Source organism: Cellulomonas sp. ATA003, assembly GCF_031582905.1.
GTDB lineage: Bacteria > Actinomycetota > Actinomycetes > Actinomycetales > Cellulomonadaceae > Pengzhenrongella.
Map to the genome: position 1 here is coordinate 3039049 of NZ_CP133990.1, position 57671 is coordinate 3096719.

The window sequence follows — 57671 nt, forward strand, 5'->3', positions numbered from 1 at the left end:
GGTGCAGGGAGTGCCACGTGTTCTTGCCGAAGTCGTGGGTGGGGTCGACGAGGACGGCCGCCGGGTCCACGCCGAGGCTCACCGCGCGCGCGGCCGCCGCCCGCAGCGTCGCGACGACGTCCGCGACCACCGCGTCGCGCGGGTCCGCGGGGGCGGGGCGCCCGTCGCCCCCGGCGCGGTACGTGACGCGGAACGGGTCCGTGCGCGGGACGGCGCCGCCGGTGTGCGAGCACACCACCCCGACGCCCTCCGCGGCCGCGACCTCCACGAGCCGCGGGTCGTGACCCGACCACGTGTCGTTGAGCAGGTCGGCACCGGCCCGGGCGGCCTCGCGGGCCACGTCCGAGCGCCACGTGTCGACGCTGACCAGCAGCTCCGGGTGGCGGCTGCGCACCTCACCGACGAGCGGGACGACGCGCCGGATCTCCTCCGCGGCGTCGACCGGATCGCCGCGGCCGGCCCGGACGCCGCCGATGTCGACGATGTCCGCACCCTCCTCGGCGGCGCGCGCCACGGCGTCCAGCGCCGCGGCGTCGTCGTCGTGCCGGGCGCCGGGGTAGAACGAGTCCGCGGTGCGGTTGACCACGGCCATGACGACGGGCCGGCCGGGCGGGAAGGTGCGCCCCCGCAGCCGCAGCGCGGCCCCCGGCGCGGGCACGCCGCCCACGCTCACGCGTCCGGGTCGGTGGTCCCGGTGCCGGCCGCCCTGGACGTCGCCTGGGCCTGCGCCTCCTCGCGGGCGGCCTCCTCCTGCGCGGCCCGCAGCTCGGCGCTGCGCTCGACGACGTGGGCGACGGCCTCGCGCGGGTCGTCGACCAGGGTGACGAGGTCGAGGTCGATCTCGCCGATCATGCCGCGACCCAGGACCGCGGTCCTCAGCCAGTCCAGCAGCCCGCTCCAGTAGTCGGTCCCCACGAGCACCAGGGGGAACCCGGTGACCTTGTGGGTCTGCACGAGGGTCAGGGCCTCGAACAGCTCGTCGAACGTGCCGAACCCGCCCGGCAGCACGACGAACCCCTCGGCGTACTTGACGAACATCGTCTTGCGGGCGAAGAAGTAGCGGAAGTTGACCCCGAGGTCGACGTAGGAGTTCATGCCCTGCTCGAACGGGAGCTCGATCCCCAGGCCCACGGACAGCCCGCCGGCCTCGCTCGCGCCCTTGTTGGCGGCCTCCATGATCCCGGGGCCACCACCGGTGATGACGGCGTACCCGGCCTCCACCAGCCCGCGGCCCACCTCGACCGCCAGCGCGTAGTCGGGGTGGTCGGGCCGGGTGCGGGCGGAGCCGAACACGCTGACCGCCGGGCCGACCTCCGCGAGCGCGCCGAAGCCCTCGACGAACTCGCTCTGGATGCGCATGACCCGCCAGGGGTCACCGTGCAGCCAGTCGGTGTCGTGGTCGGGGCCAGCCAGCAGCCGCTGGTCCGTCGTCGTGGTCGGCACCTGGCCGCGGCGCAGCAGCACCGGGCCCTTGCGGTAGCCGCGCCCGGGGGCGGGCACGCCGTCGTCGCTCGTCATGGCGTCGACTCTAGGAGGTCAACCACGCCCGCAGCGCGTCGTGGCACAGGCGGAGCTGGGGCACCGGGCAGCGCTCGTCGTCCTTGTGGGCCAGCACCGGGTCGCCGGGGCCGAAGTTCACCGCGGGGATGCCCAGCTCGGCGAAGCGGGCGACGTCGGTCCAGCCGAGCTTCGGTGCCGGTGCTCCTCCGGTCACCGCGAGGGTCGCCGCGGCGAAGTCCGCGGCGGCGGGGGCGTCCAGTCCGGGGCGCGCGCCGCCGGACGCGTCGGTGACCCGCACGTCGTACCCGGCGAACACCTCGCGCACGTGCCCCTCGGCCTGGGCGAGGGACCGGGACGGCGCGAACCGGAAGTTCACCGTGACCACGCACTCGTCCGGCACGACGTTCCCCGCGACCCCGCCACGGATGCCGACCGCGTTGAGCCCCTCGCGGTACACGAGGCCGTCCACCTCGATCTCGGCCGCGACGTACTCCTCGAGCCGCCGGAGCACCTCGCCCGCGCCGTGGATCGCGTTGACCCCATCCAGGAGCGCGCGGAGTGGGCGGCGACCCCCGGGACGCGCACCTCGGCGCGCAGGGTCCCGTTGCACCCGCCCTCGAGCCCCGCGGCGGTGGGCTCGCCGAGCACCGCGAAGTCGCACGCGAGCCACTCGGGGTGGGTGCGCGCGATCCGGCCCAGGCCGTTGAGGGACGCCTCGACCTCCTCGTGGTCGTAGAACACCCAGGTGACGTCGCGGGTCGGTGCGGTGAGCGACGCGGCGAGCGCCAGCGCGACCGCGACGCCACCCTTCATGTCGACCGTCCCGCGGCCCCACAGCACGGCGTCGTCGCCCGTGCCCTCGAGCCGCGTCGGCAGGTTGCCCGCGAGCGGCACGGTGTCGATGTGCCCGGCGACCACGACCCGCGACGCGCGGCCGGTGTGCGTCCGGGCGACGACCGCGTCGCCGTCGCGCAGCACCTCCAGGTGCGGCAGCCCGCGCAGGGCGGCCTCGATGGCGTCGGCGATCGCGGCCTCGTCACCGCTGACGGACGGGATGTCGCACAGCGCGCGGGTCAGGGTCAGCGGGTCGGCGGTGAGGTCGAGGGCCGGGGCGGTGGTCACCGGGCGACCCTACCCACGCGCCTGCGGGGGCGCGGGGGCACCGGGTGCGGCCCTCTACCCTGGTGCGCATGAGCATGCGCAGCGCCTGGGGGCACGGTCTGGCCACGACTGCCGCTGACGGGTCGACGCTCGACGTCTGGTACCCCGCGCCCGCGCTGGGAGACGCGCCGGCCGACGCCGCCGTCCCCGCGGATCTCGCCGCGCTCGAGGGCACCGACGCGGTGCGCGGGGTCCGCACCGCGGTGGTGCGCACCGTCGTCGACCTCGACGCGCCGCCCGCGGACGCCGCGGACGCCTACCTGCGCCTGCACCTGCTGTCCCACCGGCTCGTCGCGCCGCACGGCGCGAACCTCGACGGCGTGTTCGGCGTGCTCGCGAACGTGGTCTGGACCGACCGCGGCCCGTGCGCGGTCGACGGCTTCGAGGCCACCCGGCTGCGGATGCGCGCGGCGACCGGCACGCCGGTGACCGTGCACGGCGTCGACAAGTTCCCGCGGATGGTCGACTACGTGCTGCCCACCGGCGTCCGGATCGCCGACGCCGACCGGGTGCGCCTGGGGGCGCACCTCGCCGCCGGCACCACCGTGATGCACGAGGGCTTCGTCAACTACAACGCGGGCACCCTGGGCGCCTCGATGGTCGAGGGCCGGATCTCCGCGGGCGTCGTGGTCGGGGACGGCAGCGACGTCGGCGGCGGCGCCTCCATCATGGGCACGCTGTCCGGCGGGGGCCGGGAGGTCGTCTCGGTGGGCCGACGGTCGCTGCTCGGCGCGAACGCGGGCCTGGGCATCCCGCTCGGCGACGACTGCGTCGTCGAGGCCGGCCTGTACCTGACGGCGGGGACCAAGGTGACGGTGGTCGCCGGGCCCGACGCCGGACGCGTGGTCAAGGCGCGCGAGCTCGCGGGCCGCGACGGGCTGCTGTTCCGTCGCAACTCCCTCACCGGCGGCGTCGAGGCCGTGGTGCGCACCGGCGCGGGCGTCGAGCTCAACGCCGCACTGCACGCCAACTGAGCGCCGCGCCGTGACGCGACGACGTCGTCCCTGGGTGGTGCCGGTGGCGCTCGTGGGTGTGCTCGGGGTGGCCGTGGGGGGCGTGGTCGTCGCCGTGGACCGCTACTCGGGCACCACCGCCGTGACCCAGCGCTGCACCGCGCAGCTCGACGGGACCGGCTGGGACCTCAGCCCGACCCAGAGCGACAACGCCGCGCTCGTCGTGGCGGCGACGGTGCGGCGCGAGCTGCCCGCCCGGGCGGCGACCATCGGCATCGCGACCGCGCTGCAGGAGTCGCGCCTGGTGAACATCGACTACGGCGACCGGGACTCCGTCGGGCTGTTCCAGCAGCGCCCGTCCCAGGGCTGGGGCACGGTCGAGCAGATCATGGACCCCCTGTACTCCACCGACGCGTTCTACGACGGGCTGGTCGAGGTCGACGGGTACGAGCAGCTCGAGGTCACGGTCGCGGCGCAGGCCGTGCAGCGCTCGGGGTTCCCGGACGCGTACGCCCAGCACGAGACCCGGGCGCGGGCGTGGGCGTCCGCGCTCACCGGGTACTCCCCGCGACCCTCACGTGCTCGCTGCGCGGTCCCGACGACGCCGGGTCCCCGGACTCGCTGCTGGCCCGGGTCGCCCGCGACTTCGGGGACGCCCCCGGCAGCGTCGCCGACGACGGCACCGTCGTGCTGGACGCCGCGGCGCTGCCCGGTGGGGGCGACCCCGCCCGCCTGGCCTGGGCGGTGGCGCAGTGGGCGGTCGCGGTGGCCTCGACGGAGCACGTCACCGACGTCGCCGTCGCCGACCAGGCGTGGGCGCGCGACGGCGACGCGTGGGCGGCGTCGGGCACGGACCCGCTCCCGCCGGGGCAGGTGCGGGTCACGCTCGCCGGCGGCTGAGCGCAGGCCGCGACTCACGGCTCACGGCCCGACGGGCCCGGACGCGACGACGCCGGTGCCACCCCGGATCGGGGGCGGCACCGGCGTCGGTCCGTGACGGGTGGCTCAGCGGCCGTCGACCGGCACGTAGTCCCGCTCGACCGCACCGGTGTACACCTGGCGCGGACGGCCGATCTTCGTGGTCGGGTCGGCCATCATCTCGCGCCACTGCGCGATCCAGCCCGGCATGCGGCCCAGGGCGAAGATCGGCGTGAACATGGCCTCGTCGAAGCCCATCGCCTTGTAGATGAGGCCCGTGTAGAAGTCGACGTTCGGGTAGAGCTTGCGCTCGATGAAGTAGTCGTCGCTGAGCGCGATCTCCTCCAGGTTCATCGCGATGTCGAGGAGCTCGTCGCTCTTGCCGAGCTTCTGCAGGACGGCGTCGGCGTCCTTCTTCACGATCGCGGCGCGCGGGTCGTAGTTCTTGTAGACCCGGTGCCCGAAGCCCATGAGCCGGACGCCCTGCTCCTTGTTCTTGACCTTGGTCATGAACTCGGTCGCGTCACCGCCGCCGGCCTGGATGTCGGTGAGCATCTTGAGCACGGACTCGTTGGCACCGCCGTGCAGGGGGCCGGAGAGCGCGTTGATCCCGGCCGCGACGGACGCGTACAGGTTGGCGTGGCTCGACCCGACGATGCGGACGGTCGACGTCGAGCAGTTCTGCTCGTGGTCGGCGTGCAGGATCAGCAGCCGGTCGAGCGCCTCGACGATCGTGGGGTCCGCCTCGTACTGGGAGTACGGGGCCGCGAACGTCATCCGCAGGAAGTCGTCGACGTAGCCGCGCGAGTAGTCCGGGTACAGCAGCGGCTCACCGACGCGGCGGCGGTGCAGGTAGGACGTGATCGTCCGCGTCTTGGCGAGGATGAGCACGGTGGCCAGCTCGACCGTCTCGGGGTCGAACGGGTCCAGCGACTCGGGGTAGAACGTCGCGAGCGCGTTGACCGCGGACGACATCACGGCCATGGGGTGCGCGTTGCGCGGGAACGTCCCCATGAACGTCCGGAAGTCCTCGTGCACGAGCGTGTGCCGGTTGACCCGCTCCACGAACGCGTCGAGCTCGGACGGGCTGGGCAGCTCGCCGTGGATGAGCAGGTACGCGACCTCGAGGAAGCTCGACCTCTCGGCGAGCTGCTCGATCGGGTAGCCGCGGTAGCGCAGGATGCCCGCGTCACCGTCGATGTAGGTGATCTCGGACTCGCAGGACGCGGTGTTCATGAAGCCCGGGTCGACGGTGACCAGCCCGGTCTCCTTGAGCAAGGAGGAGACGACGATCCCGTCGTTGCCCTCCGTGGCGCCCATGACGGGCAGGTCGAGGGTCTTCTCCCCGACGGACAGCGTGACGGGTGCCGTGGCGGCGTCGGTCATGTGGTTCCCTCCTGGCGAGGCGCGCGCACCCTCGTGTCGCGGCCGGATCTCGACGGGGCACTGCGGTCACCTGTGGGTGGGTCCGGGCGGCCCCGTCGGCCCGCGCTCACGCTACCTGCGGCCGCGGGCACCTGACGAATCGGACCGGCTCAGCCGATCAGGCGACGTGCGGCCTCGCCGACGCGCTCGTCGGACGCCGTCAGGGCGACCCGGACGTGCCCGGCGGCGGCCGCTCCGTAGAAGGCGCCCGGCGCGACCAGCACCCCGCCGTCGGCGAGCCGGCCGACCGTGGACCAGCAGTCGACGGGCTCACCCGCGGGGCGCGCCCACAGGTACAGCCCGGCCACCGACCCGTCGACCGTGAGCCCGGCCGCGGCGAGCGCCTGCGCCAGCACCGTCCGGCGCGCGCGGTACCGCTCGCGCTGGTGGTCCACGTGCGCGTCGTCGCCCAGCGCGACCGTCATCGCGGCCTGCACCGGCGCGGGCACGATCATCCCGGCGTGCTTGCGGATCTCGAGCAGCCGCCGCACCAGGCGCGGGTCACCCGCCACGAACGCCGCCCGGTATCCGGCGAGGTTCGACTGCTTGGACAGCGAGTAGACCGCGAGCAGCCCGGTCGGGTCGCCGCCGCTGACCCGCGGGTCGAGGATGCTCGGCACCCCGCCCGAGGCCCACGGCTCCTCCCAGGCGAGCTCGGCGTAGCACTCGTCGGACGCCACGACGGCGCCCACCCCCGCGCCGCGTCGACGACCGCCCGCAGCTCGTCCACGGAGCGGACGGTGCCGTCCGGGTTGCCCGGCGAGTTGATCCACACCAGGCGCACCGGTCCCGGGCCCCAGTCCGCGACGTCGTCGGCGGGGAGGGGGTCGCGCCGGCCAGCCGGGCGCCGACGTCGTAGGTGGGGTAGGCGGTGCTCGGGTGCACGACGACGTCGCCCGCGCCGAGGCCCAGCAGCGACGGCAGCAGCGCGACGAGCTCCTTCGAGCCCACGGTGGGGACGACGGCGTCCGGGTCGAGGCCCGGCACGCCGCGGCGGCGCGCGAACCAGTCGACGACCGCCCGCCGCAGCGCCGGGGTGCCGTGCGTCAGGGGGTAGCCGTGGGCGTCGGACGCCGCGGCGAGCGCGTCCCGCAGGAGGGTGGGCGTGGGGTCGACCGGGGTGCCGACGGACAGGTCGACGATGCCGTCGGGGTGCGCGCGGGCACGCTCGGCGTAGGGGACGAGGGTGTCCCAGGGGAAGTCCGGCAGCGTGCCGGTGAGCAGGCCCATGACGGCGCGGTCGCCAGACGTGTCAGCGGGCGTCAGTCGGTGACGACCTGCAGCGGGAGGGTCGCGATGATCGGGTGGTCCTTGGGGATCTCCCCCATCTTCGCCGCGCCGCCCGGGGATCCCAGGTCGTCGAAGAACTCGACGTTCGCCTTGTAGTACTCGCTCCACTGCTCGGGGACGTCGTCCTCGTAGTAGATCGCCTCGACGGGGCACACCGGCTCGCAGGCGCCGCAGTCGACGCACTCGTCCGGGTGGATGTACAGCGACCGCTTGCCCTCGTAGATGCAGTCGACGGGGCACTCCTCGATGCACGCCTTGTCCTTGACGTCGACGCAAGGCTGGGCGATCACATAGGTCACGGTCAGTCCTCCAAGGGCCCGTTCGACGGTCGCAGTCCGCCCTCCCGGCGGTCGCTCTAGTATCCCCCTCGTGCGCGAGAACCCGAGCAGCACCAGCGTGACCCACGACACGGCGGGCGGCATCCCGGGAGCCGGGCCGGCAGGCGCCGGCGGTCCCGCGTGGCGGGGCTGGACGGTCGGGACCCGCGTCGTCGTGCGGCGCCGCTCCCCCGGGGGCGGGTTCGCCGACGTGCTGGGCGACCTGCTCGCGGTGGACGACGACGGCGTCCTCGTCGACACCCGGCGAGGCCCGGTCCACGTCCCCGGCGACGACATCGCCCTCGGCAAGCCCGTGCCCCCGCACCGGCGCGACGTCCGGCACGGTCCGGCCCCCGGGTCCCGACCGCGGACGACCCGGCCTGACCCCGCCCGAACCTGCCTGCCCCTGCCTGACCCCGCCTGCGCCCCGGCGTTCCGACCGGGCGCCGCGGGTCCCGGCTCACCCCTCGGCGTCGGCCTCGGCCGCAGGCTCCGGCTCCGGCTCCGGCTCCGGCTCCGGCTCGTCCGCCGGCTCGCAGACCACCGCGTTCTGCGGCCGGTAGCGCCACGTGTCGGACGTCGTCTCCTGCTCGACGCCGTCCAGCAGCAGGCGGCGCGTGACGGTGACCGTAAAGCCCGGGTTCCCCGCCGACTGCGGCGTGCAGGTCGGGGACGACGAGCGGACGGTGGTCGGCTGGACGACCCCCGAGCGCGGGCTGGTCGACGTCTCGACGGTCCAGTACCTGGTGCCCCAGATCCGCACGTGCACCTGGCCGTCGCCCACCCACGCCTGGACGAGCGCGCCGTAGGGCGTGGTGTTGCGGAACTTCATGTCGATCGCGCCGCTGTACAGCGTGGCCTCGCGCCCCTCGGGGTAGCGCCGGAACCACTCGGAGTGCGGCTGGTGCTCGACGTCCTCGAACCCGGCGAAGAACGCGGCGTTGTAGGTCGTGGTGGAGATCTGCGAGAGCCCGCCGCCGGTGCCCTGCACGTGCTCGCCGTCGACGATGACCGGCGCGCTGCGGAACCCCGCGGCGGTGGTGATCGGGCCGAGCGCCTCGCTGAGGCTGAACGTCTCGTCCGGCAGCACGAGCGTGCCGTTGATCTTGGCCGCGCCGACCCGCAGGTTCTCGGTGCGCACGGCCTCGTTGGTCAGCGGGGTGGCGAACTCCGAGACGACCTCGGTGACGCCGAGCGCCCCCAGTGCCTCGGTCGTTCGGGCGGGGTCGCTCGCGACCAGCTCGACGCGCGCGGTGCGGTCCTCGCCGGTGCCGGCCGCGGCCACGGCGTCGGCGAGCGCGGCCGGGTCGAGGGTGGTGCCGGGGACCCCGGGCACGATCGTCGGGGCGCCGTCGACGAACTCGAAGCGCGCGTCGGCCGCCGGGGTGAGCAGGTCGGTGGTGCGGGCGAGGACCTCCTCGACCAGGCGGGGACCGTCCAGGGTCAGCGTGAGCGCGGAGTCGACCGCGGTGAAGGTGGCCACCGAGGTCAGCACGTCGACGCCCAGCTCCACGGTCTGCTCCCCCACCGCGACCACGACGGGCGCGGCCGCGAACGGCGTCGCGACGGTCGCCAGCGCGGTCTCGGCCTCCTCCTGGGTGATGTCGGGCTCGGCGGGCTCGGTCGGCAGCGCGAGCGGCTGCGGAGCGGTGAGCCACCCGGTGCGGACGAGGTCGGCGGCGGCGTCGGCGTCCACGCGTGAGCCCACGGCGGCGTCGGTCACGTGGGCGGCGCCGTCGGCGAACACGATGCCGGCGTCGACCGGCGGCGTGGTGAGGTCGTCCGCGACGCCGTCGATCGCACCGCTGAGAGCCGACTCGTCGACGTCGACGGCGGGACTCTCGTCGCCGTTGCCGACGACGTGCTTCCAGAGCCGGCCGGGGTCGAGGTCGAACCCGGTCAGCCGACCGACGGTGGCGTCGGGCAGGAAAGTCAGGCCGGCGTCCACGGGGTCGAGGGAGGCCGTGCGCCCGTCCGCGCTCACCGACACGGGCTCGGTGACGGCGTCCGCGAGACCGCTGTCGAGGGCGTCGACGGCGGCGTCCGCGCTCAGGCCGCCGATGTCGACGCCGGCGACCGTGGTGCCGCGCGGCACCCGGTCCGCGAGGGCCCACGACGCCGTGACGTACCCGCCGGTCAGCAGCACGAGCACGCCGACGACCGTGAGCAGCACGCGGGGCCACCGGCGGCGCGCGGACTCGGGCGCGAACACGTCGAGCGGCGAGTCACCGGTGGCGAGCCCGTCCGGCGTGGGCTCGACGTCGACCTCGGCGCGGTCGTCGTCGTGCCGGGTCCTGTCGGCCATGCAGCTGTCTCCTCGTCACCGCGCGGCACGTGCCGCCCGGACGATCCTACGGGGCGGCACCCACGCCCACCGGGGTGCGACGGCGGCGTCAGCGGACGGGACGCAGCCGCCCGCGCAGGTGCACCAGGCCGCCGGCCGCGGCCGGTCCCTGGGTCGCGCTCAGGACCTCGCCCACCACGATGTCGTGGTCACCGGCACGGTGCACGGCCGCGGTGCGGCACTCGAACCAGGCCGCGGCGTCGTCCACCAGCGGGGCTCCGGTGAGCGGCCCGGGCGTGTGCGGGACCCGGCCGAGCTGCCCGACGGCGGGCCGGCCCGGGGACGCGAGCCAGTCCGCGACGGGCCCGGCGGTGTCGGCGAGCACGCTCAGGCCCCACCCGTCGACCGCGTCGAGCGCCTCGCGGAAGCGGGCGTCCTCGTGCACGCAGAACAGGACCAGCGGCGGGTCGAGCGACACCGACGCGACCGCGCTCGCGGTCATGGCGTGGTCGACGTCGCGCCACCGCAGCGCGACCACAGCGACGCCCGCGGGGAGCCGGCCGATCGCCGCGCGAAAGACGTCCGGGTCGGCGAGCGGCGCGTCCCCGTGCGTCACGCCGTGCCCGGCGCGTCGAGGAACCAGCGCCCCGGCAGGAAGCACGCGACGCCCACGGCCACCATCCCGCCGAGCCCCCAGACGTACCCCAGCGTGTCGCCGCCCGGGACGAGGACGTCCCCGCCCGGACCGGCCACCGAGAGCACCTGGACGGCCGCGAGCCAGCCGACCGCGTAGCCGGCGACCGGCACCAGGCCCGCCCACGCGCGCACCACCACGGCGGCGCTCAGCACCAGGGCCAGGCAGACCACCATGCCCCACGGTTCGGCCGCGCGGTGGAGCACCGTCCCCATCACCCCGACGAGCACGCCGAGCGCCACGACGGCGACCCAGCGCCCGACCCCGCTCGACCGGGCCGGTCGGGTGCCGGCGGCCGTCACGACGACGTCGGGCCGGCGCCCCCGCCGGCGCGCCCGCGCCGCGGCGGCCGCGGGAGCGCGGGGCCGCGCGGGGCGTCCTGCCCCGGCAGGGTCGGCAGCGCACCGGTCGTCCCGGACGCGTCGGCCGACGCGGAGTGCTGGGAGACCAGCTGCCCCACCTGCTCGGGCAGCTGCTGGTTGATGTGCGTGGTGACGTGCGCGGTCAGCCGGTCACGCACGAGGCTGCGCTCGGCGCGCAGGAACGCGAGGTGCTCGTGACGGAACGCCCGCCACGTCGCGGCGCACATCGCGATCATGACGAGGCTGAACGGCAGCGCGATGAGGATCGCCATCGTCTGCAGCGCCACCAGACCACCCGCCACGAGCAGCGCGGCGGCGAGCAGGCCGCTGGACACCGCCCAGGTCACGCGTGACCAGATCGGCGGGTTGAGCTCGCCGCCCCCGGTGAGCATCGCGACGACGAGCGAGCCCGAGTCGGCGCTCGTGATGAAGAACAGCGCGATGAGGACGATCGCGCCGGCCGACAGGACGGCACCGGCCGGCAGCTGCGCGAGCAGGTCGAACAGGGCGTTGTTCTGGTTCACCGAGGCGTCGTCGCCGATCAGGCCGCCGGTGCCGAACAGCTCGCGGTGCAGGGCGCTGCCGCCGAGCACCGAGAACCACAGGAACGTGACCAGGACGGGCACGCCGAGCACACCCAGCACGAACTCCCGCACCGTGCGCCCCCGCGAGATGCGCGCGATGAACACCCCGACGAAGGGTGCCCAGGAGATCCACCAGCCCCAGTAGAAGGTGGTCCAGGCGGCCTGCCACGCCTCCCCCTCGGCGCCGGCGAAGGCGCTGACGTTGAAGGTCAGCGGGATGACGTTGGCGAGGTAGACGCCGATCGACTGGACGAAGTCGCGCAGGAGGAACAGCGTCGGGCCGAGCACGAGGATGCTGAGCATCAGCAGCCCGGCGAGCACGACGTTGATGTTCGACAACCACTTCACGCCCCGGTCGAGCCCGGACAGGACCGACAGGGTCGCGACCGCGGTGATGGCGAGGATGAGGCCGACCTGGACGCCCACCGAGCTGTCGAGGACACCGAGGTGCTCGAGCCCCGAGGAGATCTGCAGCACCCCGAGGCCGAGCGACGTCGCGACCCCGAACACCGTGCCGACCACGGCGGCGACGTCGACCGCGTCGCCCAACGCTCCGCCGGCCCGACGCGCACCGATCAGCGGCTCCAGCGCCCAGCGGACCGACACCGGCCGGCCCCTGCGGTGGATCGCGTAGGCGAGCGCGAGCCCGACGACGACGTAGATGGCCCACGCGTGCACACCCCAGTGCACGTAGGTCTGCGCCATGGCCTGCTCGGCGATGCGCTCGGGGGCACCCACCACGCCCGGCTTGGGCTGCGCGAAGTGCGTGAGCGGCTCGGCGACCCCCCAGAACACCAGCCCGATGCCCATCCCCGCGGAGAAGAGCATCGCGAACCAGCTGCCGCGCTTGTACTGCGGCTCCTCGTCGTCCGGCCCGAGGGTGATGTCACCGAAGCGCCCCAGGCCCATCCACAGCGAGAAGCCGACGAACGCCGCCACGATGAGGACGTAGTACCAGCCGAACGCGCCGATCACGTTCGACTGGAGGGCGCCGATGGCCTCCTCGGCCCGGGTCGGGAACGCCACGGCCAGGAGAGCGAGCACGCCGACGATCCCGACCGAGGGCCAGAACACGCGCGGCGCGAGGCCGCGCCGGGTGCCCCGGGGGTCGGCGGCGTGGGGGTGGTCATGGGTGATGCTGCGGTCGCTGTCATCGGATCCTTCGGGACGGGACCGGCCGGATGCGGGCCGGACGGTCGGTGCCGGGCGGACAAAGATGATGGCAGCCGGTCTGCCGACCGGCTGCCATCGAGTGTGCCGGTGGTGGGCCACCGGCGCGCGTCGTCAGGCGCGCTTGGCGCGGGCGAAGACCCGGGCGCGCTCGGACTGGTCGAGGATCACCTTGCGGATCCGCACGACCTGCGGTGTCACCTCGACGCACTCGTCCTCGCGGGCGAACTCGAGGGACTCCTCGAGGGTCAGGTGACGCGGCGGGACGAGGTTCTCGAACGTGTCGCTGGAGGCAGCGCGCATGTTCGTGAGCTTCTTCTCCTTGGTGATGTTGACGTCCATGTCCTCGTTGCGGGAGTTCTCGCCGACGATCATGCCCTCGTAGACCTCCTGCGTGGGGTCGACGAAGAACGAGCCGCGCTCCTGCAGGTTGATCATCGCGAACGGCGTCACGACGCCGGCGCGGTCCGCGACGAGCGAGCCGTTGACCCGGGTCTCGATCGGCCCGGCCCACGGCTCGTAGCCCTCGGCGAGCGACGACGCGATGCCGGTGCCCCGGGTGTCGGTGAGGAACCGGGTGCGGAACCCGATGAGGCCACGTGCCGGGACCATGAACTCCATGCGGACCCAGCCGGTGCCGTGGTTCGACATGGTCTCCATGCGGCCCTTGCGCTGCGCGAGCAGCTGGGTGACGTTGCCGAGGTACTCCTCGGGGACGTCGATGGTCATGCGCTCCATCGGCTCGTGGACCTTGCCGTCGACGACGCGGGTGACGACCTGCGGCTTGCCGACGGTCAGCTCGAAGCCCTCGCGGCGCATCTGCTCGACGAGGATGGCCAGCGCGAGCTCGCCACGGCCCTGGACCTCCCACGCGTCGGGGCGCTCGGTCGGCAGGACGCGCAGCGACACGTTGCCGATGAGCTCCTTGTCGAGGCGGTCCTTGACCTGGCGGGCGGTGACCTTGTGGCCCTTGCCGCCGCGGCCGGCGAGCGGGGACGTGTTGATCCCGATGGTCATGGAGATCGCCGGGTCGTCGACCGTGATGAGCGGCAGCGGACGCGGGTCGTCCGGGTCGGTCAGCGTCTCGCCGATGGTGATGTCGGCGAAGCCGGCGACGGCCACGATGTCGCCGGGGCCGGCGGACTCGGTCGGGACGCGGTCCAGCGCCTTGGTCTCGAGGAGCTCGGTGACCTTCACCGTGGTGAGCGAGCCGTCGGCACGCGCCCAGGCGACCATCTGGCCCTTGCGGATGGTGCCGTTGAAGACCCGGAGCAGCGCGAGCCGGCCGAGGAACGGCGAGGCGTCGAGGTTGGTGACGTGCGCCTGCAGCGGCGCGCCCTCCTCGTACGTCGGCGCCGGGATCTTGTCGAGGATCATCTGGAACAGCGGCTCGAGGTCCTCGCTGTCCGGCAGCCCGCCGTCGGCCGGCTGGGTGACCGACGCGCGGCCGGTCTTGGCGGCCGCGTACACGACCGGGACGTCGAGGATCGCGTCGAGGTCCAGGTCCGGGACCTCCTCGTGCAGGTCGCTCGCCAGGCCGAGGAGCAGGTCCATCGACTCCGTGACGACCTCCTCGATGCGCGAGTCCGGGCGGTCCACCTTGTTGACGACCAGGATCACCGGCAGCTTGGCGACCAGCGCCTTGCGCAGCACGAAGCGCGTCTGCGGCAGCGGGCCCTCGCTCGCGTCCACCAGCAGGACGACGCCGTCGACCATGGACAGCCCGCGCTCCACCTCGCCGCCGAAGTCGGCGTGGCCCGGGGTGTCGATGACGTTGATGGTGATGCCCTCGGGGTGCCCGGCCGCGGCCGCGGCAGGTCCCGCGTAGTGGATCGCGGTGTTCTTCGCGAGGATCGTGATGCCCTTCTCGCGCTCGAGGTCACCGGAGTCCATCGCTCGTTCGTCGACGTGCGAGTGGGCCCCGAAGGCGCCGGACTGGTGCAGCATCGCGTCGACCAGAGTGGTCTTGCCGTGGTCGACGTGGGCGACGATCGCCACGTTGCGCAGGTCTGAGCGCACAGACATAGAGGGACTCATCTCAGATGGGGGTGCGCCGCGTCATGGGGCGCGCTGCCGTCGATCGTACCCGCCGTACCCAGATCACCGCAGATGACCTCGGTCACGCACGGGTCAGGCGGACGGGTCCGTCGGACGCGGTCAGGCGGACGGGGTCAGGCGGACAGGCCCCCGTCCGGGCCGGCGGCGAGCTCGATCCCGGCGCCCGGGATCGCCGCGAGCAGCTCACGCGTGTACGGCTCGCGGGGGTGGTCGAACACCTCGTCCGTCGAGGCCGCCTCGACGACGCGCCCCTGCTGCATGACGCAGACCTGGTCGGCGATCTGCCGGACGACGGCGAGGTCGTGGGTGATGAACAGGTAGCTCAGCCCGAGCTCGGCCTGCAGGTCGTTGAGCAGCGTGAGGATCTGCGCCTGGACCAGCACGTCGAGCGCGGAGACGGCCTCGTCGCACACGATGACCTCGGGCTCGAGGGCGAGGGCACGCGCGATGGCGATGCGCTGGCGCTGGCCGCCGGACAGCTCGTTGGGGTACCGGCGCATCGTGGTCTGCGGCAGCGCCACCATGTCGAGCAGCTCGCGGATCTTCTTCTCCTCGACCGGCGGTCGCCGATGCGGTGGGTGCGCAGCGGCTCCTCGATGGTCCGGTAGATCGAGTACATCGGGTCGAGCGAGCCGTACGGGTTCTGGAAGATCGGCTGCACGCGTCGCCGGAATGCGAACAGCTCCTTGGCCGGCAGCCCGCTGAGGTCCGTGCCGTCGAAGCGGACGGTGCCGGACGTCGGCTCCAGCAGGTTGAGCACGATGTTGGCCACCGTCGACTTGCCGGAGCCGGACTCCCCGACCAGGGCCATCGTCGTGCCGCGCTGGATCGAGAAGCTCACGTCGTCCACGGCCTTGAAGTCCGACGACGCCCCCGGTCGTCCGCCGCGCAGGTGGAACACCTTGGTGAGGTGCTCGACCTCGACGACGTTGTCGGTGCGTGCCGGGACACCACCGGCGTGGGCGCCGGTCAGCAGCTCGGGCGAGTCGGCACCGCGCTCCTTGGCGCTCTGGATCCGCCGTGACGCCAGCGACGGCGCCGAGGCGACGAGGCGCTGCGTGTACGGGTGCCGCGGGGCGGTGAGGATCTGCCGGGCCCGCCCGGACTCGACGACCTGACCGCGGTACATGACCACGAGGTGCTCGGCGCGCTCGGCGGCCAGCCCGAGGTCGTGGGTGATGAACAGGACCGCGGTGCCGAGCTCCTCGGTCAGGCCCTGCAGGTGGTCGAGGATCGTGCGCTGGACCGTGACGTCCAGGGCGGACGTCGGCTCGTCGGCGATGAGCAGCTTCGGGCGCGCGGCCAGGCCGATGGCGATGAGCGCGCGCTGCCGCATCCCGCCGGAGAACTCGTGCGGGTACTGCTTCGCGCGGCGCTCGGCGTCGGGCAGGCCGGCCTCGGCGAGCAGCTCCGCGACGCGGGTGTCCGCGGCCGAGCCGCTGGCGATCCCGTTGGCCTTGAGCGCCTCCTTGACCTGGTACCCGATCTTCCACACCGGGTTGAGGTTGGACATCGGGTCCTGCGGGACGAGGCCGATCTGCTTGCCGCGGACCGCGACCATGTCGCGCTCGCTCGCGTGGGTGAGGTCCCGGCCGTCGAACCGGATCGTGCCACCGGTCACCCGGCCGGTCCCCGGCAGCAGGCCGATGACGGCGTGCGCGGTCGTCGACTTGCCCGACCCCGACTCCCCGACGATCGCGACGGTCTGCCCGGGGTAGACGGTGAGGTTGGCACCGCGCACGGCCGGGACCTGGCCGCCGGCCGTGGCGAAGGAGACGTCGAGGTCGCGGATCTCGAGCAGCGGCGTGTCGCCGTGCCGGGCCGCGGGCGCCGGGGTGCCGGGGAGAGGGACAGCGTGGCTCATCGCTTGCGCGCCTTCGGGTCGAGGGCGTCGCGGACGGCGTCGCCCATCATGATGAAGCTGAGCACGGTCAGGGCGAGCGCCCCGGCCGGGTAGAAGAGCACGGACGGCTGGCTGCGCAGGCTGCGCTGCGCCTTCGCGATGTCCGCCCCCAGGACGTCACCTCGGGCGGCAGCCCGATGCCGAGGAAGGACAGCGTGGCCTCGGCCACGATGAAGGTGCCCAGCGAGACGGTCGCGGTGACGATGATCGGGGCGGCCGCGTTCGGCATCACGTGGCGGACCAAGGTCACGAGCCGTGAGGCGCCGAGCGCCTTCGCCGCGGTGATGAAGTCGGCGTTCTTGACGCTCATCACCGCACCGCGTGTGATGCGGGCGATCTGCGGCCAGCCGAAGACCCCGAGGACGGCGACCACCGTGAGGATGTTGCGGTTGTCGCGGAACATCTGCATGACGACGATCGCGGCCAGCACGAGCGGGATCGCGAAGAAGATGTCCGTCACGCGCGACAGCAGCGAGTCGAACCACTTGCCGTAGAAGCCGGCGATGGCGCCGACCACGCCGCCCACCAGCACGACGGCGAGCGTGGTCAGGATGCCGACGAGCACCGACGCGCGCGCGCCGTAGATCGTCCGGGCGTAGATGTCGCAGCCCTGGAAGTCGAACCCGAACGGGTGCCCGGGCGCCGGCGCCCCCAGGCTGTTGCCCAGCTCGCAGAAGCGCGGGTCCAGCGACGTGAACAGACCGGGGAACGCGGCGACAGCCACGACCAGCAGGATGAGGGCCGCGGAGACCCAGAACAGCACGCGGCGGCGCAGGTTCCGCCAGGCCTCGACCCAGAGGTTGGACGGCGCCGCGGACTCGTCGACCTGGTCGACGACCTGCAGGGGCGTCTCGTCCAGCGCGGCGAAGAAGTGCTCCTGGTGCTGGCGTTCGATGGCGTCAGGCATAACGAATCCTCGGGTCGAGAGCCGCGTAGAGGAGGTCGACGAACAGGTTCGCGACGATGTAGACGATGACCAGCACGGTGGTCAGCGAGACCACCGTCGGGGCTTCCTGCTGGGTGATGGCCCGGAACAGCGTGCCGCCCACCCCGGGGACGTTGAAGATCCCCTCGGTGACGATGGCTCCGCCCATCAGCGCACCCAGGTCGGCACCCAGGAAGGTGACGACGGGGATCAGCGAGTTGCGCAGCACGTGCACCGTGACGACCCGGCCGCGCGGCAGCCCTTCGCGGTCGCGGTGCGCACGAAGTCGGCGCTGAGGTTCTCGGCGACCGACGTCCGGGTCAGGCGCAGGACGTACGCGAAGGACACTGCGCCGAGCACGATCGCGGGCATCAGCAGGGTCCGGAACGTGACGTCCCCGCCGACCGTGGGCGGCAACCACCGCAGCTCGACGCCGACGATGAACTGCATCACGAAGCCGATGACGAACGTGGGGACCGCGATGACCACGAGGCTGACCAGCAGCACGGTGGTGTCGAACAGCTTGCCCTTGCGCAGGCCGGCGAACAGCCCGGCGGCGACCCCGAGGACGGCCTCGAACACGAGGGCCATCACGGCGAGCTGGAACGTCACCGGGAAGGCGTCGGCGATCTCGTCCCAGACCGGTCGGCCGGAGAACGTCGTCCCGAAGTCGAGCGTCAGGATGCCCTGCAGGTACAGCAGGTACTGCACGAAGAACGGCCGGTCGAGGTTGTACTCGGCGCGGATGCGGTCGGCGACCGCCGGGTTGAGACCGCGGTCCCCGCCGAGCGCCTGGATGGGGTCACCCGGCAGGGCGAAGACCATGGCGTAGATGAGCAGGGTGGCCCCGAGGAAGACGGGGACCATCTGCAAGAGCCTGCGCCCGATGTACCAGGCCATCAGGTCTCCTCCTCGTATCGGTTGTGCTCCGGGCGCGCAGCGCCCGACTGCGGAACTCTAGACCTCGCGCCGCGTGGTCCGGACACGACGGGGGTGGGACCCGGACGGGCCCCACCCCAGTCGGTCGGTCGGTCGGTCGCCGGATCAGCCCTGCTTGGTGATCTCGTACAGCAGCGGCACGCTGTTCCAGCCGAACTCGACGTTGTCGACCGTCGGCGCGTAGCCACCGGTCACGTTCGAGTACCACAGCGGGATCGCCGGCAGCTCGGCGAACAGGATCTCCTGCGCCGCCTGGAACTTCTCGTTCGACTCGTCGACGGAGGTCGCCTCCGAGCCCTCGGCCAGCAGCTGGTCGAACTCGGGGTTGGAGTAGTCACCGTCGTTCGAGCCCGCGTTGGTCGCGTAGATCGGGCCGAGGAAGTTGAACAGACCCGGGTAGTCCGCCTGCCAGCCGGTGCGGAAGGCACCGGTGATGGTGCGGTCCGTGACGTCCTGGCGCAGGTCGGCGAACAGCGCGTACGGGTTCCCCTCGGCCGAGATGCCGAGCGTGTTGCGGATGCTGTTCGTGGTCGCGTCGACCCACGCCTGGTGGCCGCCGTCGCTGTTGTAGCCGAGCGTGAACGTGCCGGTGTACGGGGCGATCGCGTCGGCCTGCGCCCACAGCTCCTTGGCCTGCTCGGGGTCGTACTCCAGGACCTCGGAGCCCGGGATGTCCTCCGACCAGCCGGCGATGACCGGCGACGTGAAGTCGCTGGCCGGCGTCCGGGTGCCCTGGAAGATCGTTTCGGTGATCTCCTCGCGGTTGATGGCCATCGAGATCGCCTTGCGGCGCAGGATGCCCTCCTCGCCGGAGAAGTGCTCGAGGTTCTGCGGGATCGTGAAGGACTGGAACACCGCGGCCGGCTGGTTCACCGCGCGGTCACCCAGCTCGTCCTCGAACGTCGCGAACGCGCTGTCCGGGACGGCGTCGAGCACGTCGAGCTGCTCGGCGAGCAGGTCGTTGTACGCGGCGTCCTGGGAGTCGTAGAACTTGACGGTGACGCCGCCGTTCTGCGCGACGCGGTCACCGCTGTAGTCGGGGTTGGGGACGAGCTCGGCCTGGATGTTGTGCTCCCAGGCGCCCTCCTCCATCATGTACGGCCCGTTGCCGATCGGGTTCTCGCCGAACGCGTCCATGTCCTCGAACGCGGCCTGGGGCAGCGGGTAGAACGCGGAGTAGCCCAGCCGCAGCGGGAAGTCCGCGCGCGGGGCCTTGAGGGCGATCGTGAACGTGAGGTCGTCGACGACCTCGAGGCCGGTCAGCTCGGAGTCCTCGTCGTACGAGAAACCCTCGATGTCCTCGAAGAAGTAGCTCGAGAGCTGCCCGTTGCTCAGCAGCGCACCGTAGTTCCACGCGTCCACGAAGCTCTGCGCGGTGACCGCCTCGCCGTTCGTGAACGTCCACCCGTCCGCGAGCGTGACGGTGTAGTTCTGACCGTCCTCGGTCTCGATCGACTCGGCGACCTCGTTGTGCGGGGCGCCCTCGGCGTCGTAGTAGACGAGGCCGGCGAAGATGAGGTCGAGGATCTTACCGCCGCCGACCTCGTTGGTGTTCGTGGGGACCAGCGGGTTCTGCGGCTCGTTGCCGTTCACGGTCACGATGCCGCCCGAGGACTCACCCTCGGTCGACGTGGTCGTGCCGGTGTCGGTGTCGGTGTCCGCGCCGCCGCAGGCGGTCAGCGCGAGAGCGCCCACCGCGAGCGAGGCCACGAGGCCCGACATACGCCTGATTCTCAATGTTCCTCCAGGAAGGGGTGCGACACCGCTCGTCGTCTGACTGTGCGCACGAGCACGGGCGTCGCGGTTGGCGACGACGATACGACACGCAAATGTGTGCACGACGGCGCCCCCGGGCACCGTGACCGTCTCGTGACGGGGTTGAGACGAGAATCACCCGACGGGCCGAACCGGTCCGTCCGAGGCGGATCCCCACGCCCGGGCGGATCTGCGCGGGACGCCGCACGAGCACCGGCGCCCTGCGCGCTCCGCACGCCCGGCCTAGTGCATCCCCCCACCGCGGTTCATCCAGCCGCCCTCCGGGGTGGCACCCGGGGCCAGCGGCTCGTGGTGCTCGCCCACGCGCAGCCCGCCGACGTCCTCCCCGAGCGAGGCCAGCAGCGCGTGACGCGCCTCGCGGCGTCGGCGCTGCTCGTTCGGCTCCGGCACGGGGGCCGCCGCCAGCAGCCGGCGCGTGTACTCCTCGCGCGGGTGCTGCAGCACCTCGACGCGGTCGCCCTGCTCGACCACCTTGCCGTTCTGGAGCACGACGACGCGGTGCGCGAGCAGGTCCACCACGGCCAGGTCGTGGGACACGAACAGGCACGCGAACCCGTACCGCTCCTGCAGGTGGCTGAACATCGCGAGCACGCTCGCCTGGACGGACACGTCCAGCGCGGACGTCGGCTCGTCGGCGACCAGGAGGTCGGGCTCGAGCGCGAGCGCTCGAGCGATGCTCACGCGCTGGCGCTGTCCACCGGACATCTCGTGCGGGTAGCGGTTGGCCGCGTTCTGCGGCAGCTCGACGGCGTCGAGCAGCTCGCGCACCCGGCGTCGCCGGCTCTCGCCGTCGCCCACCCGGTGGACCTCGAGCGGCTGGGCGATCGACTCACCGATCGGCATCCGCGGGTCGAGGGACGCCGCCGGGTCCTGGAACACGACGCCGATCCGCTTGCGCGCGTCCTTCAGCGCCCGACGGCGCAGGCGACCGAGGTCCTGACCGAACACGGACACGTGGCCACCGGCCGCCGGGATCAGCGCCATCGCGCAGCGCGCGATGGTGGACTTGCCGGAGCCGGACTCCCCCACCAGACCGACGATCTCCCCCGCACCGACGTGGAACGTCACATCGTCGACGGCCCGGAACGACGGCTTGCCGAGGCGGTGGTACTCGACCACGAGCCCCTGCAGGTCGAGCGCATGGGTCACGTCACCGGTCGGTGCCGGGCGCTCGTCGGCGGTCGCGGTGCCGAACTGCCCCGGGCCGGCGCCCAGGTGCGGGACCGCGCCGAGCAGGCGCTTCGTGTAGTCGTGGCTGGGCCGGTTGAGCACCTGGTCGACGTCGCCGATCTCGACGATCTCGCCCTTGAGCATGACCGCGACCCGGTCGGCCATGTCCGCCACCACGCCCATGTTGTGGGTGATGAGTAGGATCCCGGTGTTGAGGTCGTCCTTCAGGGACCGGAGCAGGTCGAGGATCTCCGCCTGGACGGTGACGTCCAGGGCCGTGGTTGGCTCGTCGGCCACGATGACGCGGGGGTTGCAGCTGATCGCGAGGGCGATGACCACGCGCTGGCGCTGGCCACCGGACAGCTCGTGCGGGTACTGCTTGAGCCGCCGCTGCGGCTCGGGGATCCCCACCATGTCGAGCAGCTCGACCGCGCGGGCGTCGGCCCGCGCGCCGTAGGCGAGACCGTGCAGCTCGAGGGCCTCGGTGAGCTGGTCCCCGATGGTCAGCACCGGGTTCAGCGCGGTCATCGGCTCCTGGAAGACCATCGCGACGTCGCCGCCGCGCAGGCGCCGCAGGCCGCGGGCGTCGAGGCCCTGCACGTCCTGGTCGCCGACCCGCACCTGACCGGAGACGCGGGCGTTGCGCGGGAGCAGCGACAGCGCCGTCATCGAGGTCACCGACTTGCCGGAGCCCGACTCCCCCACCAGGGCCATGACCTCGCCCGCGCGCACGTCGAGCGAGATGCCCTTGACCGCGTGGACGGAGCCGAACTCGGTGGCGAAGCGGACGTCGAGGTCGGTGAAGGACAGGACCGTGTCCCCGGGCGCCGCCTGCGAGCGCATGTCGACGGTGCTCATCCCACGTCCTTCCTGTTCTGCCGCGGATCGAAGGCGTCCCGCAGCCCGTCGCCGATGAAGTTCACCGACAGGGCGATCGCGAGGATCAGCATGCCCGGCCACCAGAACAGCCACGGACGCGTGGTGAAGGCGTTCTGGTAGTCGCTGATGAGCAGGCCCAGCGAGGTGTCGGGGGCGCGGACCCCGTACCCGAGGAAGCTCAGGGAGGTCTCCAGCAGGATCGCCGACGCGACCGCCAGCGTCGCGGAGACGATGATCACGCCGACGCTGTTCGGCAGCACGTGCTTGGTGATGATGCGGACGGAGCCGGTGCCCACGGCACGCGCCGCCGCGACGAACTCCCGCTCGCGGAGCGACAGGACCTCCCCGCGGACGAGCCGGGCGAGCCCGGTCCAGGTCACGAGTCCCAGCATGAGCGCGAGCCCCCAGATGCCCCAGCTCGAGGCGATCTTCCCGAGGACCGCCGCGAGCACCAGCAGCGGGATGACGATGAACAGGTCGGTCAGTCGCATGAGCGCCGACTCGACCCAGCCCCGGAAGTAGCCGGCGAGCGCCCCGACGACCGTGCCGATGATCGTGCTGATGATGCCGACGCCGAAGGCGATGATGAGCGAGCGCTGGGTCCCGCGCATGACGAGGGCGAAGTAGTCCTTGCCGGTGTTGTCCTGGCCGAACGGGTGCTCGCCCCAGGCCAGCGGCCACAGGGACAGCGTCGGTCGACCGCCGTTGATCACGGTCCCGGACGTGACGTGGTCCTTGCCCCACCACCCCGGCACGGGGCCGAACCCGATCGACGTGAACGAGACGAGCACGACGAGGCCGAGGACGGCCAGTGCCACCATCGCGGCGCGGTGCCGGAAGAACCGGCGCCGGACCAGCTGGCCCTGGGTGAACGAGCGGTCGTCCGCCGGGCCGGGACCACCGGAGCCGGCCCGGGGCTTGTGCCCCTCGACGTCGACGCCCGTCGCCGTGGGGATGACCTCGAAGGAGTCCTTGCGCCGCATGTCGTCAGGCATCGTCCGCTCCGGTGTGCTGTGCGCGGTGGGTCGTCGGGGGCCGGTGGGGGCAGCGGGCCGGGGCGATCATCGCCGGATCCGCGGGTCGAGGTAGGCGTAGGCGATGTCCGCCAGCATGTTCATGACGACGGCGGCCACCCCGGTGACGAGGAAGAACGCCATCACCGGACCGGGGTCCACCTCGTCCAGGCCGGTCCGGAACAGCTCGCCCATCCCGCGCCAGCCGAAGACCTGCTCGGTGATGACCGCCCCACCGATGAGCCCGGCGAAGTCGAACGCGACGATCGTGCTGACCGGGATCAGCGCGTTGCGGAACGCGTGCTTGGTGATGACGGTCCGCTCGGAGAGCCCCTTGGCGCGGGCGGTGCGCACGTAGTCCTGCTCGAGGACCTCGAGCATCGACGAGCGGGTGTACCGGCTGTAGGCGGCGACCGAGATCAGGGTCAGCAGGATCGTCGGCAGGACGAGCTGGGTGCCCTTGTCGAGGAAGTCCTGCCAGAAGGTGCCCTCGAAGTTGGGGGTCTGCGAGCCGATCGTCGAGATCGGGCGGGGGACGATCTGCAGGTACGACGCCCAGGCCGACAGGGCGCGGTCGGCGACCACGAGCAGCGAGACCACCACGGCGGTGATCACGGAGACGAAGACCGCCTTGCGGCGCGCGTAGTCGCCCCACGCCGCTCCGGCCACCACCCCGACGAGCACCGCACCGACGAACAGCAGCAGCAGCGCCGTCCACGTCGGGTCGCGCAGCACCGAGCCCAGCGCGACGTAGCCGATCACGAGCGCGGCGACCGTGGTGAGCGCGGCGTAGAGCACGCGGCGGTTCTGCAGGCCGGAGACGAGCGAGGTCGTCAGGACGGCGGCCGCCGCACCGACGACGGCGACGAGCCCGACGCCCAGGGCGGGCTGGCGGTACCAGTCGACCGCGTTGAAGTACGTCATGGCCGCCGCGACGAAGACGAACGTGGCACCGGCCGTCCACAGGCGGCGTCGTCGGTCACCCCCAGCACCGCCTGCGCCAGGAAGGCGAGCACGGCCGCGATCACGAGGATCGCCGGGAAGCTGACGTCCGGTGACGCGATCCAGTCGTTGAACCGGATCGCGCCGAACAGCTTGAGCAGGACGGCCGCCCAGAACACCGGCAGCGAGAAGAACAGGAAGGCGAGGAAGGTGACGGTGTAGTCGAACCCGGTGTACTGCCGGATGCCGGTGATGATCCCGGTGGCCACGCCGATGACGATCGCCAGCAGCGTCGACAGGATGACCAGCCGCAGCGTCGCGGTGGCGGCCTGGTCGAGCAGGCTGATCACGTCGGTCCCGTTGCGCGTCACCCCGAGGTCGCAGTTCAGGGTGAAGCAGCCGGCGACACCGCGCAGCCACGTCCAGTACCGCTCGTACCAGGGCAGGTCGAGACCCATGAACGCGATCCGTCGCTCCATGAGGAACTCGCGGTTGTCCGCGTTGCTCTCCCGCAGGTCCTCCAGGGGGTCCCCGGAGTTGATGGTCAGCACGAACATGAGGAGCGACGCGGCGAGCAGCACGAAGAACGAGATGCCGATCCTGCGCAGGATGAACTTGAACACGTACCGACCCTTCATGGCCACGGTCGCGGGACTGCCGGTAACCCTAAGCGGCCACGGAGGGCCGGACGTCACCGGGTGCGGCGCCGACGGCCGGCGCCCGAGGAGCGACGAGCGCAGCGGTGGGGCAGAGGACCATGTCCTCTGCCCCACCGCCGTCGTGCTCGGACGGTCAGCCGACCGCCCGTGTCGTGCTCAGGGGTCACTCGGCCCGGACCCACTGCTCGGCGTTCCACGGCGCGCCGTCCTGACCGGCCGTCTTGCGGACGTTCTGGATGGTCGAGTCCGCGGCGATCAGACCCGGGTGGGCGAACACCGGGATGCCGTACAGCGTGTCCCAGAGCTGCTTCTCGATGATCTTCACCTGCTCCAGGTGCACCTCGGGGTCCACCGTGGAGGCCAGCGTGTCCCAGGCCTCGTCGACGACGGGGTCGGAGTAGCCGCCGTAGTTCTGCGGGTTGCCGGTGGCGTAGATGTTCTGACCGGACGCGATCTGGCCGGAACCGGCCCACGCGAACAGCGCGACCTCGTAGTCACCGCGCTCCTGCGTGCCCCCGGGCTGGAAGAAGTCCTGGTTGCCCGCGTCGATGATGTTGAAGCCGGCCTGGTCGCAGCTGGACTTGATGGCCGAGACCTCGTCGGACCGACGCTGGTTCGGGGCGGAGTAGCCGATCCGGACGTCGACCGGGGTCGCCACGCCGGCCTCCTCGATCTTCGCGGTCGCACCCTCGATGTCGACCTCGTCGTAGCGGCCGTCGTAGGCGGCGTCGACGACCTCGTCATAGGTGTCCTGGAACGGGAAGACCTCGCGCGCGTTCATGACGACGGCGTCCGGGGCGACCGGTGCGATGAGGTTGTCGATGATCTGCTGGCGCGGCACGCACATGGCGAACGCCTCACGCAGCGGCAGGCTGTCCGCGAACGGGCCGTTCTTGAAGTTGAAGTCGAGGTGCTCCCAGGTGAGCGTCTCGCCGGTCTGGATCGTGACCGCGTCACCGAGGCCCTCGAGCTGGGCGAGCGTGTCGACGCTGGCCTGCGGCTCGATGATGTTGAGGTCACCGTTCTGCAGCGCCTGGACCTGGGTCTCGGGCGCGGCCTGACGGAACGTCAGCCGCTGGGTGGCGGCCGGCGTCCCCCAGTAGTCCTCGTTGGCCTCCAGGGTGATCGACTGGCCGGCCTCCCAGCTCGCGAGCTTGTACGGGCCGGCGACCGGGGTCAGCGCGGGGTCGGGCAGCTCGCCGGGCGTCGGGGACAGCCAGCCGGTGTTCCAGAACTCGGCGGCCTGCGTGATGGTCTCGATGTCCTCGTCGAGGATCGCCTGCGCCAGCTCGTCCTCGGTGATGCCGATCTGCTCCGCGACGACGTGCGCCGGCAGCCACCCGCTCACCAGGAGCTCCCAGTCGGCGTAGACGACCGGGAAGTCCAGGACGAACTCCTTCGAGCCGATCTCGCCCTGGGGGCCCTCGGGGACGTACTCGGGGTAGTTGCCGCCGGAGACGTGGTTGAACAGCGGCTCGCCGTTCGCGTCGGCGAACGCCGGGTTCTGCGCGGCCCAGTCCAGCAGGGCATCCGCGTAGTCGACCGGGTTGCCGTCCGACCAGGTCGCGTCCTCGTGGATCGTGTACTGCACGGACAGCGGGTCCTCGGAGAGCACCTCGATGGTGCCGAACTCCTCGTTGCGGCAGATCGTGCCGTCGGTCCCGAAGTAGACGAACCCGCCGGTCATCCGGTCGTTGACGACGCCCGTGTACGTCGAGTAGGTCTCCGGCGTCAGGCCGTTGAAGCCGGGCCACTCGTTCGAGCCGATCGAGTAGAAGATCTCGTCGTCCTGGGTCTCGACGTCGCCGAGGTCCACCTTGCAGGGGTCCGAGACTTCCTCGACCTCGGCTCCGCCGCCCGTGTCCGTGGTCGGGGACGTCGTCGTCCCCTCCTCCGCCGGGCTCGTGCACGCGGTCAACAGAAGTGCGCCCGCGAGCCCTGCCGCGAGAGCGGCACTGGTGCGCCGATTGTTCACTGTTCCTCCTGGTCACTGCTGCGTGGCACGTCGCACCCCGCCGTGCTCTCGGCCGTGCGGCCGGACCGCGGCGGGGTGTGACGGACGCCATGGATGCGAGCACCCTACGTCGGCCCGTCGAGGGGCCTGACCACGCCCCGGGTGCACCTGGCCATCGTTATGAACCTGGTACCGGTGAGTAACACGCCGATCATCCAGCGCGCGGGGCGCGGGCGCGCCACGGCGGGCGGCGGCGGGCCCGGCTCACACGTTGAAGCGGAACTCCACGACGTCGCCGTCGGCCATGACGTAGTCCTTGCCCTCGACGCGCGCCTTGCCGGCGGCGCGGGCGGCGGCGACCGAGCCCGCCGCGACGAGGTCGTCGAACCCGATGACCTCGGCCTTGATGAAGCCGCGCTGGAAGTCGGTGTGGATGACGCCGGCCGCCTGCGGCGCCGTCCAGCCCTGCCCGATGGTCCAGGCCCGGGCCTCCTTCGGCCCGGCGGTGAGGTAGGTCTGCAGGCCGAGGGTGTGGAAGCCGACGCGCGCGAGCTGGCTCAGCCCCGGCTCGGCCTGGCCGGACTCCGCGAGCATCTCGGCGGCCTCGTCGGGCTCGAGCTCGACGAGCTCGGACTCGAACTTGGCGTCGAGGAAGATCGCGTCGGCGGGCGCGACGAACGCCCGCAGCTCGTCCTGCATCGCGGTGTCCGCGAGGCCGTCGTCGTCGGTGTTGAAGACGTAGATGAACGGCTTGGACGTCATGAGCTGCAGCTCGGCGACGCGCTCGGGGTCGAGCCCCGCGGCGGCCGCCCCCTGGAAGAGCGTGGTGCCCGTCTCCAGCACCCGCTGCGCCCCGACGGCGGCGTCGAGCAGCGCCTGGTCCGCCTTCTTGCCGCGGACCTCCTTCTCCAGGCGCGGGATCGCCTTCTCCAGGGTCTGCAGGTCGGCGAGGACGAGCTCGGTGTTGATGGTCTCGATGTCGTCCTTCGGCGAGATGCGACCGTCGACGTGCACGACGTCCGGGTCGGCGAAGGCGCGCGTGACCTGGCAGATCGCCTCGGCCTCACGGATGTTCGCGAGGAACTTGTTGCCCAGGCCCTCGCCCTCGCTCGCTCCGCGCACGATGCCCGCGATGTCCACGAACGAGACGGTCGCCGGGACGATCCGCTCGCTGCCGAACACCTCGGCCAGCGTCTCCAGCCGGGGGTCGGGCAGCGGGACCACACCGACGTTCGGCTCGATCGTCGCGAACGGGTAGTTCGCGGCGAGGACCTGCGCGCGGGTGAGGGCGTTGAAGAGGGTGGACTTGCCGACGTTGGGCAGGCCGACGATGCCGATGGTGAGTGCCACGGGCGTCGAGTCTACGCAGCGGCCCGGGCCCTCCCTACGCCATGGCCGCGACCCCCTGCATGAGCTCGGGCGACCGGCGCTCGAGCAGGCGGCCGCCGACCACGACGCCGCCGACCAGCAGCGCACCGCCCAGCACGACCCCGACGACGAGCGTGGCGACCCCGAGGCCGCTCGAGCCGCGGGTGATCGCCAGGACGCCGAGCACGAGCTCGGGGAGCACGAGGACGACCAGCACCGTCCACCCCAGGAGCTGGGTGAGCAGGTTGACGCCGGTCGAGCCGGACGGCGTCGCGAAGGCGCTCTGCCCCGACTGGGGGACGGGGAACAGGAAGCGCGCGCTCACCACGCTGGACAGCCCGAACGCGGTGAGCAGGACGCCGGTGGACAGCCCGAGGACGGCCGGCAGGTGGCCCCACTGGCCGGTCCACCACACCGACCCGACCGCCAGCAGGAGCACCACGGGCACGGACACCACGGCCGCGGCGACGACGCGTCCGGCCCGGTCCGCGCGCCCCGGGACCGCGGTGGACGCGTGCAGCCAGAATGCCGTGCCGTCGTAGGCGACGTCGGCGGAGATGGACCACCCCATGAGGAACGCGGTGACCGGGGCGATGACGAGCATGATGCTGCCCGCGCCGTCCGGGCTGACGAAGTAGGCGAGCACCGGCAGCAGGGGCACGATGACGAGCGACGCGGCGTAGCGCGGGTCGCGCACCCAGTAGACGAGGCAGCGGGCCGCGACGGCCCCCGTCGGCGTCCCGGGCAGCCGCCCGAGGACGCCCGTGCCGCGCGCGCGACGGGGGCCGCCGCGACGCGCCGTCGGCGGCCGCTCGAGGCTGCGGGTCAGGGCGGACGACCAGACCACGACCAGTCCGGCGAGGGTCGCGCCCGCGATGGCGACCCGGGCCGCCGCCGCACCCCAGTCACCGGCCGCGACGTCCGCGGGGATCGCCCACGGTGCACCGAGCGGCGTCCACGCCAGCGTCGAGGCGATCCCGGGGAGCGCCTGCCACCCGTCGGCGACGACCGTCGTGAGCCCGCTGAGCAACGGCCCGAGCAGGATGATCGGGATGGCGACCAGCACGCCCGCGGTCTCCCGGAACCGGCGGGACCCCACCACCCCGGCGAGCAGCGTCGTCCACGCGCGCGCGCCGACCACGCACACGGCCACACCGAGCAGCGCGCCCACCAGCGCGCCCAGGACCGTCGCGGGGCCGCGGGACCAGCTCACGACCGTCCCCAGCGCGAGCACCGTGGTCACCAGCCCGGGCACGCCGACGACGCCCGCGACCGCGAGCCCGGTCAGCAGCTCGCGCCGGGGGACGGCGAACGTCACGAACCGCTGGGGGTCGAGCGTCGAGTCGACCCCGGACGCGACCAGCGGCAGCACCCACCACCCGAGGACCGCGGCGCTGCCCGCGAGCGCCACGACGGTCGCGGCGTCGGGCACCGGGACGAAGCGCAGCGCGATGAGCCCGGCGACGCCGGCGACCAGGAAGCCCAGGCCGTACAGCGCCCCGAAGGCGAGCCCGACGAGCTGCCACGGGCTGCGGCGCAACCCGTTGCGCAGCAGCGTGAGCTTGAGCCGGATCAGGTGCGCAACCACGCCAGCCCCTCCCCGTGCCGCGCCCGCCGACCAGCTCGACGAAGCGGTCCTCGAGCGACGAGCCGGCCCGGACGTCGTCCACCGTGCCGGCCGCGAGCACCCGCCCCTCGGCGACCACGGCGACGTGGTCGCACATGCGCTGGACGAGGTCCATGACGTGGGAGGACACGATCACCGTGCCGCCGCTGCCGACGTAGGAGTGCAGGATCTGGCGGATGTTCGTCGCCGAGACGGGGTCGACCGCCTCGAACGGCTCGTCGAGGACGAGCAGCCGCGGTGCGTGGATGAGCGCGGACGCGAGCGCGACCTTCTTCGTCATGCCGGCGGAGTAGTCCACGACGAGCTTGTCGGCGTCCGCGGCCAGGTCGAGGGCGCGCAGGAGGTCCCCGGTGCGCTCGGTCACCGTCGCCCGGTCCATCCCGCGCAGCAGCCCGGCGTAGGTGATGAGCTGCTCACCGGTCAGGCGGTCGAACAGCCGGACGCCGTCCGGCAGCACGCCGAGCATGCGCTTGGCGGCGGTCGGGTCCGCCCACAGCGACTGCCCGTGGACCCACACCTCACCGGCGTCGGGGCGCAGCAGCCCGGTGGCCATCGACAGCGTGGTCGTCTTGCCCGCGCCGTTGGGCCCGACGAGCCCGAAGAAGGAGCCCGCCGGCACGTCCAGGTCCACCCCGGCGACGGCGACCTTGTCCCCGAACCGCTTCCACAGGCCGCGCAGCGCCAGGGCCGGCGCGGCGCGTCCGGAGGCGGGTGGCGGCGGGGACGCGGTGGGCGGGCCGGGCACCGGTGCGGCGACGCCGTCGGCAGGGGTGGCCGACGTCGCGCTGCGGCGGGCCGGGTCGGGCGGGGCGTCGTCGGGCAGCGGCATGCGGTCAGGGTATCCAGGGGGCACCCACGTCCCGGAGGATCCGTGCCCCCGCCGCGACACGCCTGGCGCACCACCTCCGGCGGGCATGTGGGTGGCACCTGCGACCGTCGTGCCATGGAGCCGATGTCCGTCCTGGTGCCCCTCGCGACCCTGCTGCTCGGGGTGCTCGTCGGGGCGCTCCTCGGCGCGCGCCGGTCCGCCGGCGAGCTGCACGGTGCCCGCGTCGCGGTGGCACGCGCGCAGGCCGAGCTCGTCGCCGAGCGGCGCGCGCACGCCGAGCGGGTGCGCTCCTCGAGGCGGACGGCGAGCGCCTCGCCGACCGGTTCCGCAGCGTCGCCGCGGACGCGCTCGCGCAGAACAACGAGCAGTTCCTCGCCCTCGCGGACCAGCGGCTGCGTGCCGGCCAGCAGACCCACCTCGTCGAGGTGGCGCAGCAGGAGGAGGCGGTCCGGGAGCTCGTCGAACCCCTGCACCGCACGCTCGCCGAGGTGCGCGCCGAGCTCGGCACGGCCGAGCGCGCGCGCCTGACCGGGCAGGCGGCCCTGGCCGAGCAGGTGCGGGCGATGCGCGAGTCGTCCGAGGCGCTGCGCACGGAGACGGCCGGGCTCGTCACGGCGCTGCGGTCGTCGCAGGTGCGGGGCCGGTGGGGCGAGCTGCAGCTGCGCCGGGTCGTGGAGTCCGCGGGCATGGTCGCGCACGTCGACTTCGTCGAGCAGGCCCCCGTGCGGACCGACGACGGCGTGCTGCGCCCCGACATGGTCGTCCGGCTGGCCGGTGGCAAGAGCATCGTCGTGGACGCGAAGGTCGCGTTCCTCGGCTACCTCGAGGCGAGCCAGACGACGGACGAGTCGGTGCGTCGGGCGCGGCTGGCGGCGCACGCGCGGCACTTCCGGCGGCACGTCGACGACCTGGCGGCCAAGCGCTACTGGGACCAGTTCGCGCCGGCCCCCGAGTTCGTCGTCATGTTCGTCCCCGCCGAGGCGTTCTTCCACGCCGCGCTCGACCAGGACGCCGCCCTGTTCGAGTACGCGTTCGAGAAGAACGTGGTCATCGCGACACCCACGACGCTGCTCGCGCTGCTGCGCACCGTCGGGTACGCCTGGCGCCAGGATGCGCTGGCCGCCAACGCGCAGCAGGTGCTCACCCTCGGCAAGGAGCTGCACGCCCGGATCGCGACCCTCGGCGGTCACCTGACCCGGCTCGGCCGGGCGATCGACGGGGCGGCGGGGGCCTACAACCAGACCGTGTCCAGCCTGGAGACCCGCGTCCTGGTCAGCGCGCGCCGGTTCACCGACCTCGACGTCACCGGCGCCGACCTGCCGACGCCCCCGACGTCCGACCCGCGGCTGTCCGCGGTCAGCGCACCGGAGCTGCTCGCGGTCGAGGACGACGACGAGCCGCGCGACGGCGTGGTGCCCATGACGCGACGCCCGCACCCGGAGCCGGAGGACGTGCCGGAGGACCGGACCGGGTGAGGTGCGTCGGCCGGCTCGTCGGGACCGGGCCGGGTGGTGAGACCGGCCGGGTGGTCAGACCGGCCGGGTCGTCAGACCGGCTCGACCGTGAGCTCACGGCGCGCGCCGCGGCGCGGCATCGCGACCGGGGTGCCGGCCTGCTTGAGGTCCGTGCGCAGCTCACGCGGCAGGGAGAACATGAGGTCCTCGGTGGCGGTGCGCACCTCCTCGACCGTGTCGTACCCGAGGCCGGCCAGCAGCTCCAGGACGTCACGGACGAGGATCTCCGGGACGGAGGCGCCGGACGTGACCCCGACCGTCGTCGCCCCGTCGAACCAGGCGGGGTCGACCTCGCTGGCCCGGTCGACGCGGTACGAGGCACGTGCCCCGGCGTCCAGGGCGACCTCGACGAGGCGCACGGAGTTCGAGGAGTTCGCCGAGCCGACCGTGATGACCACGTCGCAGTGCGGGGCGAGCTTCTTGACGGCCACCTGACGGTTCTGGGTGGCGTAGCAGATGTCGTCGCTGGGCGGGTCCTGCAGGGTGGGGAACCGCTCACGCAGGCGGCGCACCGTCTCCATCGTCTCGTCGACCGACAGGGTGGTCTGCGAGATCCACACGACCTTGTCGGGGTCGCGGACGGTCACGGTGTCGACCTCGTCCGGGGAGTTGACGACCTGGATGTGGTCGGGCGCCTCGCCGGCGGTGCCCTCGACCTCCTCATGACCCTCGTGGCCGATGAGGAGGATGTCGTAGTCGTCCGACGCGAACCGCACCGCCTCCTTGTGCACCTTGGTCACCAGGGGGCAGGTGGCGTCGATCGTCTTGAGCGACCGGGCGGCGGCCGACGCGTGCACGGCCGGGGAGACGCCATGGGCGGAGAAGACCACCCGCGCCCCCTCGGGGACCTCGTCGGTCTCCTCGACGAACACCGCCCCGCGCTCCGTCAGGGTCTCCACGACGAACTTGTTGTGGACGATCTCCTTACGCACGTAGACGGGTGCGCCGTAGTGCTCGAGCGCCTTCTCCACCGCCACGACGGCTCGGTCGACCCCGGCGCAGTACCCGCGTGGGGCCGCCAACAGGACTCTCTTGCGCTGCTCGGTCACCCCGCCATGGTACGGGGCGATGCCGCCGCGACACCGGGCGGGCGGTGTGGTCCGTGGCACCCTGACCGGGTGACCGCCGAGGACGACCGACCGCTCCCGCTGCCCGCCCGGGCGCTGGAGACCACCGCGGAACGGCCCTGGCCGGTGCGCCTGCTGTCGGTGAAGATCGCCGACTACGTCGCCAAGATGGCGCCGGTGTGGGTCGAGGGCCAGGTCGTCCAGCTGAACCGGCGCGCGGAGGCCGCGACGGCCTTCCTCGTGCTGCGGGACACCGACGCCGACATGTCCCTCCCGGTCTCGGTACGGACGCAGCTGCTGGGGTCGCTCGCGGCCCCCTGCGCGAGGGTGCGCACGTCGTCGTGCGGGCGCGGCCGACGTACTGGACCAAGCGCGGGTCCTTCTCGCTGCAGGCCGACGAGCTGCGGCCGGTCGGGGTGGGCGAGCTCCTCGCCCGCATCGAGCACCTCAAGCGGGTGCTGGCGTCGGAGGGGCTGTTCGACCCGGCGCGCAAGGTCCCGCTGCCCTTCCTGCCGCACGTCGTCGGGCTCGTGTGCGGTCGCGGGTCCAAGGCCGAGCACGACGTCGTCGTCAACGCCCGCGAGCGCTGGCCGGACGTGACGTTCGAGATCCGCGAGGTCGCGGTGCAGGGGACGTCGGCCGTCCCGCAGGTCAGCGCGGCGATCGCCGAGCTCGACGCCGACCCGCGGGTCGAGGTCATCGTGGTGGCGCGCGGCGGGGGCGCCGTGGAGGACCTGCTGCCGTTCAGCAACGAGATGCTGGTGCGGGCCGCCGCGTCGTGCCGCACGCCGCTGGTCAGCGCGATCGGGCACGAGACCGACACCCCGCTGCTCGACCTCGTCGCCGACTACCGGGCCTCGACCCCGACCGACGCCGCCAAGCGGATCGTGCCGGACGTCGCCGAGGAGCGCGCTCGCCTCACCGGGGCACGGCACCGGATCCGGACCGCCGTGACGCAACGGGTGGCCCGCGAGCAGGCCGGCCTGGACGCGCTGCGGTCGCGGCCCGTCCTGGCCGCCCCCGAGACGATGGTGCAGGGGCGTGCCGTCGACGTCCTGGCCCGCCGGGAGGCCGGGCGACGCGCGGTGGACCGGGCGCTGTCCCGGGGCACCGCCGACACCCAGCGGCTCGCGGCGCAGGTGCGCGCGCTCTCCCCGCCGCGACGCTGCAGCGCGGCTACGCCGTCGTGCAGGGGGCCGACGGCCGGGTGGTGCGGGACGCCGACGACGTCGCCGACGGCGAGCGCCTCCGCGTCCGGGTCGCACGGGGCGAGCTCGCCGCCCGCGCCGCCCGCGACTGACCACCGCGACCGACCACCGCGACCGACCAACCGGGCGCCGCCCCGACGGACCGCGCTCCGACGCACCCGCACCGCACCGCACCCACCCGCACCCCGCCGCACCGCGCCGCGCCGCACCAGGCCGCACCCACCCGCACCCCGCCGCACCGCGCCGCACCGCGCCGCAGCGTGCTCCGCCACGGTCGGGCGGCGGCGTGGATACTGGCCCGGTGCCGACGACCCCACCCCCGCCCCCGGCGCCGACGGCGCGCCCGACGTCTCTGCTCTGAGCTACGAGGAGGCCCGCGACGACCTGGTCGCCGTGGTGGCCCGCCTCGAGGCCGGGGGCGCGACGCTCGAGGAGTCCCTCGCCCTGTGGGAGCGCGGCGAGGCGCTCGCCGCCCGCTGCCAGCAGTGGCTCGACGGTGCCCGTGAGCGGCTCGCCGCCGCGCAGGCGGACGGCGAGGGCGCGGCGTGAGCGCGTCGCACGGCGGAGACGTCCACCCCCGGGCCCGCGCCGAGGGCTCCCGCGCGCTCGTGGTCGGCGAGGCGCTCGTGGACGTGGTCCGCCGTCCCGACGGCACGGTCGACGAGCACCCCGGCGGCAGCCCGGCCAACGTCGCCCTGGGCCTCGCACGCCTCGGCCGGCCGGTCGAGCTCGTCACGTGGATCGGCACGGACGCCCGCGGGCACGCGGTCCGCGACCACCTCGAGTCCGCCGGCGTGCGGCTCTCACCGGGCAGCGACGGCGCGGCGACGACGTCCGTCGCGACCGCCACGCTCGACGGCACCGGCGCCGCGACCTACACCTTCGACCTCGACTGGCAGGTCCCCGCCGGGCGGGCCCCCGACGACGGCGGCGTCGTCGTCGTCCACACCAGCACGATCGGGGCCGTCCTCGAGCCGGGTGCACCGGACGTGCTGCGGCTGCTCGCCGAGGCGCGCGTCGACGCGACCATCACCTACGACCCCAACATCCGCCCGGACCTGCTCGGGGACGCCGACGACGCCCGCGAGACCGTCGAGCGGCTCGTCCTGCTCGCGGACGTGGTGAAGGTCAGCGACGAGGACCTCGTCTGGCTCGAGCCCGGCACCGACCCGGGCGACGTCGTGCGGCGGTGGGCGTCGCGCGGCCCGGGCCTGGTGGTCCTGACCCGCGGCGGTGCGGGCGCCCTCGCGGTCACCGCGGGCGGGGTCGAGGTGAGCGTGACCGCGCCGTCGGTCGAGGTCGCCGACACCGTCGGCGCCGGTGACTCGTTCATGTCGGGGCTCCTCGACGGGCTGTGGTCCGCGGGGCTGCTCGGCGCGTCGCACCGGATCGCCCTGGGCGGTGTCGGTGCGGAGGTGCTCACCCCGGTGCTCGAGCGGTGCGCGCGGATCGCTGCCATCACGGTCTCGCGACCGGGCGCGAACCCGCCGCGAGCTGACGAGGTCGACGACGTCGACGAGGTCGACGAGGGCACCCCCGGCGCCGGCTGACGGACCGCTCCCCGGACGCCGTCGTCCGTCACCCGTCCGGACCTGCCAGGATGCGCCCATGCCACGCGCCACCACTCCCGCCGAAGCCTGGGCGATCCTGCAGGAGGGCAACGCCCGGTTCGTCGCGGGCGAGATGCAGCACCCGTCGCAGGGCGTCGACCGCCGCGCCGAGGTCGCGGCCGAGCAGACGCCGTTCGCGGTGATCTTCGGGTGCGCGGACTCGCGCGTCGCCGCCGAGATCATCTTCGACCAGGGGCTCGGCGACCTGTTCGTCGTCCGGACCGCCGGGCACGTCCTGGACACCACCGTGGTCGGGTCGATCGAGTTCGGGGTGGACCTGCTCTCGACCCCGCTCGTGGTCGTCCTCGCGCACGACCGCTGCGGTGCGGTCGCCGCCGCCACCCGCGCGCTGACCACCGGGGAGCTGCCCCGCGGGTTCGTCCGGGCCATCGTCGACCGCGTCATCCCCAGCATCGTGGGCCTCGACAACCGCGGACCCGCCGGGCTGGCGACGCTCGACGCCGCGACCCTCGGCCGCGAGCACACCCGGCACACCGTGCAGATGCTGCAGAGCTACTCCGCCGGCCTCGCCGAGGCGGTCGCCGCGGGCCGGTGCGCCATCGTCGGTGTCGAGTACACGCTCGCCGACGGGCGGATCTCGCTGGTCGAGTCGGTCGGCGACATCGGGCTCACCGACGACGCCGTCGCGGCGCCGGCACCTCCGGCCTGACGGGGCGCACGCCCGACCTCGGCGGGGCCGATCGACCGCTGCACCCGACGCTCCGCCGATTTCCGCCCGGCCTGCCCGCGCGGCACGATGAGCGCCATGAGCGACGACGCCGCGACCCAGTCCCCCGCCTACCCCGACTTCCGCATCGAGCGCGACACGATGGGTGAGGTCCGCGTGCCCGCCCGGGCGCTGTACCGCGCCCAGACGCAGCGGGCGGTCGAGAACTTCCCGATCTCCGGCACGCGGCTCGAGCGCGGCCACATCGAGGCGCTGGCGCGCGTCAAGAAGGCCGCCGCGCAGGCCAACGCCGAGCTCGGGGTGCTGGACGCCGGCGTCGCCGCCGCGATCGTCGCGGCCGCAGACGAGGTCGCCGGCGGCGCGCACGACGAGCACTTCCCGGTCGACATCTTCCAGACCGGCTCCGGCACGTCGTCGAACATGAACACCAACGAGGTGCTCGCGACGCTGGCCACCCGGCACCTGGGCCGCGACGTCCACCCGAACGACCACGTCAACGCGTCGCAGTCCTCCAACGACGTGTTCCCCACCTCGGTGCACCTCGCGGCGACGGCGGGGGTCGTCCACACGCTCGTGCCGGCACTCGAGCACCTCGCCGAGGCGCTCGAGGCGAAGTCCACCGAGTTCGCCGACGTCGTGAAGTCCGGGCGCACCCACCTCATGGACGCCACCCCGGTGACCCTCGGGCAGGAGTTCGGCGGCTACGCGGCGGCGATCCGGTTCGGCGTCGAGCGGCTCGAGTCCGCCCTGCCCCGCGCCGCGGAGGTCCCCCTCGGCGGGACCGCGGTGGGCACCGGCATCAACACCCCGGCGGGCTTCCCGCAGCGGGTCATCGCGCTGCTCGTCGAGGACACCGGGCTGCCGCTGACCGAGGCGCGCGACCACTTCGAGGCGCAGAGCAGCCGGGACGGGCTCGTCGAGCTCTCCGGCGCGCTGCGGACCATCGCGGTCAGCCTGACGAAGATCTGCAACGACCTGCGCTGGATGGGGTCCGGCCCGAACACCGGCCTCGGCGAGATCGCGATCCCGGACCTGCAGCCGGGCTCGTCGATCATGCCGGGCAAGGTCAACCCGGTGATCCCCGAGGCCGTCCTCATGGTCGCCGCGCGGGTCATCGGCAACGACGCGACCGTCGCGTGGGCCGGCGCGAGCGGGTCGTTCGAGCTCAACGTCCAGATCCCGGTCATCGCCCTGGGGGTGCTGGAGTCGGTGCGCCTGCTCGCGAACGCGTCCACCGTGCTCGCGGACAAGACGGTCGCCGGCATCACCGCCAACGTCGACCGGGCCCGGTCGCTGGCCGAGTCGTCGCCGTCGATCGTGACGCCGCTCAACCGGGTCATCGGGTACGAGGCCGCGGCGAAGGTCGCCAAGCACGCGGTCGCGCACGCGGTCACCGTCCGCGAGGCGGTCGTCGCGCTGGGGTTCGTCGAGCGCGGCGAGATCACGGAAGCTCAGCTGGACACGGCGCTCGACGTCATGGCGATGACCCGGCCGCCGCAGGCCTGACCGCCCACGCCCGGCCGCAGGCCCGACCGCCCACCCCGACGGGGCCCGTCCGGTTCGTCCCGGACGGGCCCCGTCGGGCACCGCGGGTTCACCGTGCCCGCACCGCGTCCGCCATGGCCCGCACGGCCTGCTCGACGAGCGGCCGCGGGGTCGCGAACGTGTACCGCACGAAGCCCTCACCCGCGGCCCCGCACGCGCGCCCGTCGGTGACCGCGACCCCCGCGTGCTCCAGGAAGAACGCGGCCGGGCCGGACGGCAGGTCGAGCGCGCGGCAGTCCAGCCACGCCAGGTAGGTGCCGTGCGGCGGCGTGTACCGGACCTCCGGCAGGTGCTCGGCGAGCTCGTCGGCGAGGATGGACCGGTTCGTGTCGAGGTACCCCAGGACGGAGTCGAGCCACGGCCCGCCCAGCCGGTACGCGGCGGTGTTGGCGATCACGCCGAGCGTGCTGGCGCCGTGCCCGGCCATCGCGCCGATCCGCTGCCACACCGCGGCGTCCGCCTCGTTGCTCAGGATCATCTGCGCGCACTTGAGCCCGGGGATGTTCCACGCCTTCGACGCCGACGTCGCCGTCACGGTGTGCGCCCCGGCCGCCGGGGAGATCGAGGCGTACGGCACGTGCACGGCGCCCGGGTACACCAGCGGCGCGTGGATCTCGTCGGAGAAGACCCGGCCGCCGCGCCGCTCGACCACGTCCGCGAGCGCGAGCAGCTCCTCGCGCCGCAGCACCCGACCCAGCGGGTTCCACGGGTTGCACAGCACCACGAGCCCACCCGCGGGTGCCAGCGCGCGGTCGATCCCGTCGAGGTCGAGGGCCTGCACACCGTCCACCTCGATAGCGGGCACCTCGACGAGCTCCCGGCCGAGCGTGGCGGGCACCGTGAGGAACGGCATGTACGCCGGCGTCGGCAGCACCACCGGGGACCCGGGCGCGGAGAAGTGCTCGATGGCGACCGTGAACCCGGCCAGGACGTCCGGCAGGGGTGCACCGATCCCGGCGGCACGTCCCACCCGTAGAGGTCGCGGTACCAGGTCGCGGTCGCCTCGGACATCGTCGCGGCGGCCGCGGGCGGCAGGTACCCGAACGCGCCCTCCTCGACGGCGGCGTGCAGCGCCCGCACGACGGGCTCGGCGGACGGGAAGTCCATCTCGGCGACGAAGGCGCCGAGGGCGTCGGGGAACGCGGTCCACTTCAGGCTTCCCCGCGCCCGCAGCGCCTCCGCCGTGATCGCGTCGAGGTCGCTCTCGTCGATCGGCTCGGGGCCCGGCTCCGCACCCCGCGCCAGCGGGCGGACGGGCGGACCGGTCCGGTCCGACGGTGGCACCACGGCGTCGGGCGGCACGGCGCTCACACCTCGAGCGACTCGAGCATCTCGGTCACCAGCGCCGCCACCGGTGACCGCTCGGAGCGGGTCAGCGTGACGTGCGCGAACAGCGGGTGCCCCTTGAGCGCCTCGATGACCGCCGCGACGCCGTCGTGCCGGCCGACCCGCAGGTTGTCGCGCTGGGCGACGTCGTGCGTGAGCACGACGCGCGAGCTCTGCCCGATGCGGGACAGCACCGTGAGCAGCACGTTGCGCTCCAGCGACTGCGCCTCGTCGACGATGACGAACGCGTCGTGCAGCGAGCGGCCGCGGATGTGGGTCAGCGGCAGGACCTCGAGCAGGTCACGGTCCATGACCTCCTCGACGACCTCCCGGGAGACGAGCGCCCCGAGCGTGTCGAACACGGCCTGCGCCCACGGGTTCATCTTCTCGGCCTCGCCGCCGGGCAGGTACCCGAGGTCCTGGCCGCCGACGGCGTACAGCGGGCGGAACACCATGACCTTGCGGTGCTCGCCCCGCTCGAGCACGGCCTCCAGGCCTGCGCACAGCGCGAGCGCCGACTTGCCGGTCCCAGCGCGCCCGCCGAGCGAGACGATCCCGATGCTCGGGTCGAGCAGGAGGTCGATCGCGATGCGCTGCTCCGCGCTGCGCCCGTGCACGCCGAAGGCGTCCCGGTCACCGCGGACGAGGCGCACCTGCTTGTCGGCGGTGATGCGGCCGAGCGCGGACCCGCGCGGGGAGTGCAGGACGAGCCCGGTGTGGCAGCGCAGGGCGCGCTCCCCGCACCGTTGACGTCGACGAGGTCGAGCGTCTCGTGCTCCCACAGGTCGGCCATCTGCCGCTCGGTGAGGTCGAGGGCGTCCATGCCGGTCCAGCCCGAGTCGACGGCGAGCTGCGCGCGGTACTCCTCGGCGCGCAGGCCCACCGCTGACGCCTTGACCCGCATCGGCAGGTCCTTGGAGACCACGGTGACGTCCCGGCCGTCGCGCGCGAGGTTCGCGGCGACGGCCAGGATTCGGGTGTCGGCGTCGGCCAGCCGGAAGCCGGTCGGGAGCACGTGCGGGTCGGTGTGCCCCAGCTCGACGCGCAACGTCCCGCCGACGTCACCCACCGGCAGCGGCCGGTCGAGCCCGCCGTGCTCCACGCGCAGGTCGTCGAGCATCCGCAGGGCGGACCGCGCGAAGTACCCGAGCTCGGGATGGTCGCGCTTGCCCTCGAGCTCGCCGATCACCTGCACCGGCAGGACGACGTCGTGCTCCGCGAAGCGGAGCAGGGCCTTGGGATCCGACAGCAGCACGGAGGTGTCGAGCACGTACGTGACGCGCCCCGGCTCGGGGCCGGCGGACGATGCGGGGTCGGTGTCCTGGGTGACGGCCTGACGGACCACGGCGGGCTCCCTCGGGCGCTGGGTCAGCGCCGCTCGCGCCTCCCCGCCGGTCGGCGACCGTCGGGCGGCGACTGGGTGGGGGACGGTCGGCCGGCCGGTGGGCCGTCGGCCGGCCCACCTCCCGGAGCGGGTGCTCCATGCGGCAGGCCTCTCGTCGAGGGCGGCGGGTGCCACCCGTTGCCCTCGGACGCTACGCCGCGTCACCGACACCCGGGGGCGAGGACACGCGCGGCGCGGGCGGTCACCGCCAGAGTTCATCCTCCGGCGGCCGACCGGACACCTGACCGGTCACCTCCCGAGCCGACGCTCCCGCTCGGCGTAGGAGCGCAGGGCACGCAGGAAGTCGACCCGCCGGAAGTCCGGCCAGTACGCCTCGCAGAAGTAGAACTCCGAGTGCGCGCTCTGCCACAGCAGGAAGCCGCCCAGGCGCTGCTCCCCCGACGTCCGGATGACGAGGTCGGGGTCCGGCTGCCCGCGGGTGTAGAGGTACCCCGCGATCTCGTCGACGTCGACGCTCTCGGCGAGCCCTTCGAGCGACGTGCCGCGGCGGGCGTGCTCGCGCAGCAGGGACCGGACGGCGTCGACGATCTCGTGCCGGCCGCCGTAGCCGATCGCGACGTTGACGTGCAGCCCGGTCACGCCGTCGGTCCGCTCCTGCGCGTCCCGGAGCTTGGCCGCGGCCTCGGCGTCCAGCAGGTCCAGGTCTCCCATGACCTGGATGCGCCAGCGCCCGGTGGTCGCGAGGTCGCACACCGCGTCGGTGATGATCTCCACGAGCTCGCGCAGCTCCGCCGCCGGCCGCTGGAGGTTGTCCGTCGACAGCATCCACAGCGTGACGACCTCGACCCCGACGTCCTGGGACCACACGAGCAGGTCGCTGATCTTGTCCGCCCCGCGCCGGTGCCCGGTCGAGGCCGGCTCCCCGAAGGAGCGCGCCCAGCGCCGGTTGCCGTCCAGGATCACCCCGACGTGCCGCGGGACCACCTCGCGCGGCAGGGACGCCGCGAGACGGCGCTCGTAGACGCCGTACACAGGGCGGGGCAGACGCACGCGCGGACCTCCGTCGATGGGCGGGTTGCTCACGCTACCGCTCCCCGACGGCGAGGCACGGCGAGCCGGTCCGCCGGGCCACGGTCCGCCACGACGCGGCCCCGGCCAGGGCGCCGGTGGTTGCACCGGGCGTGGCCAGCCGCATGTCGGCGGCGTGCGCGGTCGCGGCCGACGGCCCGGTAATCTGCGGTGCCGTCATCGCGGCGGCCGACCGCGGCCGGCGACGGCTGACACCGGCCGACAGCAGCCGACCGACAGCAGCCGGCGGCAGCAGCCGGCCGACACCGAGCCGGCGACAGCAGCCGCCCGCGACCCGGCGAGCGCCCGACGGGAGGACCAGCACCATGGCTCGAGGACCGGCCGACGGGTCCGGCGCATCCGACGGGACGCTCGGGGACGACCTGCGCGAGGGCGTGGCCGACCTCGCGGACGCCGTGAAGCCGCTCCTGCGCGGCTGGATCCACCTCGGGATGTCCCCGGTCGCGCTCGCGGCCGGTGCCGTCCTGGTCGCCCTGGCGCCCACGTCGCAGGCCCGGTGGTCGACGGCGGTCTTCGTGCTGACCTCGGTCATGCTCTTCGGCACCAGCGCCGTCTACCACCGCGGCACCTGGTCGCCGCGGGTGGCCGGGGTGCTGCGCCGCCTGGACCACTCGAACATCTTCCTCATCATCGCCGGCACCTACACCCCGCTCGCGGTGCTGCTGCTCGAGCCCCCGACCGCGCGCCTGCTGCTGTGGGTGGTGTGGGTGGGTGCGGTGCTCGGCCTGACCGGGCGGGTCCTGTGGCTGGGCGCGCCCCGCTGGCTGTACACCCCGATCTACGTGGCCCTGGGCAGCGTCGCCCTCGGCTTCCTCCCGCAGTTCTCCCGCACGGGGGCCCGACGTCGTCGCCCTGGTCGTGGGCGGCGGTGTCGCCTACATCGCGGGTGCGGTCGTGTACGGCATCAAGCGCCCGAACCCGAGCCCGCGGTGGTTCGGGTTCCACGAGATCTTCCACATGCTGACCGTGGTCGGCTTCGGGTGCCACTGGGTCGCGGTCTGGCTCGCGTCGTCCCGCGCAGCCTGACGTCCCGGTGCCGCGCGAGGCGACCGCGGCACCGCCCTACCACGGCGCGACGGCGTCGACCTACCGCGGCACGACGGCGTACCGCCGGTTGGCCAGCGAGGGGTTGCGGTCGCGGACCGCGGTGATCGCGGCGCCGTCCAGGTCGACGGTGAGCGTCCCGGGTCCGGCGCCGAGGCGCTCGAGGACCCGGCCGTCCGCCGCGACCGCCAGCGACGTGCCGGTCACCCCGCGCCCGGCCTGCCCGACGGCCAGGACCGCGGACGTGTTCTCGATCGCCCGGGCCACCGCGAGCGCCTCCCACTGCGCGGCCTTGCCCGGGCCGGCCACCCATGCCGCGGGGACCACGAGCACGTGGGCACCCGCGTCCACCAGGCGGCGGGCCGACTCGGGGAACCGCAGGTCGTAGCAGGTCATCACACCGAACCGCAGCGGCCCGACGTCGAGCACGAGCGGGGGCGCGTCGGCCGCACCGGGCTCGAGCCGCTCGGACTCGCGGTGCCCGAAGGCGTCGTACAGGTGCACCTTGCGGTACACGCCCGCGACAGCGCCGTCCGCCCCGATCGCCACGACGGCGTTCACGGCCCGATCGGGGCGGTGCCCGGGGAGCGTCGTCCCGGCGATCACGGCGGTCGCGGTCGCGCGTGCCCGCTCGCGCAGCGCCGAGACGAACGGCCCGTCGAGCGGCTCGGCGTGCTCCGGGCCGACGCCGCGCGGGTCGAAGCCGGACGCGTACTCCGGCAGCACCACCAGGCGCGCCCCCGCGTGCTGCGCGGCGTCCACCGCGGACAGCGCCGTCGCACGTGCGGCGCCGTGGTCCGGCCCGACGACGACCTGGCCCAGCGTGACGCGGACCGTCGCGGGCGCGGTCGCCACGGGCGCGGCCGGCGCCGGCGCAGCCGTCCCGGGCACGGCCGTCCCGGGCACAGAGGTCCCGGGCACAGCCGTTTCCGGCGCAGCCGTCCCCGGCACCGGCGTCCCCGACCCGGACATCATGGCCGCCGCGGGCCGCCGGCGCCGGGCCGGGGCGCGTCCGGATCCGGATCGGTCCCGGTGCCCGGCGTGGCGTCCCGGCCACGCCCGGTGGCCGGCCCGCCCCCGGTGGCCGACCCGCCCCCGGTGGCCGGCCCGTCGCCGGCGGCCGCCCCGGGGCTGGCGGCGTCGGCGGCGTCGCGAGCAGCCCCGCGCACGGTGACCCGGCGCAGGTGCCGGGTCAGGGACAGGAACAGCAGGACGCTCGCCAGCGCGATGAGGAACACCGGGATGAACCCGATGAGGCCGGGCGAGACCTCGTAGGTCTCGAAGTTCTGCGGCGCGGGGCCTGGGGACGGCTGCGCCACCACGCCCGCCACGCCGGGGACCGCGACGGGCAGGACGGCGTACGACGGCAGCCTCACAGCTCCCCTCGGGGTCGATGCCGGCGAACAGGTCGTCCTCCGGCAGCGTCGTGGCGACCCGCGACTCGGCGAGCTCGTACTCCTCGGTGGACCAGGTGGTGGCCTCGAGGTCACGCGGGACGGCGAAGAAGAAGCCGTCGGGGTCGATCTGCGTGGCGTGCGCCCGCAGGGCGTCGTCACGCTGGGGAAGTACGCGGCGCACTCGATCGACGTCGTCGTGGCCCGCTCGGGGATCTCCCGTGCCTCGCGTGACTCGATCCACTCCCCGAACGGCGACTCCTGGCCGCGCTCGAGCAGGGCCTCGTGCACCGCGCGCATCCGGACCATCGAGAAGCCGTGGTTGTAGTAGAGCTTGAGCGGCTGCCACGGCTCGCCCCGGTCGCGGTACCGCTCCGGGTCGCCGGCGGCGTGGAACGCCTCCCACGCGACCCGGTGGCACATGATGTGGTCCGGGTGCGGGTAGCCGCCGGTCGGGTCGTAGGCGGTCATGACGTGCGGCCGGAACCGGCGCACGAGCTCCACGAGCGGGGCCGCGGCCACCTCGAGCGGCTGCGCCGCGAAGCACCCGTCGGGCAGCGGCGGCAGCGGGTCACCCTCGGGCAGACCGGAGTCGACGAACCCGAGCCAGTGGTGCTCGACCCCGAGCGCGGCGGCCGCCGCGGCCATCTCGTGGCGGCGCACCTCGCGCATGACCTCGAGCCCCGGCTCGAGCGGCGGGTAGTGCGGGTTGAGCAGGTCGCCCCGCTCGCCACCGGTGCACGAGACCACGAGCACCTGCGCACCCTCGGCGGCGTACCGCGCGGTGGTCGCCGCGCCCTTGCTCGACTCGTCGTCGGGGTGCGCGTGCACCGCCATGAGTCGACGCCGTCCTGCGCTCACCACTCCTCCTTGCCCGGCCGCCGGCTGGGGGTGGCGGCCCGTCGAGGGACAATGGTGTCGCATCGGCGGGGCCCGCCCCACCGCACCCGGTGATGCCGGCCGCCCCGACCGGGCTGCACGCGGCGCAGAGAGGACAGCTGTGAGCGAGACCACCGCCCCCCGCACCCCCGCGGGCCGCTACGGCCCCGAGGTGTCCCCACGGCGCCGGGCCGCCACCCGGGTCGGGATGGCCGCGCTCGGCGCCGGCGCGGTCGCGCTCGCGGTGTGGATCGGCCTCGGCGCAGGCAACCCCGAGGTGTCCTGGGAGGACGTCGGCTACTCCGTGCAGGGCCCGGAGCGGGTCGACGTGACCTTCCGCGTGACCAAGGACGCCGACGCGACGGCGTCGTGCACGCTCACGGCGCTGAGCCAGTCCTATGCGCAGGTCGGCGTCGTGACGGCCACCGTGGGGCCGGCGTCCGGCCGCGTCGTCGAGCAGACCGTCCCGGTCGCCACGCAGGAGCTCGCGGTCACCGGTGTCGTCGACGGCTGCGAGATCGTCGAGCCGTCACCGTAGGCCGCCGCCGCTCGGGCAGGCTCGGACAGGTCGGGCAGGCTGCGGACGGCACGCGCGGGCCGCCTGCAGCGGGTGCGGCGGACGGGGCCGGACCGGTGCTCGCGACCACGTTGCTAGACTGTCCGATTCACCACGACCGCTGTGACACGGATGACTGAGCTCAGCCGCCGCTGCGGGCCCGGTGTGAGGGTCGGCTTCAGCCGTCCCGGCGCACCGCCCGACCCCCGGTGGGCCGGTCCCGCACGCCACGCTGACCCGAGACAGGAGCGACCATGACCGAGACGACTGCCGTCACCTGGCTCACCCAGGACGCGTACGACCGGCTGAAGGCCGAGCTCGAGGACATGACCGGCCCCCGCCGGACCGAGATCGCGGCCCGCATCGCGGCGGCCCGCGACGAGGGCGATCTCAAGGAGAACGGTGGCTACCACGCCGCCCGCGAGGAGCAGGGCAAGCTCGAGGCACGCATCCGCGAGCTCACCGACAAGCTGCGCAACGTGCAGATCGGCACGCCGGCCGACGACGGCGTCGTCGAGCCCGGCATGGTCGTGACCGCGGTGGTCGCGGGCGACGAGATGCGCTTCCTCCTCGGCTCGCGCGAGATCGCCGGGGACGCCGACATCGACGTGTACTCCCCCACCTCGCCGATGGGGGCCGCGATCATCGGGCACGCCGCGGGCGACAAGGTCACCTACGCCGCTCCGAACGGCCGCGAGATCGCCGTCGAGATCGTCGAGGCGACGCCCTTCACCGGCTGAGCGCCCGCCACCGGCCGCAGCACGGCCCCGACCGCGACCCCGTACCCTGCGGCGCGCAGATCTCCCACGACCTGGGCGCAGTGCTCCGGTCCCTTGGTCTCGAGCTGGACGTCCACCTCCGCCTGGTGCAGCGGCAGGTCGATGCCGGTGCGCAGGTGGGACACGTGCACGACGTTGCCGCCGCTCGCGGCGAGGCCTGCGAGCAGTCCGGCGAGGGAGCCCGGGGTGTCGTCCACCCGGACCCGCAGCTGCAGGTACCGCCCGGCGGACGCCAGCCCGTGCCGGACGACGCGGAGCAGGACCAGCGGGTCGACGTTGCCGCCCGACAGCACCGCCACCACGGGCCCCTCCCACCCGCCCGGGTCGGCCATGATCGCGGCCACCGCGGCCGCGCCGGACGGCTCGACCAGCAGCTTCGCGCGCTCCGCGACGAGCAGCAGCGCCCGGGACAGGTCGTCCTCGCTCACCGTCCGCACCTCGGTCCCGGCCTCGTGCAGCACGGTGAACGGCACGAGCCCCGGTGTCCCGACGGCGATGCCGTCCGCCATGGTCGTCGTCCCCGGTGCGGGCAGGGGCTCGCCGGCCGCGAGCGACCGGGGGTAGGCGGCGGCCGCCGCGGCCTGGACGCCCACGACGCGGACGTGGGGCGCGAGGGCACCGATCGCGGTGACGACCCCGGCCGCGAGCCCGCCACCGCCGACCGGCACGACCACCGTCCGCACGTCGGGGACCTGCTCCAGCACCTCCAGGCCGATCGTCCCCTGGCCGGCGACGACGTCGGGGTGGTCGAAGGGGTGGATGAGCACCGCGCCGGTGCGCCGCGACTCCGCGAGCGCCGCCGCGAGCGCCTCGTCGACCGACGCCCCGTGCAGCCGCACCTCGGCGCCGTACTCGCGGGTCGCGGCGACCTTCGGCAGCGCGGCGTCGGCGGGCATGTGGACCACCGCGTCGATGCCGAGCAGCCGCGCCGCGAGCGCCACGCCCTGCGCGTGGTTGCCCGCGCTGGCCGCGACGACACCGCGGGCGCGCTCCGCCGCGGACAGCCGCGCCATCCGCACGTACGCGCCGCGGATCTTGAACGACCCGGAGCGCTGCAGGTTCTCGCACTTGAGCAGGACCGGCGTGCCGGCGATCGCGCTCAACGCCCGGCTCTCCTCGACCGGCGTCACGGTCGCGACCCCGGTCAGCAGCGCCGCGGCGGCCCGCACGTCGTCGACCGTCACCGGCGGCTGGCCGGCGGGTCGGTCCGGCGGCCGGGTCGGGGACCCGGTCACGTCCCCACGCGCTCCGGGCCGGTGTCGACGGCCGGTGCGCGCAGCTCGAAGTGGTCGTCGGACCCCAGCGCCGGGAACTTGTCGTGCCCGTGCAGGTAGAGGATCACCGTGTTGAGCACCGCGACGAGCGGGACCGCGAACAGCGCGCCGACGATGCCCGCGGCGAAGGACCCGGCCGCGACCGCGAGCAGCACCGCCACCGGGTGCAGCGAGACCGCGTGGCCCATGAGCAGCGGCTGCAGGATGTGCCCCTCGATCTGCTGGACGAGCAGCACGACCCCGAGCATGAGCAGCGCGACGACCGGCCCCTGCGCGACCAGCGCGACGAGCGCCGCGACGGTGCCCGTGACGACCGCCCCGACGATCGGGATGAACGCCCCGACGAACACCAGGGCGGCGAGCGGCAGCGCGAGCGGCACCTGCAGGATCAGCGCACCGACGCCGATGCCGACGGCGTCGACGAACGCGACGAGGATCTGCGTGCGGGTGTAGCCGCCGAGCGTGACCAGGCCCCGTCGTCCGGCCTGGTGCGCGGCGCGGCGCGCACCGCGCGGGAGGAGGCCGACGAGCCAGGACCAGATGGTGCCGCCGTCGTGCAGGAAGAAGAACGTGCAGAAGAGGGTGATGAGGGCGCCGGCCGCGACGTGGCCGACGGTCGTGGTCACCGACAGCGCGCCGGAGACGAGCGTGCTCGAGTTGGTGGTCGCCCAGTCCGACAGCTGCCCCACGTAGTCCTCGAGCTGGACGGCGGTCAGCGCGAGCGGGCCGTCCGACAGCCAGTCGATGAGCTCGTCGAACCCGGCGAGCGCCTGCGCACGCAGCTCGCCGAAGCCCTCGGCGATCGAGTTCCCGGCGACCGTCACCAGGCCCACGACGAAGGCGACCAGGCCCAGCACGGCGACCGCGACGGCGAGCACCCGCGGGAACCGGGCGACGTCGACCAGCAGGCGGACCACCGGCGCGAGGAGCACCGCGAGGAGCACGGCGATCGCGACCGCGACGACGAGGACCTTGAAGTACGCCAGCAGCCAGAACAGCAGCGCGAGCCCGGCCGCGATGACCAGCACCCGCCACGACCAGGCGGCGGCGACCCGGACCGACGGCGGGACGACGTCGGCGCCGGGATCGGTCACCGCAGCGCCTGGGTGAGGTCCGCGAGGAGGTCGGCGACGTCCTCGATGCCGACGGACAGCCGCACGAGGTCGTCCGGCACCTCCAGGGCGGTCCCCGCGACCGAGCCGTGGGTCATCTTCGCCGGGTGCTCGACGAGCGACTCGACCCCCGAGCGACTCGGCGAGCGTGAAGACGCGGGTGCGGTCGCACACCGCGAGCGCGGAGTCCACGCTCCCGGTGCGGAACGAGATCATCCCGCCGAACCCGGTCATCTGCTTCGCCGCGACGGCGTGCTGCTCGTGCGAGGCGAGGCCCGGGTAGATGACCTGGGTGACGCGCTCGTGACCCTCGAGGAACTCGGCGATCGCCTGCGCGTTGGCGCAGTGCCGGTCCATGCGCACCCCGAGCGTCTTGAGCCCGCGCAGGGTGAGCCACGCGTCGAACGGGCCCGCGACCGCGCCGGACGCGTTCTGGTGGAAGCCGACGGCGTCCGACAGCGACGTCGTGCCCGTCGGCCCCTGCATCCCCGTCGGCAGCTCGGCCCCGTCGGCGACGACGAGCGCCCCGCCGACGACGTCGCTGTGCCCGCCGATGTACTTGGTGGTGGAGTGCACGACGACGTCCGCGCCGAGCTCGAGCGGACGCTGCAGGTACGGCGTCGCGAACGTGTTGTCCACGACGAGGATCGCGCCGGCCGCCTGCGCGTGACCGGCGATGGCCGCGATGTCGGCGATGCCGAGCAGGGGGTTGGTCGGGGTCTCGAGCCAGACGATCTTGGTCTGCCCCGGGCGGATCGCGGCGAGGACCTCCTCGGCGTCCGACAGGTTCACCGGCGTGTGCTCGATCCCCCAGGGCCCGAACACCCGGGCGATGAGCCGGTAGGTGCCGCCGTAGGCGTCGTCGGGCACGACGACGTGGTCACCCGGGCGCAGCGCCGCGCGCAGGAGCGTGTCCTCCGCGGCGAGGCCGGAGGAGAAGGCGAAGCCGTGCGAGCCGCCCTCGACGGAGGCGAGCGCGGCCTCGAGCGCGGTGCGCGTGGGGTTGCCCGAGCGGGAGTACTCGTACCCGCCGCGCAGCCCCCCGACGCCGTCCTGCTTGTAGGTGGACACCTGGTAGATCGGCGTGACCACGGCGCCGGTTGCGGCGTCCGGGTCCTGGCCGGCGTGGATCGCGCGGGTGGAGAACCCGGCGTCGGCCCACTCGTGGGGGGGCTGCGGGTCGTGGGGCGTCTGCGGTGTCGTGCTCACGTGCCCAGGCTAGCCGCGGGCGGCGGGAACACCCGTCGGGGCGATGCGCGTTGACACCGCAGGCCCGCCCGACGTGACGTCGGACGCGCGGGCACATCTGACGAAGGAGCCGGACATGTTCGGATCGTTGCTGCGGACCTCGATGGTCGACCCCGAGCGCGCGCTGCGCGGACGGGACCGCTACGCCTACTCGATCCCGGCGACGCACACCGTCCTGGGCACACCGCTGCAAGGCCCGTGGCCGGTCGGCACCGCGCAGCTGTACCTCGCGATGGGCTGCTTCTGGGGCGCCGAGCGCGCGATGTGGCAGCTGCCGGGCGTCGTGACGACCGCAGCCGGGTATCAGGGCGGGTTCACGCCGTACCCGAGCTACGAGGAGACGTGCACCGGCATGACCGGGCACACCGAGGCCGTCATGGTCGCCTACGACCCCGAGGTCCTCACGCACGAGGCGCTGCTGCGGGCGTTCTGGACGTCGCACGACCCGACGCAGGGCTTCCGCCAGGGCAACGACCGCGGCACGCAGTACCGGTCGGCGGTGTACTTCACGACGCCGGAGCAGGAGGCCGCGGTGCTGGCCACCCGCGACGCCTACGCCGCCGAGCTGGCCAAGGCCGGGTACGGCGCGATCACGACCGAGGTGCGTCCGGCGTCCGAGGCGGGGACGTTCTACTACGCCGAGGCGTACCACCAGCAGTACCTGGACAAGAACCCGAACGGCTACTGCGGGCTCGGCGGCACCGGTGTCGCGTGCCCGGTCGGCCTGACCGGGGTCTGAGCGCTCGCGCGGCCGGCACGTCCGGCGCGCCCCGGACGTGACAGAGGGACCCCCGCCGCTCGGCAGGGGTCCCTCTGTCATCCGGACGTCGCCCCGGACGTCGTCCGGGGCCGTCGTGGGCGTCAGTTCACGCCGACGACGTCCACCACGAAGACGAGGGTGTCGGTGCCCTTGATGCCGGCCTGCGGCATGCCGCGCGAGCCGTAACCCTGGTGCGGCGGGATCGACAGCAGCACGCGGGAGCCGACCTGCTGGCCGACGAGGCCCTGGTCCCAGCCACCGATGACGGCGCCGACGCCGATCGGGAAGTTGATCGACGAGCCGCGGTCGTAGGAGTTGTCGAACACGCGACCGCCCCACGTCTGACCGAGGTAGTTCACGACGAGGTCGTCGCCGGTCTCGACCAGCGGACCGTCACCGCGGGACAGCACCACGACCTCGAGCTCCTCGGGCGGGGGCCCGCCGGGAAGGTGATCTGCGGCTTGTCGCCGAACGAGCCGGAGGCCTCGGGGAGCTGCGCGGTCATGGGTCGGTCCTCTCGCTGGGTGGCGCGGTGCCGAGCGGCACCGGTCCATCCTGCCCCGGTCGGGCCGGCGCTGCTCGGTGCGTGGGTCGGTGCGTAGGTCGGTGCACGGGTCAGTGCGCGAGGAAGCCCAGCAGGTCGTGGCGGGTCAGGACGCCGACCGGGCGACCGTCGTCGACCACCATGAGCGCGTCGCCGTCGTGCAGCGCGGCGCGCACCGCGTCCAGGCCCTCCCCCGAGCCGATGAGCGGCAGCGGCGCCCCCATGTGCTGGGCGACGGGGTCGGACAGCGAGGCACGGCCGGCGAACACGGCGTCGAGCAGGTCGCGCTCGCTCAGCGAGCCGGCGACCTCACCGATCTTGACCGGGGGCTCGGCGCCGACCACGGGCATCTGGGAGACGCCGTACTCGTGCAGGATCTCGATCGCGTCGCGGACCGTCTCGGTCGGGTGCGTGTGCACCAGGGCCGGCAGCTCACCGGACTTCGTGCGCAGGACGTCGGCGGCGGTCACGCCCTCGTCGGCGTCGAGGAAGCCGTAGGAGCGCATCCAGGCGTCGTTGAAGATCTTGCCCAGGTAGCCACGGCCGCCGTCGGGCAGCAGGACGACGATGACGGCCTGCGCAGCCGCAGCCGGGTCCTCGGCCTCGAGGCGTGCGGCGAGGCGGAGCGCCGCGACGACCGCCATGCCGCACGACCCGCCGACCAGCAGGCCCTCCTCGCGCGCGAGCCGGCGCGTCATCGCGAAGGAGTCCGCGTCGGTCACGGCGATGATCTCGTCGGGCACCGCCGGGTCGTACGCCGACGGCCAGAAGTCCTCGCCGACGCCCTCGACGAGGTACGGACGGCCGTCGCCGCCGGAGTAGACCGACCCGGCCGGGTCGGCGCCGACGACGTGCACGGGGCCGCCCGCACGGTCGGCGGAGGCGTCGTGCAGGTACCGCCCGGTGCCGGTGATCGTGCCGCCGGTGCCGACGCCGGTCACGAAGTGGGTCACGCGACCGTCGGTGTCGGCCCAGATCTCCGGGCCGGTGGTCTCGTAGTGGCTGGCGGGCCCGTTGACGTTGGCGTACTGGTTGGGCTTCCACGCCCCGGGGATCTCCCGCACGAGGCGGTCGGAGACCGAGTAGTAGGACTCGGGGCTGTCCGGCGCGACGGCGGTCGGCGTGACGACGACCCGGGCGCCGTAGGCCTCGAGGACGTCGATCTTGTCCTTGCCGACCTTGTCCGGGCACACGAACACGCAGTCGTACCCGCGGCGCTGCGCGACGAGCGCGAGCCCGACCCCGGTGTTGCCGCTGGTCGGCTCGACGATCGTCCCGCCGGGCCGCAGCTCACCGCTCGCCTCGGCGGCGTCGACCATCTTCAGCGCGATGCGGTCCTTCACCGAGCCGCCCGGGTTGAGGTACTCGACCTTCGCCAGGACCGTCGCGGACAGCCCGCGCGTGACGGACGTGAGCTGGACGAGCGGGGTGTTCCCGACGAGCTCGGAGATGTGCTGGGCGTACTTCATCGGCGGACGGTCGCTTTCGGTGGTGGGCAGCCGACGACGCCGCCCGGGGGCGAGCAGGAGGTCGGTGCGACGGGCCGCCGGGCACGTGTACGCCCGGCAGCGGTGGGACTACGTCGATGGTACGCGTGGCCCGGACGCGCCGAGGGTGGCCGCGCGTGCGCGGCCACCCTCGGGAGTGCGTCCCGGGTCGTCCCGGGTCAGGCGCTGCGTCAGTCGCTGCCGCGCAGGATCGCGATGAGCCGCAGGAACTCCAGGTACATCCAGACCAGCGTCACGACGAGGCCGAAGGCCGCGGTCCACGCCATCCTGGCCGGGGCACCGCCCTCGACGCCGCGCTTGATCGAGTCGAAGTCGACGATCAGCATCGCCGCGGCCAGGCCGACCGCGAACAGGCCGACGACCATGCCGAGCGGGCCGCTGCGCAGCGGGCCGAACATGCCGTCGCCACCGGCGCCGAACAGCGCCATGCCGAGGTTGACCAGCGAGAAGATGAGGTAGCCGCCCATGGCGATCAGCAGCCACCGCGTGAACTTCGGGGTGACCCGCACCTTGCCGGAGCGGAACAGCACGAGGCAGGCGGCGAACGTGGCCATCGTGGCGAGCACGGCCTGGGTGACGATGCCGGGCAGGTTCGCCGCGACCTCGACGTACCAGGAGATGCCCCCGAGGAAGAGCCCCTCCGCGGCGGCGTACAGCACGATCAACGCCGGGCTGGGGTTCTTCTTGAAGGCGTTCACCAGGCCGAGCACGAAGCCGACGAGCGCGCCGCCGATCGCGACCGGCATCCGGAGGGCGTCCGGGACGACGAACCACGCGAACGCCGCCGTCGCCACCACGACGGCGAGCAAGCCCGCGGTCTTCATGATGACGTCGTCGTAGGTCATGCGGCCGATCTGGGCGTTCGACGCCGCCGGCGCGTCGTACATCTGGTCGAGCGTCGCGGCGTCGTAGCCGGCGGTCGTCGCCGGGCCGGACCGCACGCTGGAGCCGCGCTGCCGCGACCGCTGCGGGTCGCGGAACACCGCGGTGTTCTCGAAGACGGGATTGCTCATGCGTTCCTCCTGGTCACGGCGGCCGATGGTCCTCAGGTCCGGGGACCGGCGTGTGGTCGCTGGCCGCCACCTACCCTACGCAACGCCGGTCGCCCCGCCCGCGTTCCCGGGACCGCCGGCGCGACGCGCCGTTCATCCCCGGGTCGCACGCGTCCTCCTTCCGGCGTACCGCCGCCCGGCCCGACGTCGCTCCGCAGGGGGTCCCGGACCCGCCGACCCCGGTCCTAGCGTCGAACCGGCGGCACACCCGGGCCGCCGACGACCGACCGGAGGACGACGACGACATGATCGAGGCCCGCGACCTGACCAAGAGGTACGGCCCCAAGACGGCCGTCGACGACGTGACGTTCACCGTCCACCCCGGACGGGTGACCGGCTTCCTCGGGCCGAACGGCGCCGGGAAGTCCACGACGATGCGGATGGCCGTCGGGCTGGACCGCCCGACCCACGGCACGGTGACCGTCAACGGCCGCCCCTACGCCCAGCACCGGTCCCCCCTGCACGAGGTCGGCGCGCTGCTCGACGCGAAGGCGGTGCACACCGGCCGGTCCGCCCTGCACCACCTGCAGGCGATGGCCGCCACCCACGGGATCGGCCGGTCCCGGGTCCACGAGGTGATCGCGATGACCGGGCTCGAGACCGTCGCGCGCAAGCGGGTCGGTGGCTTCTCCCTCGGGATGGGGCAGCGCCTCGGGATCGCGTCCGCGCTGCTCGGCGACCCGCACACGCTGCTGCTGGACGAGCCGGTCAACGGCCTGGACCCGGAGGGCGTGCTGTGGGTGCGCACGCTCGTGCGCCGCCTCGCCGCCGAGGGACGCACCGTGTTCCTGTCCTCGCACCTCATGAGCGAGATGGCCCAGACCGCCGACCACCTCATCGTCGTCGGACGCGGACGGGTCGTGGCGGACGCCCCGGTCGCGCAGATCATCGGCGACGCGGGCACGGCGACCGTCCGGGTCCGCACGCCGCAGGCGGGGCAGCTCATGCAGGCCCTGACCCGCGGCGGGGTGTCCGTCACGCGGTCCGGCGCGGACCTCCTCGAGGTCACCGGTGCCGGCACCGAGACGGTCGGTGAGGCGGCCGCGGCGAGCGGCGTCGTCCTGCACGAGCTCACCCCCGTCGCCCGGTCGCTCGAGGACGCCTACATGGCACTCACCGCGGGCGAGGTCGAGTACCACTCCACCGCGAGCCCCACCGTTCCCGACGTCCCCGTCGCTCGCACCGCCCGCACCGAGAGGTCCTGACCATGAGCACCGTCACGCACCGTCCCCGGCCGCCGGCCACCCCGCACGCACCGTGCCCGACGGCGGCGGCCTCACCTTCCCGCGGGTCGTGGCCTCCGAGTGGATCAAGCTCCGCACGCTGCGCTCGACGCTCTGGACGCTCGTCGTCACCGTCGTCCTCATGGTCGGCATCGCGCTGCTCGCCGCCTGGGGGTTCACCGAGGGCAACGAGGCCGAGGGCGGGTCGGCAGCGGGCGCCTTCGCCACCACGGTCGGCTCGAACGTCGCCCAGATGTCCATCGCCGTGCTCGGCGTGCTCATCATCACCGGTGAGTACACGACCGGCATGGTCCGCTCCACGTTCGCGGCCGTACCCACCCGGCTCCCGGCGCTCGCGGCCAAGGGCCTGGTGCTGACCGTGACGATCCTCGTGGTCGGGCTGGTCAGCGTCGGCCTCGCGTACGTCGCGACCCTGCCGCTGCTGGGCGGGACCGGCATGGCGATCGACCTCGGCGACCCGGAGAGCGTCCGGGTCCTCGTCGGCACCGCGCTCTACCTGACGGCGGTCGCGCTGCTCGCGTTCGCGTTCGGCGCGCTCATCCGCCACTCCGCCGGTGCGCTCGCCGCGGTGCTCGGACTGCTGCTCGTCGTCGAGCCGCTGTTCGCGAACATCCCGCTCGCGTTCTTCCGAGAGGTCAGCCCGTATCTGCCGTCGACCGCGGGGATGCGGGTCATGCGACCGGACGACTTCAACGCCGCGATGGGCGGCGAGGTGGCGCTCGGCCCGTGGCAGGGTTACGGCGTGATGCTCGGGTGGGTGGCCGTCGTGCTCACGGTCGCCGCGGTGCTGCTCCGGCGGCGGGACGCCTGACGATGCCGCGCCGGACGACGCCGCCGGACCGGGCCCGCCCCCGTCCGGCGGCGTCGTCCGCGTCCTCGCCCCCGCCCCTGCCGTCGTCCGCGCGGGCCGGCGGGGTGGACCCGCTGTTCACCGAGCTCGACACCCGCCGGCTGGGGCCGGTGCGGCGGTACTTCGTGCGGCACCCGGTCGCGATGGACCGGCTCGTCGCGGCGCTGTACGCCGTCCCGGCGATCGGCGCCGCCCTCCTTGAGGAGACCGCGCCCAGCGCCGACGCGGAGGTGACGCTGCGGGGCGGCCCCGCGGCGGCGGTCCTCCTCGCGGTGGCCGTGCTCGGCGGCGTCGCCCTGCTGTGGCGGCGCCGCGCCCCCTGCGCACCGCGCTCGTGATCGGCGCGCTCGCCGTGGTGACCGTCGCCGCGCTGGGCACGCTCAACGGGCTGGACCTCGCGATCGCCTTCGTCCTCTACGCCGTCGCGGCGTCGTCGCCACCCCGGACGGCCTGGCTCACGCTGACCGCCTCGCTGGTCGTCGTGGGGGCGGCCGTGCTCGCGTGGGAGCGTCCGCTCGGCACCCCGCTCACCGCTGAGGCCGACACCGGGGCACGGGTCGGCTCCTTCACCGGGCTGCTCATCCTGTACCTCGTCGCCCTCGCCATCGGGACCGGCGTGCGCAACCGCCGTCTGCACGTCGCCTCCGTCGTGGACCGGGCGAACGCGCTCGCCGTCGAGCGCGAGCAGGGCGCGCAGCTCGCCGCCGCAGCCGAACGGGCCCGCATCGCCCGGGAGATGCACGACGTCGTCGCGCACAGCCTGTCGGTGATGATCGCGCTCGCGGACGGCGCCGGCGTCGCGCTCGAGCGTTCACCGGCACGCTCGCGGGAGGCGCTCGAGGAGCTCTCCGCCACCGGGCGGTCGGCCCTCGCCGACATGCGCCGCGTGCTCGGCGCGCTCCGCGACCCGGGCACCGGCGCCGGTGCCGGTCCCGGTGCCGGTCCCGGTGGCGGTCCCGAGGTGCCGCTGGACCCGCAGCCCGGGTCGTCGGACCTCGAGCGGCTCGTCGAGGGCTTCCGGACCGCCGGCGTGCCGGTCCGCTGGACGGTGAGCGGACCACCGCTGCCCCCGGACGCCGGGCTGCAGCTGGCCGTCTACCGGATCGTGCAGGAGTCGCTCACCAACGTGCTGCGGCACGCCCCGGGCGCCACCCGCGTCGACGTCGTGCTGGCCGCCGGGACCGACCGCGTCGACGTCGTCGTCACCGACACCGGGGCACCGACACCCCGCGCACCGACGGCGCACCGGCGGGCGACCCGTCGACCGGATCGGGCCGGGGCCTCATCGGCATGCGCGAGCGCGCCGCCGTCTACGGTGGGCGGGTCGAGGCCGGG

The 57671-nt window shown here is 73.8% G+C and carries 38 protein-coding genes and 14 pseudogenes (2 of these 52 only partly in view); 17 read left to right on the forward strand and 35 right to left on the reverse strand.

Annotated elements, in window-relative coordinates:
* From folP to dapE, 3 genes and pseudogenes are all read right to left on the reverse strand, one after another.
* Positions 1-667 carry the 5' portion of a dihydropteroate synthase gene (gene folP, locus REH70_RS15170; protein WP_310754342.1) on the reverse strand. The gene continues 263 nt to the left of window position 1, outside the view, so 667 of the gene's 930 nt are visible here — the first part of the coding sequence; it begins with the start codon at positions 665-667; its stop codon lies off the left edge, out of view.
* Between the two features lie 2 nt (positions 668-669).
* On the reverse strand, positions 670-1518 hold the full coding sequence (locus REH70_RS15175) for a TIGR00730 family Rossman fold protein (protein ID WP_310748539.1): 849 nt from the start codon (positions 1516-1518) through the stop codon (positions 670-672).
* Between the two features lie 10 nt (positions 1519-1528).
* Positions 1529-2622 (reverse strand): annotated as a pseudogene (dapE, locus tag REH70_RS15180) (succinyl-diaminopimelate desuccinylase).
* A 68-nt stretch (positions 2623-2690) separates the two neighbouring features.
* Here dapE and dapD point away from each other — a divergent pair.
* Both dapD and REH70_RS15190 read left to right on the forward strand, forming a co-directional pair.
* Positions 2691-3635, forward strand: a complete 945-nt coding sequence (dapD, locus tag REH70_RS15185) for a 2,3,4,5-tetrahydropyridine-2,6-dicarboxylate N-succinyltransferase (RefSeq protein ID WP_310748541.1) — start codon at positions 2691-2693, stop codon at positions 3633-3635.
* Positions 3636-3678: 43 nt separating this feature from the next.
* Positions 3679-4611 (forward strand): hypothetical protein, encoded by a 933-nt coding sequence (locus REH70_RS15190; protein WP_310748543.1) that lies wholly within the window; start codon positions 3679-3681, stop codon positions 4609-4611.
* An 8-nt stretch (positions 4612-4619) separates the two neighbouring features.
* Here REH70_RS15190 and REH70_RS15195 read toward each other — a convergent pair whose 3' ends face one another.
* The 19 genes and pseudogenes from REH70_RS15195 to REH70_RS15290 all read right to left on the reverse strand — a co-directional run bounded on the left by REH70_RS15195 (position 4620) and on the right by REH70_RS15290 (position 30700).
* Positions 4620-5918, reverse strand: coding sequence for a citrate synthase (locus tag REH70_RS15195; RefSeq protein WP_310748545.1), 1299 nt, complete (start codon positions 5916-5918; stop codon positions 4620-4622).
* A gap of 149 nt (positions 5919-6067) precedes the next feature.
* A pseudogene (dapC, locus tag REH70_RS15200) lies at positions 6068-7187 on the reverse strand (succinyldiaminopimelate transaminase).
* Positions 7188-7219: 32 nt separating this feature from the next.
* Complete coding sequence (gene fdxA / locus REH70_RS15205; RefSeq protein ID WP_298459472.1) at positions 7220-7546, reverse strand: ferredoxin; 327 nt, start codon at positions 7544-7546, stop codon at positions 7220-7222.
* A 478-nt stretch (positions 7547-8024) separates the two neighbouring features.
* Entirely contained in the window at positions 8025-9869 is a 1845-nt protein-coding gene (locus REH70_RS15210; RefSeq protein ID WP_310748547.1) for a VanW family protein, read from the reverse strand.
* 88 nt (positions 9870-9957) lie between these two features.
* Positions 9958-10464 carry a flavin reductase family protein gene (locus REH70_RS15215; protein ID WP_310748549.1) on the reverse strand — a complete coding sequence of 169 codons (507 nt, stop codon included), beginning with the start codon at positions 10462-10464 and terminating at the stop codon, positions 9958-9960.
* A complete protein-coding gene (locus tag REH70_RS15220) occupies positions 10461-10844 on the reverse strand; it encodes a DUF6113 family protein (RefSeq protein ID WP_310748551.1) in 384 nt (127 codons plus the stop codon). Before REH70_RS15220 ends, REH70_RS15215 begins: the two co-directional genes overlap by 4 nt.
* Complete coding sequence (locus REH70_RS15225) at positions 10841-12562, reverse strand: BCCT family transporter (protein ID WP_310748553.1); 1722 nt, start codon at positions 12560-12562, stop codon at positions 10841-10843. Before REH70_RS15225 ends, REH70_RS15220 begins: the two co-directional genes overlap by 4 nt.
* Positions 12563-12772: 210 nt before the next feature.
* On the reverse strand, positions 12773-14683 hold the full coding sequence (gene typA, locus REH70_RS15230) for a translational GTPase TypA (protein WP_310748555.1): 1911 nt from the start codon (positions 14681-14683) through the stop codon (positions 12773-12775).
* Between the two features lie 146 nt (positions 14684-14829).
* Positions 14830-16580: pseudogene (locus REH70_RS15235) on the reverse strand (ABC transporter ATP-binding protein).
* A pseudogene (locus REH70_RS15240) lies at positions 16577-17526 on the reverse strand (ABC transporter permease). Before REH70_RS15240 ends, REH70_RS15235 begins: the two co-directional pseudogenes overlap by 4 nt.
* Positions 17519-18444, reverse strand: a pseudogene (locus REH70_RS15245) (ABC transporter permease). Before REH70_RS15245 ends, REH70_RS15240 begins: the two co-directional pseudogenes overlap by 8 nt.
* Positions 18445-18588: 144 nt before the next feature.
* Entirely contained in the window at positions 18589-20205 is a 1617-nt protein-coding gene (locus tag REH70_RS15250) for an ABC transporter substrate-binding protein (RefSeq protein ID WP_310748557.1), read from the reverse strand.
* 276 nt (positions 20206-20481) lie between these two features.
* On the reverse strand, positions 20482-22287 hold the full coding sequence (locus REH70_RS15255; RefSeq protein WP_310748559.1) for an ABC transporter ATP-binding protein: 1806 nt from the start codon (positions 22285-22287) through the stop codon (positions 20482-20484).
* Positions 22284-23303, reverse strand: coding sequence for an ABC transporter permease (locus REH70_RS15260; RefSeq protein WP_310748561.1), 1020 nt, complete (start codon positions 23301-23303; stop codon positions 22284-22286). The genes REH70_RS15255 and REH70_RS15260 overlap by 4 nt, the downstream gene beginning before the upstream one ends.
* A 66-nt stretch (positions 23304-23369) precedes the next feature.
* A pseudogene (locus REH70_RS20795) lies at positions 23370-24886 on the reverse strand (ABC transporter permease).
* 199 nt (positions 24887-25085) lie between these two features.
* Entirely contained in the window at positions 25086-26897 is a 1812-nt protein-coding gene (locus REH70_RS15275; RefSeq protein ID WP_396134549.1) for an ABC transporter family substrate-binding protein, read from the reverse strand.
* Positions 26898-27140: 243 nt separating this feature from the next.
* Positions 27141-28226, reverse strand: coding sequence for a redox-regulated ATPase YchF (ychF, locus tag REH70_RS15280; RefSeq protein ID WP_310748569.1), 1086 nt, complete (start codon positions 28224-28226; stop codon positions 27141-27143).
* A gap of 34 nt (positions 28227-28260) precedes the next feature.
* Positions 28261-29832, reverse strand: a complete 1572-nt coding sequence (locus tag REH70_RS15285) for a hypothetical protein (RefSeq protein WP_310748571.1) — start codon at positions 29830-29832, stop codon at positions 28261-28263.
* Positions 29817-30700: pseudogene (locus tag REH70_RS15290) on the reverse strand (ABC transporter ATP-binding protein). Before REH70_RS15290 ends, REH70_RS15285 begins: the two are co-directional and overlap by 16 nt.
* A gap of 114 nt (positions 30701-30814) precedes the next feature.
* Here REH70_RS15290 and REH70_RS15295 point away from each other — a divergent pair.
* The gene (locus REH70_RS15295) at positions 30815-31228 is read left to right on the forward strand and encodes a hypothetical protein (protein WP_310748573.1); all 414 of its coding nucleotides are present in this window, start codon (positions 30815-30817) and stop codon (positions 31226-31228) included.
* Positions 31126-32175 (forward strand): DNA recombination protein RmuC, encoded by a 1050-nt coding sequence (locus REH70_RS15300; protein WP_310748575.1) that lies wholly within the window; start codon positions 31126-31128, stop codon positions 32173-32175. Before REH70_RS15295 ends, REH70_RS15300 begins: the two co-directional genes overlap by 103 nt.
* Before the next feature lie 71 nt (positions 32176-32246).
* Here the strand turns inward: REH70_RS15300 and REH70_RS15305 are convergent, their stop codons facing one another.
* Complete coding sequence (locus REH70_RS15305; RefSeq protein ID WP_396134762.1) at positions 32247-33284, reverse strand: 4-hydroxy-3-methylbut-2-enyl diphosphate reductase; 1038 nt, start codon at positions 33282-33284, stop codon at positions 32247-32249.
* Between REH70_RS15305 and xseA the strand changes: the two are divergent.
* The 5 genes and pseudogenes from xseA (at position 33270) to REH70_RS15330 (ending at position 38293) form a co-directional block, all read left to right on the forward strand.
* Positions 33270-34581 (forward strand): annotated as a pseudogene (xseA, locus tag REH70_RS15310) (exodeoxyribonuclease VII large subunit). The gene REH70_RS15305 and the pseudogene xseA sit on opposite strands and share 15 nt — an antisense overlap.
* A 259-nt stretch (positions 34582-34840) precedes the next feature.
* Positions 34841-35038 (forward strand): annotated as a pseudogene (locus REH70_RS15315) (exodeoxyribonuclease VII small subunit); the annotation flags it as partial.
* A complete protein-coding gene (locus tag REH70_RS15320; protein WP_310748579.1) occupies positions 35035-36039 on the forward strand; it encodes a carbohydrate kinase in 1005 nt (334 codons plus the stop codon). The pseudogene REH70_RS15315 and the gene REH70_RS15320, both read left to right, overlap by 4 nt.
* A 58-nt stretch (positions 36040-36097) precedes the next feature.
* The gene (locus tag REH70_RS15325; RefSeq protein WP_310748581.1) at positions 36098-36769 is read left to right on the forward strand and encodes a carbonic anhydrase; all 672 of its coding nucleotides are present in this window, start codon (positions 36098-36100) and stop codon (positions 36767-36769) included.
* Positions 36770-36865: 96 nt separating this feature from the next.
* Positions 36866-38293: a class II fumarate hydratase gene (locus REH70_RS15330; RefSeq protein WP_310748583.1), complete on the forward strand. Its 1428-nt coding sequence runs from the start codon at positions 36866-36868 to the stop codon at positions 38291-38293.
* 88 nt (positions 38294-38381) lie between these two features.
* On the opposite strand, the gene REH70_RS15335 is transcribed toward REH70_RS15330, so the two are convergent.
* From REH70_RS15335 to REH70_RS15350, 4 genes and pseudogenes are all read right to left on the reverse strand, one after another.
* Complete coding sequence (locus REH70_RS15335; protein ID WP_310748585.1) at positions 38382-39302, reverse strand: aminotransferase class I/II-fold pyridoxal phosphate-dependent enzyme; 921 nt, start codon at positions 39300-39302, stop codon at positions 38382-38384.
* Between the two features lie 337 nt (positions 39303-39639).
* A pseudogene (locus REH70_RS15340) lies at positions 39640-40928 on the reverse strand (PhoH family protein).
* Between the two features lie 363 nt (positions 40929-41291).
* Positions 41292-42053 (reverse strand): isoprenyl transferase, encoded by a 762-nt coding sequence (locus REH70_RS15345; RefSeq protein WP_310754344.1) that lies wholly within the window; start codon positions 42051-42053, stop codon positions 41292-41294.
* A 34-nt stretch (positions 42054-42087) separates the two neighbouring features.
* The gene (locus REH70_RS15350; RefSeq protein ID WP_310748587.1) at positions 42088-42399 is read right to left on the reverse strand and encodes a hypothetical protein; all 312 of its coding nucleotides are present in this window, start codon (positions 42397-42399) and stop codon (positions 42088-42090) included.
* Here REH70_RS15350 and REH70_RS15355 point away from each other — a divergent pair.
* A pseudogene (locus tag REH70_RS15355) lies at positions 42398-43118 on the forward strand (hemolysin III family protein). The gene REH70_RS15350 and the pseudogene REH70_RS15355 overlap by 2 nt on opposite strands.
* Before the next feature lie 60 nt (positions 43119-43178).
* Here REH70_RS15355 and REH70_RS15360 read toward each other — a convergent pair.
* On the reverse strand, positions 43179-43991 hold the full coding sequence (locus tag REH70_RS15360) for a carbon-nitrogen hydrolase family protein (RefSeq protein ID WP_310754345.1): 813 nt from the start codon (positions 43989-43991) through the stop codon (positions 43179-43181).
* A gap of 537 nt (positions 43992-44528) precedes the next feature.
* A pseudogene (gene mca / locus REH70_RS15365) lies at positions 44529-45367 on the reverse strand (mycothiol conjugate amidase Mca); the annotation flags it as partial.
* 163 nt (positions 45368-45530) lie between these two features.
* Between mca and REH70_RS15370 the strand changes: the two are divergent.
* Positions 45531-45947 carry a DUF4307 domain-containing protein gene (locus REH70_RS15370; RefSeq protein ID WP_310748589.1) on the forward strand — a complete coding sequence of 139 codons (417 nt, stop codon included), beginning with the start codon at positions 45531-45533 and terminating at the stop codon, positions 45945-45947.
* Positions 45948-46219: 272 nt separating this feature from the next.
* On the forward strand, positions 46220-46705 hold the full coding sequence (greA, locus tag REH70_RS15375; protein WP_310748591.1) for a transcription elongation factor GreA: 486 nt from the start codon (positions 46220-46222) through the stop codon (positions 46703-46705).
* Here the strand turns inward: greA and ilvA are convergent.
* The 3 genes and pseudogenes from ilvA to REH70_RS15390 form a co-directional block, all read right to left on the reverse strand.
* Complete coding sequence (ilvA, locus tag REH70_RS15380) at positions 46639-47979, reverse strand: threonine ammonia-lyase (RefSeq protein WP_310748593.1); 1341 nt, start codon at positions 47977-47979, stop codon at positions 46639-46641. The genes greA and ilvA overlap by 67 nt on opposite strands.
* A complete protein-coding gene (locus REH70_RS15385) occupies positions 47976-49112 on the reverse strand; it encodes an AI-2E family transporter (RefSeq protein WP_310748595.1) in 1137 nt (378 codons plus the stop codon). Before REH70_RS15385 ends, ilvA begins: the two co-directional genes overlap by 4 nt.
* Positions 49109-50339, reverse strand: a pseudogene (locus REH70_RS15390) (cystathionine gamma-synthase). The gene REH70_RS15385 and the pseudogene REH70_RS15390 overlap by 4 nt, the downstream one beginning before the upstream one ends.
* Positions 50340-50454: 115 nt before the next feature.
* On the opposite strand from REH70_RS15390, the gene msrA reads away from it, so the two are divergent.
* A complete protein-coding gene (gene msrA, locus REH70_RS15395; protein WP_310748597.1) occupies positions 50455-51117 on the forward strand; it encodes a peptide-methionine (S)-S-oxide reductase MsrA in 663 nt (220 codons plus the stop codon).
* 122 nt (positions 51118-51239) lie between these two features.
* On the opposite strand, the pseudogene REH70_RS15400 reads toward msrA, so the two are convergent.
* The 3 genes and pseudogenes from REH70_RS15400 to REH70_RS15410 all read right to left on the reverse strand — a co-directional run bounded on the left by REH70_RS15400 (position 51240) and on the right by REH70_RS15410 (position 54203).
* Positions 51240-51643 (reverse strand): annotated as a pseudogene (locus tag REH70_RS15400) (FKBP-type peptidyl-prolyl cis-trans isomerase).
* Between the two features lie 110 nt (positions 51644-51753).
* Positions 51754-53151, reverse strand: coding sequence for a cystathionine beta-synthase (locus tag REH70_RS15405; protein WP_310748599.1), 1398 nt, complete (start codon positions 53149-53151; stop codon positions 51754-51756).
* Positions 53152-53360: 209 nt separating this feature from the next.
* On the reverse strand, positions 53361-54203 hold the full coding sequence (locus REH70_RS15410) for a Bax inhibitor-1/YccA family protein (RefSeq protein ID WP_310748601.1): 843 nt from the start codon (positions 54201-54203) through the stop codon (positions 53361-53363).
* Positions 54204-54487: 284 nt separating this feature from the next.
* Between REH70_RS15410 and REH70_RS15415 the strand changes: the two genes are divergently transcribed.
* The 4 genes in view from REH70_RS15415 to REH70_RS15430 are tightly spaced (at most 52 nt apart) and all read left to right on the forward strand, a layout consistent with a single transcriptional unit that may run on beyond the window.
* Positions 54488-55447, forward strand: a complete 960-nt coding sequence (locus REH70_RS15415; RefSeq protein WP_310748604.1) for an ATP-binding cassette domain-containing protein — start codon at positions 54488-54490, stop codon at positions 55445-55447.
* Positions 55448-55499: 52 nt separating this feature from the next.
* Positions 55500-56297, forward strand: a complete 798-nt coding sequence (locus tag REH70_RS15420) for an ABC transporter permease subunit (RefSeq protein WP_310748606.1) — start codon at positions 55500-55502, stop codon at positions 56295-56297.
* Positions 56298-56299: 2 nt separating this feature from the next.
* Positions 56300-56674 (forward strand): hypothetical protein, encoded by a 375-nt coding sequence (locus tag REH70_RS15425; RefSeq protein ID WP_310748608.1) that lies wholly within the window; start codon positions 56300-56302, stop codon positions 56672-56674.
* On the forward strand, positions 56638-57671 hold the 5' portion of the coding sequence (locus REH70_RS15430) for a histidine kinase (protein WP_310748610.1). 280 nt of this gene lie beyond the right edge of the window; 1034 of the gene's 1314 nt are visible here — the first part of the coding sequence; it begins with the start codon at positions 56638-56640; its stop codon lies off the right edge, out of view. The genes REH70_RS15425 and REH70_RS15430 overlap by 37 nt, the downstream gene beginning before the upstream one ends.

What these genes read in the sequence shown, in the direction of transcription:
- REH70_RS15175 (WP_310748539.1), bottom strand. Translation starts at nt 1,518, where the DNA reads ATGACGAGCGACGACGGCGTGCCCGCCCCCGGGCGCGGCTACCGCAAG.
- REH70_RS15325 (WP_310748581.1), top strand. Translation starts at nt 36,098, where the DNA reads ATGCCACGCGCCACCACTCCCGCCGAAGCCTGGGCGATCCTGCAGGAG.
- REH70_RS15410 (WP_310748601.1), bottom strand. Translation starts at nt 54,203, where the DNA reads ATGAGCAATCCCGTCTTCGAGAACACCGCGGTGTTCCGCGACCCGCAG.
- REH70_RS15405 (WP_310748599.1), bottom strand. Translation starts at nt 53,151, where the DNA reads ATGAAGTACGCCCAGCACATCTCCGAGCTCGTCGGGAACACCCCGCTC.
- REH70_RS15260 (WP_310748561.1), bottom strand. Translation starts at nt 23,303, where the DNA reads ATGCCTGACGACATGCGGCGCAAGGACTCCTTCGAGGTCATCCCCACG.
- msrA (WP_310748597.1), top strand. Translation starts at nt 50,455, where the DNA reads ATGTTCGGATCGTTGCTGCGGACCTCGATGGTCGACCCCGAGCGCGCG.
- greA (WP_310748591.1), top strand. Translation starts at nt 46,220, where the DNA reads ATGACCGAGACGACTGCCGTCACCTGGCTCACCCAGGACGCGTACGAC.
- REH70_RS15330 (WP_310748583.1), top strand. Translation starts at nt 36,866, where the DNA reads ATGAGCGACGACGCCGCGACCCAGTCCCCCGCCTACCCCGACTTCCGC.
- REH70_RS15250 (WP_310748557.1), bottom strand. Translation starts at nt 20,205, where the DNA reads ATGTCGGGCCTCGTGGCCTCGCTCGCGGTGGGCGCTCTCGCGCTGACC.
- dapD (WP_310748541.1), top strand. Translation starts at nt 2,691, where the DNA reads ATGAGCATGCGCAGCGCCTGGGGGCACGGTCTGGCCACGACTGCCGCT.
- REH70_RS15295 (WP_310748573.1), top strand. Translation starts at nt 30,815, where the DNA reads ATGGAGCCGATGTCCGTCCTGGTGCCCCTCGCGACCCTGCTGCTCGGG.
- typA (WP_310748555.1), bottom strand. Translation starts at nt 14,683, where the DNA reads ATGTCTGTGCGCTCAGACCTGCGCAACGTGGCGATCGTCGCCCACGTC.
- REH70_RS15415 (WP_310748604.1), top strand. Translation starts at nt 54,488, where the DNA reads ATGATCGAGGCCCGCGACCTGACCAAGAGGTACGGCCCCAAGACGGCC.
- REH70_RS15210 (WP_310748547.1), bottom strand. Translation starts at nt 9,869, where the DNA reads ATGGCCGACAGGACCCGGCACGACGACGACCGCGCCGAGGTCGACGTC.
- REH70_RS15195 (WP_310748545.1), bottom strand. Translation starts at nt 5,918, where the DNA reads ATGACCGACGCCGCCACGGCACCCGTCACGCTGTCCGTCGGGGAGAAG.
- REH70_RS15425 (WP_310748608.1), top strand. Translation starts at nt 56,300, where the DNA reads ATGCCGCGCCGGACGACGCCGCCGGACCGGGCCCGCCCCCGTCCGGCG.
- REH70_RS15255 (WP_310748559.1), bottom strand. Translation starts at nt 22,287, where the DNA reads ATGAGCACCGTCGACATGCGCTCGCAGGCGGCGCCCGGGGACACGGTC.
- REH70_RS15350 (WP_310748587.1), bottom strand. Translation starts at nt 42,399, where the DNA reads ATGGTGCTGGTCCTCCCGTCGGGCGCTCGCCGGGTCGCGGGCGGCTGC.